The sequence below is a fragment of the Poseidonocella sp. HB161398 genome (assembly GCF_005870025.1).
GTDB lineage: Bacteria > Pseudomonadota > Alphaproteobacteria > Rhodobacterales > Rhodobacteraceae > Mangrovicoccus.
In genome coordinates, this window is the sequence record NZ_VATA01000039.1 from 1 (window position 1) to 55,519 (window position 55,519).

51 protein-coding genes (1 of these 51 cut by a window edge) are annotated in these 55,519 nt (G+C 69.9%); 26 read left to right on the forward strand and 25 right to left on the reverse strand.

Annotated features, from left to right (window positions below; genetic code table 11):
* On the forward strand, positions 1-1,189 hold a 1,189-nt coding region (locus FGX59_RS24230; RefSeq protein WP_138469712.1), incomplete at its 5' end, for a glycosyltransferase.
* Positions 1,190-1,251: 62 nt separating this feature from the next.
* The gene (locus tag FGX59_RS24235) at positions 1,252-1,827 is read left to right on the forward strand and encodes a hypothetical protein (protein WP_138469713.1); all 576 of its coding nucleotides are present in this window, start codon (positions 1,252-1,254) and stop codon (positions 1,825-1,827) included.
* A gap of 51 nt (positions 1,828-1,878) precedes the next feature.
* Here FGX59_RS24235 and speB read toward each other — a convergent pair whose 3' ends face one another.
* Together speB and FGX59_RS24245 are read right to left on the reverse strand one after the other, a co-directional pair.
* Complete coding sequence (speB, locus tag FGX59_RS24240; RefSeq protein ID WP_138469714.1) at positions 1,879-2,832, reverse strand: agmatinase; 954 nt, start codon at positions 2,830-2,832, stop codon at positions 1,879-1,881.
* Between the two features lie 97 nt (positions 2,833-2,929).
* Positions 2,930-3,706: a metallophosphoesterase gene (locus FGX59_RS24245; protein WP_171060807.1), complete on the reverse strand. Its 777-nt coding sequence runs from the start codon at positions 3,704-3,706 to the stop codon at positions 2,930-2,932.
* A gap of 202 nt (positions 3,707-3,908) precedes the next feature.
* On the opposite strand from FGX59_RS24245, the gene FGX59_RS24250 reads away from it, so the two are divergent.
* Positions 3,909-4,109, forward strand: coding sequence for a hypothetical protein (locus FGX59_RS24250; protein WP_138469716.1), 201 nt, complete (start codon positions 3,909-3,911; stop codon positions 4,107-4,109).
* 7 nt (positions 4,110-4,116) lie between these two features.
* Here the strand turns inward: FGX59_RS24250 and FGX59_RS24255 are convergent, their stop codons facing one another.
* Positions 4,117-4,569, reverse strand: coding sequence for a DUF4174 domain-containing protein (locus FGX59_RS24255; RefSeq protein ID WP_138469717.1), 453 nt, complete (start codon positions 4,567-4,569; stop codon positions 4,117-4,119).
* A 113-nt stretch (positions 4,570-4,682) separates the two neighbouring features.
* On the opposite strand from FGX59_RS24255, the gene FGX59_RS24260 reads away from it, so the two are divergent.
* Positions 4,683-5,363: a molecular chaperone DjiA gene (locus tag FGX59_RS24260; RefSeq protein ID WP_138469718.1), complete on the forward strand. Its 681-nt coding sequence runs from the start codon at positions 4,683-4,685 to the stop codon at positions 5,361-5,363.
* 8 nt (positions 5,364-5,371) lie between these two features.
* On the opposite strand, the gene FGX59_RS24265 is transcribed toward FGX59_RS24260, so the two are convergent.
* The 5 genes from FGX59_RS24265 to FGX59_RS24275 all read right to left on the reverse strand — a co-directional run bounded on the left by FGX59_RS24265 (position 5,372) and on the right by FGX59_RS24275 (position 11,526).
* Positions 5,372-6,907 (reverse strand): Ppx/GppA family phosphatase, encoded by a 1,536-nt coding sequence (locus tag FGX59_RS24265; protein ID WP_138469719.1) that lies wholly within the window; start codon positions 6,905-6,907, stop codon positions 5,372-5,374.
* Positions 6,908-6,944: 37 nt separating this feature from the next.
* Positions 6,945-7,313, reverse strand: a complete 369-nt coding sequence (locus FGX59_RS39795) for an NUDIX domain-containing protein (protein ID WP_370296250.1) — start codon at positions 7,311-7,313, stop codon at positions 6,945-6,947.
* Positions 7,314-7,443: 130 nt separating this feature from the next.
* Positions 7,444-9,666 carry an RNA degradosome polyphosphate kinase gene (locus tag FGX59_RS24270; protein ID WP_138469767.1) on the reverse strand — a complete coding sequence of 741 codons (2,223 nt, stop codon included), beginning with the start codon at positions 9,664-9,666 and terminating at the stop codon, positions 7,444-7,446.
* Complete coding sequence (locus tag FGX59_RS37755; protein ID WP_171060806.1) at positions 9,663-10,418, reverse strand: hypothetical protein; 756 nt, start codon at positions 10,416-10,418, stop codon at positions 9,663-9,665. The genes FGX59_RS24270 and FGX59_RS37755 overlap by 4 nt, the downstream gene beginning before the upstream one ends.
* 10 nt (positions 10,419-10,428) lie before the next feature.
* Complete coding sequence (locus tag FGX59_RS24275) at positions 10,429-11,526, reverse strand: AI-2E family transporter (protein WP_138469720.1); 1,098 nt, start codon at positions 11,524-11,526, stop codon at positions 10,429-10,431.
* 1,002 nt (positions 11,527-12,528) lie between these two features.
* On the opposite strand from FGX59_RS24275, the gene proS reads away from it, so the two are divergent.
* Positions 12,529-13,869 (forward strand): proline--tRNA ligase, encoded by a 1,341-nt coding sequence (proS, locus tag FGX59_RS24280; protein WP_138469721.1) that lies wholly within the window; start codon positions 12,529-12,531, stop codon positions 13,867-13,869.
* Positions 13,870-14,039: 170 nt separating this feature from the next.
* Positions 14,040-14,750 (forward strand): aquaporin Z, encoded by a 711-nt coding sequence (aqpZ, locus tag FGX59_RS24285; protein ID WP_138469722.1) that lies wholly within the window; start codon positions 14,040-14,042, stop codon positions 14,748-14,750.
* Between the two features lie 55 nt (positions 14,751-14,805).
* On the opposite strand, the gene FGX59_RS24290 is transcribed toward aqpZ, so the two are convergent.
* From FGX59_RS24290 to ade, 4 genes are all read right to left on the reverse strand, one after another.
* Positions 14,806-15,468 (reverse strand): DNA-3-methyladenine glycosylase I, encoded by a 663-nt coding sequence (locus FGX59_RS24290; protein WP_138469723.1) that lies wholly within the window; start codon positions 15,466-15,468, stop codon positions 14,806-14,808.
* A gap of 145 nt (positions 15,469-15,613) precedes the next feature.
* Positions 15,614-16,099: a DUF302 domain-containing protein gene (locus FGX59_RS24295; RefSeq protein ID WP_138469724.1), complete on the reverse strand. Its 486-nt coding sequence runs from the start codon at positions 16,097-16,099 to the stop codon at positions 15,614-15,616.
* A gap of 1,331 nt (positions 16,100-17,430) precedes the next feature.
* Positions 17,431-18,108, reverse strand: coding sequence for a hypothetical protein (locus FGX59_RS24300; RefSeq protein WP_240722680.1), 678 nt, complete (start codon positions 18,106-18,108; stop codon positions 17,431-17,433).
* The gene (gene ade / locus FGX59_RS24305) at positions 18,101-19,795 is read right to left on the reverse strand and encodes an adenine deaminase (RefSeq protein WP_138469726.1); all 1,695 of its coding nucleotides are present in this window, start codon (positions 19,793-19,795) and stop codon (positions 18,101-18,103) included. Before ade ends, FGX59_RS24300 begins: the two co-directional genes overlap by 8 nt.
* Before the next feature lie 192 nt (positions 19,796-19,987).
* On the opposite strand from ade, the gene FGX59_RS24310 reads away from it, so the two are divergent.
* Entirely contained in the window at positions 19,988-20,746 is a 759-nt protein-coding gene (locus FGX59_RS24310; protein WP_138469727.1) for an SDR family oxidoreductase, read from the forward strand.
* 37 nt (positions 20,747-20,783) lie between these two features.
* Here FGX59_RS24310 and FGX59_RS24315 read toward each other — a convergent pair whose 3' ends face one another.
* From FGX59_RS24315 to FGX59_RS24330, 4 genes are all read right to left on the reverse strand, one after another.
* Positions 20,784-21,863 (reverse strand): glycine betaine/L-proline ABC transporter ATP-binding protein, encoded by a 1,080-nt coding sequence (locus FGX59_RS24315; RefSeq protein WP_138469728.1) that lies wholly within the window; start codon positions 21,861-21,863, stop codon positions 20,784-20,786.
* Entirely contained in the window at positions 21,820-22,710 is an 891-nt protein-coding gene (locus FGX59_RS24320; RefSeq protein ID WP_138469729.1) for a proline/glycine betaine ABC transporter permease, read from the reverse strand. The genes FGX59_RS24315 and FGX59_RS24320 overlap by 44 nt, the downstream gene beginning before the upstream one ends.
* A 63-nt stretch (positions 22,711-22,773) precedes the next feature.
* Positions 22,774-23,784 (reverse strand): glycine betaine ABC transporter substrate-binding protein, encoded by a 1,011-nt coding sequence (locus FGX59_RS24325; RefSeq protein ID WP_138469730.1) that lies wholly within the window; start codon positions 23,782-23,784, stop codon positions 22,774-22,776.
* 205 nt (positions 23,785-23,989) lie between these two features.
* Positions 23,990-24,763 (reverse strand): prephenate dehydrogenase/arogenate dehydrogenase family protein, encoded by a 774-nt coding sequence (locus tag FGX59_RS24330; RefSeq protein WP_138469731.1) that lies wholly within the window; start codon positions 24,761-24,763, stop codon positions 23,990-23,992.
* Between the two features lie 1,035 nt (positions 24,764-25,798).
* Here FGX59_RS24330 and FGX59_RS24335 point away from each other — a divergent pair.
* Entirely contained in the window at positions 25,799-26,986 is a 1,188-nt protein-coding gene (locus FGX59_RS24335; RefSeq protein ID WP_138469732.1) for an amino acid aminotransferase, read from the forward strand.
* An 85-nt stretch (positions 26,987-27,071) separates the two neighbouring features.
* Entirely contained in the window at positions 27,072-27,623 is a 552-nt protein-coding gene (locus tag FGX59_RS24340) for a hemerythrin domain-containing protein (protein WP_138469733.1), read from the forward strand.
* 6 nt (positions 27,624-27,629) lie between these two features.
* On the opposite strand, the gene FGX59_RS37760 is transcribed toward FGX59_RS24340, so the two are convergent.
* Positions 27,630-27,971, reverse strand: a complete 342-nt coding sequence (locus tag FGX59_RS37760; protein ID WP_171060809.1) for a hypothetical protein — start codon at positions 27,969-27,971, stop codon at positions 27,630-27,632.
* Positions 27,972-28,184: 213 nt separating this feature from the next.
* On the opposite strand from FGX59_RS37760, the gene FGX59_RS24350 reads away from it, so the two are divergent.
* Genes FGX59_RS24350 through FGX59_RS24360 form a run of 3 tightly spaced genes read left to right on the forward strand, consistent with a single transcriptional unit; the run spans position 28,185 to position 30,790 of the window.
* Complete coding sequence (locus FGX59_RS24350) at positions 28,185-28,838, forward strand: protein-L-isoaspartate O-methyltransferase (RefSeq protein WP_138469735.1); 654 nt, start codon at positions 28,185-28,187, stop codon at positions 28,836-28,838.
* A 49-nt stretch (positions 28,839-28,887) separates the two neighbouring features.
* Positions 28,888-30,309: a TolC family outer membrane protein gene (locus FGX59_RS24355; RefSeq protein ID WP_240722684.1), complete on the forward strand. Its 1,422-nt coding sequence runs from the start codon at positions 28,888-28,890 to the stop codon at positions 30,307-30,309.
* A 34-nt stretch (positions 30,310-30,343) separates the two neighbouring features.
* A complete protein-coding gene (locus FGX59_RS24360) occupies positions 30,344-30,790 on the forward strand; it encodes a hypothetical protein (RefSeq protein ID WP_138469737.1) in 447 nt (148 codons plus the stop codon).
* A gap of 97 nt (positions 30,791-30,887) precedes the next feature.
* On the opposite strand, the gene FGX59_RS24365 is transcribed toward FGX59_RS24360, so the two are convergent.
* Positions 30,888-31,208 (reverse strand): DUF6280 family protein, encoded by a 321-nt coding sequence (locus tag FGX59_RS24365; RefSeq protein WP_138469738.1) that lies wholly within the window; start codon positions 31,206-31,208, stop codon positions 30,888-30,890.
* A gap of 210 nt (positions 31,209-31,418) precedes the next feature.
* On the opposite strand from FGX59_RS24365, the gene efp reads away from it, so the two are divergent.
* Positions 31,419-31,982: an elongation factor P gene (efp, locus tag FGX59_RS24370; protein WP_138469739.1), complete on the forward strand. Its 564-nt coding sequence runs from the start codon at positions 31,419-31,421 to the stop codon at positions 31,980-31,982.
* Positions 31,983-32,035: 53 nt separating this feature from the next.
* Here the strand turns inward: efp and FGX59_RS24375 are convergent, their stop codons facing one another.
* A complete protein-coding gene (locus FGX59_RS24375; protein WP_138469740.1) occupies positions 32,036-33,289 on the reverse strand; it encodes an FAD-dependent monooxygenase in 1,254 nt (417 codons plus the stop codon).
* A gap of 50 nt (positions 33,290-33,339) precedes the next feature.
* On the opposite strand from FGX59_RS24375, the gene FGX59_RS24380 reads away from it, so the two are divergent.
* The 4 genes from FGX59_RS24380 to FGX59_RS24395 all read left to right on the forward strand — a co-directional run bounded on the left by FGX59_RS24380 (position 33,340) and on the right by FGX59_RS24395 (position 39,883).
* The gene (locus FGX59_RS24380; protein WP_138469741.1) at positions 33,340-34,668 is read left to right on the forward strand and encodes an amidase; all 1,329 of its coding nucleotides are present in this window, start codon (positions 33,340-33,342) and stop codon (positions 34,666-34,668) included.
* A gap of 173 nt (positions 34,669-34,841) precedes the next feature.
* Positions 34,842-36,026: an aminotransferase class I/II-fold pyridoxal phosphate-dependent enzyme gene (locus FGX59_RS24385; RefSeq protein WP_138469742.1), complete on the forward strand. Its 1,185-nt coding sequence runs from the start codon at positions 34,842-34,844 to the stop codon at positions 36,024-36,026.
* 11 nt (positions 36,027-36,037) lie between these two features.
* On the forward strand, positions 36,038-39,073 hold the full coding sequence (locus FGX59_RS24390; protein ID WP_138469743.1) for a DNA translocase FtsK: 3,036 nt from the start codon (positions 36,038-36,040) through the stop codon (positions 39,071-39,073).
* A 198-nt stretch (positions 39,074-39,271) separates the two neighbouring features.
* Complete coding sequence (locus FGX59_RS24395) at positions 39,272-39,883, forward strand: outer membrane lipoprotein carrier protein LolA (protein WP_138469744.1); 612 nt, start codon at positions 39,272-39,274, stop codon at positions 39,881-39,883.
* Between the two features lie 7 nt (positions 39,884-39,890).
* Here the strand turns inward: FGX59_RS24395 and FGX59_RS24400 are convergent, their stop codons facing one another.
* The 4 genes from FGX59_RS24400 to FGX59_RS24415 form a co-directional block, all read right to left on the reverse strand.
* Complete coding sequence (locus tag FGX59_RS24400; protein WP_138469768.1) at positions 39,891-41,072, reverse strand: GNAT family N-acetyltransferase; 1,182 nt, start codon at positions 41,070-41,072, stop codon at positions 39,891-39,893.
* A gap of 36 nt (positions 41,073-41,108) precedes the next feature.
* On the reverse strand, positions 41,109-41,903 hold the full coding sequence (locus tag FGX59_RS24405; protein ID WP_138469745.1) for a glycerophosphodiester phosphodiesterase family protein: 795 nt from the start codon (positions 41,901-41,903) through the stop codon (positions 41,109-41,111).
* Positions 41,900-42,367 (reverse strand): RidA family protein, encoded by a 468-nt coding sequence (locus FGX59_RS24410; RefSeq protein ID WP_138469746.1) that lies wholly within the window; start codon positions 42,365-42,367, stop codon positions 41,900-41,902. Before FGX59_RS24410 ends, FGX59_RS24405 begins: the two co-directional genes overlap by 4 nt.
* A 94-nt stretch (positions 42,368-42,461) precedes the next feature.
* Positions 42,462-45,152 carry a PAS domain-containing sensor histidine kinase gene (locus FGX59_RS24415; protein ID WP_171060811.1) on the reverse strand — a complete coding sequence of 897 codons (2,691 nt, stop codon included), beginning with the start codon at positions 45,150-45,152 and terminating at the stop codon, positions 42,462-42,464.
* A 711-nt stretch (positions 45,153-45,863) separates the two neighbouring features.
* Here FGX59_RS24415 and FGX59_RS24420 point away from each other — a divergent pair.
* The 8 genes from FGX59_RS24420 (at position 45,864) to eutC (ending at position 54,184) form a co-directional block, all read left to right on the forward strand.
* A complete protein-coding gene (locus FGX59_RS24420; protein ID WP_138469748.1) occupies positions 45,864-46,694 on the forward strand; it encodes a DUF6502 family protein in 831 nt (276 codons plus the stop codon).
* Positions 46,691-47,935, forward strand: a complete 1,245-nt coding sequence (locus FGX59_RS24425) for a DUF5666 domain-containing protein (protein ID WP_138469749.1) — start codon at positions 46,691-46,693, stop codon at positions 47,933-47,935. The genes FGX59_RS24420 and FGX59_RS24425 overlap by 4 nt, the downstream gene beginning before the upstream one ends.
* A gap of 272 nt (positions 47,936-48,207) precedes the next feature.
* Positions 48,208-48,972 carry a DeoR/GlpR family DNA-binding transcription regulator gene (locus FGX59_RS24430; RefSeq protein ID WP_138469750.1) on the forward strand — a complete coding sequence of 255 codons (765 nt, stop codon included), beginning with the start codon at positions 48,208-48,210 and terminating at the stop codon, positions 48,970-48,972.
* A gap of 24 nt (positions 48,973-48,996) precedes the next feature.
* Positions 48,997-49,509, forward strand: coding sequence for a TRAP transporter small permease subunit (locus FGX59_RS24435; RefSeq protein ID WP_138469751.1), 513 nt, complete (start codon positions 48,997-48,999; stop codon positions 49,507-49,509).
* Positions 49,506-50,834: a TRAP transporter large permease subunit gene (locus tag FGX59_RS24440; protein ID WP_138469752.1), complete on the forward strand. Its 1,329-nt coding sequence runs from the start codon at positions 49,506-49,508 to the stop codon at positions 50,832-50,834. The genes FGX59_RS24435 and FGX59_RS24440 overlap by 4 nt, the downstream gene beginning before the upstream one ends.
* 60 nt (positions 50,835-50,894) lie before the next feature.
* Positions 50,895-51,929: a TRAP transporter substrate-binding protein DctP gene (dctP, locus tag FGX59_RS24445; protein ID WP_206078426.1), complete on the forward strand. Its 1,035-nt coding sequence runs from the start codon at positions 50,895-50,897 to the stop codon at positions 51,927-51,929.
* A 114-nt stretch (positions 51,930-52,043) separates the two neighbouring features.
* Entirely contained in the window at positions 52,044-53,426 is a 1,383-nt protein-coding gene (locus tag FGX59_RS24450) for an ethanolamine ammonia-lyase subunit EutB (RefSeq protein ID WP_138469754.1), read from the forward strand.
* Complete coding sequence (gene eutC, locus FGX59_RS24455; RefSeq protein WP_138469755.1) at positions 53,423-54,184, forward strand: ethanolamine ammonia-lyase subunit EutC; 762 nt, start codon at positions 53,423-53,425, stop codon at positions 54,182-54,184. The genes FGX59_RS24450 and eutC overlap by 4 nt, the downstream gene beginning before the upstream one ends.
* Positions 54,185-54,549: 365 nt before the next feature.
* On the opposite strand, the gene FGX59_RS24460 is transcribed toward eutC, so the two are convergent.
* Positions 54,550-54,828 (reverse strand): hypothetical protein, encoded by a 279-nt coding sequence (locus FGX59_RS24460; RefSeq protein ID WP_138469756.1) that lies wholly within the window; start codon positions 54,826-54,828, stop codon positions 54,550-54,552.
* Positions 54,829-55,013: 185 nt separating this feature from the next.
* On the opposite strand from FGX59_RS24460, the gene FGX59_RS24465 reads away from it, so the two are divergent.
* The gene (locus FGX59_RS24465; protein ID WP_138469757.1) at positions 55,014-55,196 is read left to right on the forward strand and encodes a hypothetical protein; all 183 of its coding nucleotides are present in this window, start codon (positions 55,014-55,016) and stop codon (positions 55,194-55,196) included.
* On the opposite strand, the gene FGX59_RS24470 is transcribed toward FGX59_RS24465, so the two are convergent.
* Positions 55,184-55,519: the 3' end of an alpha/beta fold hydrolase gene (locus tag FGX59_RS24470; protein ID WP_138469758.1), read on the reverse strand. The gene runs 435 nt beyond the window's last position; 336 of the gene's 771 nt are visible here — the last part of the coding sequence; its start codon lies off the right edge, out of view — the gene reads right to left on this strand; its stop codon occupies positions 55,184-55,186. The two genes, FGX59_RS24465 and FGX59_RS24470, sit on opposite strands and share 13 nt — an antisense overlap.

Sequence of the window (55,519 nt, forward strand, 5' to 3'; positions counted from 1 at the left end):
GCTGAAGGAGAAGTTCCCGCAGACGCGGTTCCACTACATGTGGCACAACTACATGCCGCTCTGCCCGCAGATCGAGCTGCTCTACCAGAACCGCTTCGACTGCACCGATTACGAGGGCGGGCGGAAATGCCAGGGTTGCATCGCGGGCTTCCACACGCGCGAGCAGCTGATCGTGCCGCAGCGCTTCGGGTCGTCGCTGGAATTCGCGCGGCTCTCGGGGCGGCCGCTGGGGAATTTCCTGTTCGGCGCGGGGATCGGCGCCTACAAGGTCGCGCAGGCCTGCGTGTTCTTCGCCAAGGACCTGCGCCGGTCCGTGCGCGGCGCCTTCTCGAAGAACGAGGGCGTGCCGGTGCGCGGCCGCGGCTTCCAGTCGGTCGATGTCGCGGCCGAGGGGCCCGGCCCCTCGGGGCGCTCGCTGGAGCTGCTGGCGCAGAAGGGCGGGGACTACCGCGCCTGGCGCGAGCTGAACACGGCGCTGCTGAACCGCTTCGACAGCCACATGTGCGTGTCGCAGCTGGTCGCGGACACGATCACCGGGCTCGGCATGCTGCCCCACAAGGTCCATGTCACGCCGCTGGGGATGGATCTGCACGCCACCCCGGCCGAGATGCGCAAGCGCGCCGCGGCGAAGCCGAAGCACGAGCGGATGCGGATTTCGTTCATCGGCTACGGCATCCCCTCGAAGGGGCTGCCCTTCGTCACCGAGGCGCTGATGAAGGCCGACCTGCCGGTGCTGAAGGAGAAGGCCGAGCTGGTGATCTACGCCCGGCTGGGCGATCACGACATGCTCAAGCTCGCGCCCCTGACCGAGCGCTTCGCCGATGTCCGCGTCGTGCAGGGCTACGAGCGCAAGGACCTGGCGAAGATCGCGTCGGATATCGACCTGAATATCGTCCCCTCGATCTGGCGCGAGACCTACAACCAGGTCGCCTACGAACTCATGTGCCTCGGCACGCCCTCGCTGCTGTCCTCGACGGTCGGACTGGGAATGTTCTATGGCAACCACCCCGATTTCGTATTCCGGTCTGGAAGTCAGGCCGATTTTGTTGCAAGGCTCGGACGGATCGTGGCGACCCCGAGCCTGCTCGAGGAGTTCTGGCATTCTCCACCGGAGCTTCCGACCATGGACCAACATATCGCTATGGCCCTTGCAGCAATGCAGGGCGGCAAGAGGAATGAAGCAGCATGAGTAGATCCTCGGCAATCATTGTCAAAGGAACCCCCCGCCTGGAGGGTCCGCGGACCTATATCGTGTTCGGGGACATGCGCGGCGGCACAACGATGATCGGCGGCGTCATGCGGGCGCTTGGCATCTTCATGGGCGAGAACATCAACGAGGACAACCAGGAGAGCTTCCAGTTCAACGGTCCCTCGGTGCAGGACATGCGCGACTCGATCGACGCGAACAACCAGAACCACCAGGTCTGGGGCTGGAAATTCCCGCATGCCGCCGACTATCTCGACCATGTCTGGGACAAGATCCGCAACCCGCATCTGGTCTGCGTCTTCCGCGATCCGGTGGCCAATGGCCGCGGCTGGAACCGCTGGCATCCGATCGGCCAGATCCAGGCCGTGCAGCAGTGCCTCCTGCGCCAGCAGAAGAACCTGAACCTGATCTCGCTCCGGAACTGCCCCTCGATCCTGATCTCCTACGAGAAGGCCGAGCGCCACAAGGCGGAGTTCCTGACCGAGCTTTCCGAGGTGATCGGCATCGAGCCCGATCACGAACGCTTCGACTACCGCGGCTTCATGGCCGCCGAGAGCTACAAGAAGCTCGCCGACTACGTGATCGACCCGGCTGCCGAGAAGGCCGTCCAGCCCGAGTGACCGGTCGCGGCGCCCGCTATCCGGGCGCCGCCTGCCGCTTCCGGCCGGGGCTCAGCCCGCGGCCATGACGCAGAGGATCTCGAAGAGCAGCGAGGCACCGAGCCAGGCGGTGGCGCTGCCCAGGTCGAAGGGCGGGGCGACCTCGACCAGATCCGCCGCGGCCAGCCGCACCCCTGCCAGTTCCCGCACCACCTGCAGCGCCTGGAAGCTCGTCGGCCCGCCGACCTCGGGCGTGCCGGTGCCCGGCGCGAAGGCGGGATCGACGAAATCGATGTCATAGCTCAGATAGGCCGGCCGCGTGCCGAGGATCTCGCGCGCCTCGGCCATCACGTCGGGAATGCCGCGGGCGAAGAGCTCTTCGACGGTGACGATCCGGATGCCGGCCGCTTTCGCGAAATCGCGGTCCTCGCTGTCGCCCACCGTGCCGCGGATGCCGATCTGGATCATCCGCGCGGGGTCGATCAGGTTCTCCTCCACTGCGCGGCGGAAGGGCGTGCCGTGGGTGAATTTCTCGCCGCCGAAATAGCTGTCGTTCAGGTCGGTATGGCTGTCGAACTGGATGAAGCCCAGCGGGCCGTCCTTGGCCACGGCGCGCAGGATCGGCAGCGAGCTGAGATGGTCGCCCCCGGCGGTCAGCGGGCGCAGCCCGGCCGACAGCGCGCGGCCGTAGAAGGCGGTGATCCGCGCCATGCTGTCTTCCAGGTTGGACGGGTTCGGCGGCACGTCGCCCAGATCGGCGCAATTCACCGCCTCGAACGGGCGCAGCCCCGACACGGGGTGCTGCGCGCGCACCATGGTCGAGGCGTCCCGCAGCGCCCGCGGCCCGTGCCGCGCGCCGGGGCGGTTGGTGGTGCCGCCGTCCCAGGGCACGCCGATCAGGCCGATATCGACTTCGGCGATCCGGGGATCGTCGAGACCGAGATGCGGCAGGCGCATGAAGCTGGGCACCCCGGCAAAGCGCGGCAGGTCGAAGGCCGAGACGGGGGTGAAATCGGAAGCGGGCATCGTGGGGACCTCGTTATCGGCGCCGGAGGGGCGCGGCCGCGGCCACCCTGCGGAATTCCGTCCGCCGCGGCAAGTGCGGGCCAGGATCGGCCCGGGATCAGGCCGGATCGGGGGCGCCGGCGGTGCGGAATTCCGGCTCGCGCCCGGGCACCAGCCGCACCGCCGTCAGCCCGCCGCCCAGATAGGCGCCGCTGTCGATGGCGATCCGCGTGCCCTCGATCCGGGCGGGGCGGGTGATGACATGGCCATGGACCACCCAGGGCGGCGCGCTGCGCCGGTGGCGGTAGAACTCGCGGCTGCCCCAGATCAGCTGTGCCGGATCCTGGCGCTCGGCGCTGCGCCGTGTCTCCCAGGCGGCATGGACCAGCACCACGTCGCCGGACAGCACGTAGAGCGGCCGCGCCCCGAGCCAGCCGGTGCGTGCGGTACCGACCGCGCGGCGGGCGGCGGTGCGGAGATCCTCCAGCGCGCCCGGGGCCAGACCCTCCGCGGGCGGAACCTCGAGCCCGAAGCTCTGCAGCGTCTGCACCCCGCCATTGGCCAGCCAGCGCCCGCCCGGGTCCTCGCCCGCGAGGAAGTCGAGCATCATCCGCTCGTGATTGCCCGTCAGCACCTCGACCCGGTCCGGCTGCGCCCCGGCCAGCGCCATCAGCCGGTCGATCACCGCGCGGCTGTCCGGCCCCCGGTCGACCACGTCGCCCAGGAAGACCAGCCGCGTCTCGGCATCGAGCCAGGCGCCGATCAGCTCCAGCAATTCGCCGAGCCGGTCATCGCAGCCATGGATGTCGCCGACGGCCACAAGCGGCGTATCGGGGCCGGGCAGGGGCGGCGCCCCGGTGCGGCGCAGCAGCCGTCCGGTGAAGCTCCGGATCATCAAGGGTCCTTTCGATCTGCCGCGACAGGCTATCGCGCGCGGCATGCAGGGGTAAAGCTAAGGGCAAATGCGCAATTTTCCATGGCAAAGGACCGCCGGAATCCGGCCGTTGCGGCGAAGCCACTTGCGCGGCCGGTCCTGGCCGGCGACAGCAGCGCTCGGCACAGACCCAATGCAACGAAGAACAACCAGAGGCAGCAGCATGAAACGAGTACTTCCCGCCGTCCTGTGCGGCGCGGCGCTTTTCCTTGGCGGATGCGCGTCGCTGAACGAGACCGAGCGCACGCTGGTCGGCGGCGGCGCCGGGCTGGTCCTGTCCGCCCCGCTGGGCATCTCGCCGCTTCTCGGCGCCACGGCCGGCGCGGCGGCAGGGCTCTTCTCGGACGATATCCTCGGCTACTGAGCCCGGCTCATCCCGCGCCGCCCCGGCGGGCGTCGCGGATTTCCTGCTGGCGCAGCGGCAGCTTGTCGATCACGCGGGTCAGCTCGCGCACGTCCCAGGGCGCGGGCTTGCGCAGCTCCACCCGCCCGTCCTTGGCCACTAGCACCACCGAGAAGCCGCGCGGGCGCAGGCTCTTGCGCAGCGGGCCGCCTGCGGCGGGATCGGTATCGGTCAGCACGACCACGTCGCGCTCGGCCAGTGCGCCGGGGCGGTCGCGCAGCATGTCCATCTGCAGCATGAAGCGCGGATCATCGGGCGTGTCGGCGAAGACCACCACCGGGCGCTTCACCCACAGGAATTCGGCAAGCTCCGCCGGTCCCTCGATGAAGATGCCGTCATCGGCGGCAGCCGTGACAGGGGCCATGGCGGGGGCGAGGGCGAGGGCGGCGGCGGCAAGCAGGGCGCGGATCTGGCAGGTCATGCCACTGATATAGGCACTCCCTGTTCTGAAACGAAAGACAAAGCCGCGTCAGGTACCGGACATTCACGCTCGGTCACATTGCATTGCAACGGTATTCCGGCATAACCGGCACCATGTCGATCTGGTCCCGCATTGCCCAAGCCCTGTCCGCCCTTGCTTCCGGCGAACCGCTCGCGCGGCTGTTCGAGCGGCTGCGCACGCCGCCCGAGCGCTCGGTCGCCTTCACCATCGCGGTGATTGCGCTGGGGGCGAAGATGGCCAAGGCCGACGGGCACGTCACCCGCGACGAGGTCCGCGCCTTCCGCCGGGTCTTCCTCATCCCGCCGGGGGAGGAGGAGAATGCCGCGCGGGTCTTCAACCTGGCCCGCCAGGACGTGGCCGGCTTTGCCGACTACGCCCGCCGCGTGCGCGCGATGTTCGGCGCGGGCGACCCGGTGCTCTTCGACCTGATGGAGGGGCTCTTCTACATCGCCGTGGCCGATGGCAGCTACCATCCCGAGGAAGAGGACTTCCTCGCCCGGGTGGCGGAGATCTTCGAGATCGGCCAGCGCGAGTTCCGCGCCATGCGGGCGCGCTTCGTCGAAGGGGCGGAGCCCGATCCCTATGACGTGCTGGGCGTCGATCCCGGCGCGCCCATGCCCGAGATCCGCTCGGCCTGGCACCGTCTGGTGCGCGAGAACCACCCCGACCGGATGATCGCCCGCGGCGTCCCCGAGGAGGCGGTGAAGCTGGCCGAGAGCCGCCTGATCGCGATCAACCGCGCCTGGGAGGAGATCTCGGACCGCGCCGCCTGACGCGACCGTCAGCCGGTCGCGATCGATTCGGGCGAGAGCACCGTCACCTCGGCCTCGAGCGCCTTCGCCAGCGAGTTGAACCGCGCCTCGGCCACCTCGCCGAAAAGCGGCAGCGTATGGCTGGAAAGGTGCAGCACCAGCCGTTTCGCCGCCGGATCCCAGTCGAGCCGCCCCATGTCCTGGCCGCCGCCCAGCGTCAGCATCGCCCCGAAGCGCAGCGCGCGGCCGAGGATCTCCGCCTCACGCACCTCCTCGTCGGAGATCAGCGGGCGCAGCGCGTCGAAGCGGCTGCCCGCGCGGCTGTTCTTGTAGCGGTGCAGCAGCGCCAGCCCGAGGAACACCCGCTCGCCATGGCTCAGCCCGCCCATATTGGCCCGCGCGGCATAGTCGAAGCAGACCTCGGCGCGGTAGTCGGGATGGCTGCGCCAGCTGACGTCATGCAGCAGCGCCGCCGCCTTGATGATCCGCAGCCGCGCGCGGGTGGCGCCGGGGAAGAGCTCGCGCACATAGCGGTAGAGGCTGGTGCCGAAGCCGGGCACGCGGGCCGAGCTCATCTCGGCATGGCGGCAGGATTCGATCAGCGGATCGGCGCTGCGCAGCGCCTCGGGCATCTCCTCGTAGAGCAGCCCCTCGCGCAGCCCGTAGGCCGAGACGAAGAGCTCGTCGGGCTCCATCACCTTCAGCAGGCCGCGCAATACTTGGCCCGCCATCGGCAGGAGCGCCATCCGGTCGCCCGAGATCCCGGCCTTCTTGCGCAGCGCATAGGGGTCGGCACTGTCGATCAGGTCGAGCGTCTCGGTGAGCCCCTCGCGCTCCAGCCGGTATTCGTGCAGCACCTGCAGCGGGTAGTCGCGGCGGATCATGTCGATCTTGGCGATGGCGCGCCAGGAGCCGCCGACCAGGTAGAGCCGTCCGGGATCGCCCGGCATCGCCTTGCGCAGCCGCCCGAGCTGCTCTTCGACCCGCGCGCGCACCGCCTTCTCGGAGCCGAGCCGCGCCAGCGCCAGCGGCCCGAGCGGAGAGGTGTCGCGCCAGCCGATCTTGCCGGCGGAGACCTCGGCCAGCTCCATCGAGGAGCCGCCGATGTCGCAGACATGGCCCGAGGCCTCGGGCCAGCCCAGCAGCACGCCCTGCGCGGCCAGCCGCGCCTCGTCGGCGCCGTCGATGACCTTCAGGTCGAGCCCGGTCTTCGCCAGGATCTCGTCGCGGAACGCCGGTCCGTCCTCGGCCACCCGCATCGCGGCGGTGGCGACGGCAAGCATCGGCGTGATGCCGAGGCTCTCGCCGATATGCTGGAAGCGGCGCAGCGCCTCGAGGGCGCGCCGCTTGCCCTCGGGGTTCAGCCGGCCGGTCTCGCCGAGATCGCGGCCGAGGCCGCAGAGCACCTTTTCATTGAAGAAATAGGCCGGAGAGCGGGCGACCCCGTCGAAGATGACGAGCCGCACGGAGTTCGAGCCGACATCGACGACGCCGACGCGGGACAGGCGCTGCACATCGGCGGGATCGACCGGCGGCGGCCCGAAGAAGCCTGGATCAGATGACAAGTGCTTGCATTTCCGTTTGTGCCAATCCGCTGACTACCTAGGGCCATTCGCCGGTCCGACGCAACCTCGCCGTCCGTCCTGCGACGCAGGGGCATGGCACAGGGCGCCTCGAACATCCGCCGCAGCGTCTCGCAGCGGTTGGCGGGCTGGCGCCGTCGAGCGGGGCGCGCGCGGCCGGGACGGCGGCGGCGCCGCGAACCTCGCCGCCATCGCGATAGCGGAGACGGGCGCCGGGCCGAGACCACGGTGACGGGTCGCTGCGCCGGCCGGTTTCCTCGACACTCTCCCGCGCCGCCGCGCCTTCGGCGGAACCGCCCGGCTCGATCCTGCTGCCGGGCAGGGCGGGCCGCCTGGCCTTCTGCCGCATCCGGACGAGAAACGCCGTCTCTCTCCGGGGGCGGGCAATGCGCCGGTCCCGGCAAGCCCCGGCGGAGGGCGGGCCGCAGAACCCGGTTGCAGGCCGTCGCGTTCTCCTGCCGCAGCGAGACCGCGGGACCTGCCGCCGGAGGCCCCCGCCGACGCGGGGGCGGGCCGGGTCAGTCGCGGGCCAGCGGCGCGCGGTCGGGGTCGTTGCCGGGGCGGATCTCCTGCGGCAGGGTCAGCTGCGGCACGTCGCCGATCCCCGCGGAGCCGCGGCCCGAAAGCGAGGGCGTCTTCATGAAGAAGTCGTGGCAGCTGAAGGCCGAGGGCTGCTGCGCCGCCTCGGGGCGGACATAGCGCCCTTCGGGGGTCAGCACCCAGCTATGCGCCTCGTCGCGCAGGTTGGCCGCCATGATCTGCTGCACGATCTGGTCGCGCACCGTGTCATTGTGGATCTCGACCAGCGTCTCGACCCGGCGGTTGAGGTTGCGGCCCATCCAGTCGGCCGAGGAGATGAAGACCCGCGCCGCGTCCGAGGGCAGCCCGCCGCCATTGCCGAAGCAGACGATGCGGCTGTGCTCGAGGAAGCGGCCGACGATGGATTTCACCCGGATGTTCTCGGAGAGGCCCTTGATCCCCGGCCGCACGCCGCAGATGCCGCGCACGACGAGGCTGACCTTCACCCCTGCCTGGCTGGCGCGGTAGAGCGCGTCGACGACCTCGGGGTCGATCACCGCGTTCAACTTCGCCCAGACCTCGGCGGGCCGGCCCTGGGCGGCATGCAGCGCCTCGCGCTCCAGCGCCTCGAGGAGGAAGGGCTTCATCGTGTGGGGGCTGATCTTCAGGTTCTCCAGCGTGTCGGGCTTGGCGTAGCCCGAGAGGTAGTTGAAGACCCGCGTCGCGTCCCGCCCCAGCGCCTCGTCGCAGGTCAGGAGGCTGACATCGGTGTAGATGCGCGCGGTGATCGGGTGGTAGTTGCCGGTGCCGTAATGCGAATAGGTCACCAGCCGGCCGTTCTCGCGGCGCACCACCGAGCTGATCTTGGCATGGGTCTTGTAGTTGGTGAAGCCGTAGACGACATGCACGCCCGCGCGTTCCAGCATCCGGCTCTGGCGGATATTCGCGGCCTCGTCGAAGCGCGCCTTCAGCTCGACGAGCGCGGTGACCGACTTGCCGTCCTCGGCCGCCTCGCAGAGCGCGGCGACGATCGGGCTGTCCTTCGAGGTGCGGTAGAGCGTCTGCTTGATCGCCAGCACGTCCGGATCGCGCGCCGCCTGCTGCAGGAAGCGCACCACCATGTCGAAGCTTTCATAGGGATGGTGCAGCAGCATGTCCTTCTGGCGCACCGCGCCGAAGATGTCGCCGTCGAAATCCTGCACCCGCTCGGGCACGCGCGGCGTGTAGGAGGGCCACATCAGGTCGGGCCGGTTGTCAAGCACCAGCTCCTTGAGGTCGACCACGCCGATCATCCCCTTGATGTCGACCACCTCGTCATTGCGCAGCCCCAGCTCGCCCAGGATCATCCGGCGCAGCTCTTCGGGCGCGCCGCCCGAGATCTTCATCCGGATCACCTCGCCGCGGCGGCGGCGCTTCAGCGCGACTTCGAATTCGCGCACCAGATCCTCGGCCTCTTCCTCCACTTCGAGGTCGGAATTCCGCAGGATCCGGAAGGCGCAGTCGCCGATCAGGTCGTAGCCGGGGAAGAGATGCTCGACATGCATCAAGAGGAGCTCTTCGAGCGGCAGGAAGCGCTGGCGGCGGGTGCGGTCGGGCGGCAGCGGCAGGAAGCGCGGCACCTGGCCCGGCACCGGCAGCAGCGCGCGCAGATGGCGCCGGTCGCCGCGCCGCTCCAGCATCAGCGCCAGCGCGAAGCCCGCGGATGGGATGAAGGGGAAGGGATGCGCCGGATCGACGGCCAGCGGCGTCAGCACCGGGAAGACCTGGGAGAGGAAATGCTGCTCCATCATGGTCCGGTCGGCGGCGTTGAGCCCCTTGCGGCCGACGACGACGATGCCCTCGGCCTCCATCTCCTGGCGCAGCTTGTTCCAGCAGCGCTGCTGCTCCTGCATCAGCGCGCGGGCATCGGCATCGATCAGCGCCAGCTGCTCGGCCGGGGTGCGTCCGTCGGCGGCGGGGGTCGTGATGCCGGAATTGGCCAGCTCCCGCAGGCCCGCGACGCGCACCGTGTAGAATTCGTCGAGATTGTTCGCGGAGATCGAGACAAAGCGCAGCCGCTCCAGCAGCGGCACGGTCGGATTGTCGGCCTCTTCGAGCACGCGCCAGTTGAAGGCCAGCCAGCTGAGTTCGCGGTTGGAAAAGCGCTGCGGAAGCTCGGGGTCGAATCCGGCAAGCTCCGCCGGTTCGGGGAAATCGGCGTTCAGGAAATCTGCTGTATTCAGGGCGGCGGGGGCCGCCGGTGGAAACGCGATAGTAATTCTGGGCCTCCTTGGGGGTCTGGCCCCTCTTGTTCTTGAGTCAGGAATTCGCGGATCATCGTGCGGTCGATCCGCTTGTGCCGAAGGAGGCTGGCCTGGTCGAGCGACGCCACGAGGGCGGAGGCTGCGGCAAAGGACCGTTCCATTCGGTGAAGCGCATATTCCACCGTCTCCGGCGGAACTGCAAGCTGGCGGTCGGAAAAAAGCTTGACCAGGACCATCCTTAGCGTGGCGGTATCGGGATTCGTGACGCGGATCTGTGCAGCCGCGGTCAGGCGGCTGGCGAGATCGGGAAGCCGCAGCCCCCAGTCCCGCACCGCGCCGCGCCCGGTGACCAGCAGCTTCTGGCGCAGGTCCCGCGCCTGGTTGAAGAGATGGAAGCCGATCTGCTCGCGGATCGGCGCGCCGGACAGAAGATGGGCGTCCTCGAGCACCACCGCCGCGCGCTCTGCCGCCCGGGGGACGCTGTCGGCGGCCAGCCGGTCGGCGCGCAGCGCCAGCGCGCCGGTCTGCTGGGCGAAGATCTCGGCCAGGTGGGTCTTGCCGACATTGGCGGTGCCGCTGAGCACCCGCGGCTCGCCGTCCCAGAAATCCGAGGTCAGGATCTCGGACAGCGCGTCGGTGTTGCACGGGCCCTCGAAGAAGCTGCCGCGCGTCATGCACACCGTGCCGGCATGGACGTCGAGGACAAGCTGGGCGTCTTGGGCGTCGGTCATGGGGCTCCGGTCAGTTGCGGGTCTCGTCAGGGGGCGTGCCGGGTCGCCGGGACAGCGCCTCGTAGCCCAGGTAGAGTCGTCCCGACTTGTACTGCTCGACGAAGAACCGAACAAGAACGCCGATCATCGCGGCCAGCGGCACGGCGACCAGCAGCCCGACGAAGCCGAAGATCGCGCCGAAGACCGACAGCGCCAGCAGCAGCCAGACCGGATGCAGCCCGACGGATTCGCCCACGAGCTTGGGCGTGATCAGGTTGCCCTCCAGGAACTGGCCTAGGAAGAACACCCCTGCGACCACCGCGATCATCAGGGGCGTGTCCCAGAACTGCACGATCGCCACCCCGAGCGCCAGCACGCCGCCGAGGATCGCGCCGACGAAGGGGATGAAGGTCACGATCCCCGCCAGCGTGCCGATCAGCATGCCGAAATTCAGCCCCGTCAGCATCAGCCCGATCGCGTAGTAGACGCCCATCACGATGCAGACCGTGCCCTGGCCGCGGATGAAGCCCGACAGGGTCTCGTCGATCTCCCCGGCCAGGCGGCGCACGACCGGCGCGTGGTCGCGCGGCAGGAGCTCGTCGATCCGGGCGATCATCCGGTCCCAGTCGACCAGCAGGTAGACCGAGACGACCGGCACGATGACGATCAGCGTCAGCACGTTGACCAGGCTCAGCGCCGAGCTGAGCGCCGTGTTCAAGAGGTCGCCGCCGCGCGATTTCAGCGTCTCGATCACCGAGGACAGGCTCTGCTGCAGGGTCGAGCCCTCCTTCAGCTGCTCGGGGAAGCGCGTCGCCAGGAAGTCGCGGAAGGCCTGGACATAGCCGGGCAGCGCCTCGACGAAGGAGACCGACTGGTTGACCAGCGCCGGCACGATCAGCAAGAGGCAGATCGCGAAGACCAGCACGGCGGCGAAGGAGATCACCGTGACCGCCAGCGCCCGGCTCAGCCCCCATAGCTCCAGCCGGTCGGCCACCGGGTCGAGGAAATAGGCGACGGCCGCGCCGATCACGAAAGGCAGGAGCTGCGGGCCGAGGAACCACAGCACGGCCAGGGTCAGGATGGCGGCGACGCTCCAGATCTTCGCCTGGGTCTTGGTGGGCAGGGCCATGAAACCTCTCGCTGGTTACCTTGCACGCGGGGCGCGCGGCGGCTGCCGCGCCCTTTGCGGGACTATAGCGGGAACTTCCCTGGCAGGGAGGTCCGTTTTCGCCTGCGGCCGCGGCATGGCAGCCGGAAAGGCAGGGTCATCCCGGCCGCGGGCCTTCCGGCAGGTGGCGGGACGCGCCGCAGCGGGCGGGCCGCGGGCATTGCCGCAAGTGCAGGCGGCCCGGTGAGGCCCGGTTTCGCCATCCTGCTTGTCGCCCTCGCGGCCGCCTCCGCCGGGGCCGGGGTCTTCGGCGCCATGGACAAGTCAGGGACAAGGCGGTGGCGGCATTTCCCGGGACCGGCGGCTGGCGGAGGTCCGCCGCGATCTGGGCAGGCGGCGCCGGAGAGGGGGCGGATCTGCCCGGCGCCGCTGCAGTTCCGCGATCCGACACGGCGTTGGCGTCCCGGACTCCGGCTCCGGACCAGTCCGCCGCCGCCTGGAGCATCAGCCAGGGCAGGGGGGGCGATCCCCGCGGCGCGATCGCCGGTCCGGCGCGGGGGGGCAACTTGCCGGTCAGCGCCGTCCGCCGAGGCGGTCACGTCACCGGCGGATGGCGCTTCGCCTATCACTCTCCCCGTATAGAGCTTCCCGCCAAGTTGGCTGTCGTGGCGCCGACCGCGGGTGCCCAGCCTAATTCGCGGCCTGTCCCGTGCGCTGGGTCCTGGCCTTCGACACGCGGTCCGCCGACGCCGGGCCGCCCGAACGCGCCCCGGCACCCGGCACTGGCGATGCAGGTGCCGCGGCGACCGGCGGCGGTGCCAGTCGCCGGAGGGACGGCGCGCTGTTCCGCCAGCCTGCCTCCGTCCGGGCATTGGCGGCGCAACCGGGGACGTGCCGCTGGCCCCCGTGCCGGGGCGCGCGCCCGGCGAACGGGCCCTGCCGGGCCCGAAACCGCCGCCCTCCCTTGCCAAGCGCCGCGCAATCGCCGAAAACCCGCGCGACCGTTTTCCAAGGGGACCCCATATGCGCCTGAGCCGCTACTTCCTGCCCGTCCTGAAGGAGACGCCCGCCGAGGCGCAGATCGTCAGCCACCGCCTGATGCTGCGCGCGGGCATGATCAAGCAGGCCTCGGCAGGCATCTATTCCTGGCTGCCGCTGGGCTTCCGCGTGCTGGAGCGCATCCAGCAGATCGTCCACGAGGAGCAGGAGCGCGCGGGCCATATCCCGCTCTTGATGCCGACGCTGCAATCGGCGGATCTGTGGCGCGAGTCGGGCCGCTACGACGCCTATGGCGAGGAAATGCTGCGCATCAAGGACCGCGGCGGCCGCGACCTGCTGTTCAGCCCGACCGCCGAGGAGCTGATCACCGACATCTTCCGCAGCTACGTGAAGTCCTACAAGGACCTGCCGCTGACGCTCTACCAGATCCAGTGGAAGTTCCGCGACGAGATCCGCCCGCGCTTCGGCGTGATGCGCGGCCGCGAATTCCTGATGAAGGACGGCTACAACTTCGACCTCACGAAAGAGGCTGCGCTGCACGCCTATAACCGCCATCTGGTCAGCTACCTGCGCACCTACGAGCGGATGGGGCTGAAGGCGATCCCGATGCGCGCCGACTCGGGCCCGATCGGCGGCGAGGACACGCATGAATTCCTGGTCCTGGCCGAGACCGGCGAATCCGAGGTGTTCTACGACAGCGAAGTCACCGATCTGACCTTCGGCGACCGCGCGATCAACTACGACAGCGTCGAGGAATGCGCGGGCGTGCTGGAGGAGTTCACCTCGCGCTATGCCCGCACCGACGAGACCCATGACGAGGCGGTCTTCAGCCAGATCCCCGAAGAGCGCCGCCGCGTGGCGCGCGGCATCGAGGTCGGCCAGATCTTCTATTTCGGCACCAAGTATTCCGAGCCGCTCGGCGCCACCGTGCAGGACGGCGACGGCAACAAGGTGCCGGTCCACATGGGCAGCCACGGCATCGGCGTCTCCCGCCTGCTCGGCGCGCTGATCGAGGCGAACCACGACGACAAGGGCATCATCTGGCCCGAGGGGGTTACCCCGTTCCATTGCGGCATCGTCAATCTCAAGCAGGGCGACGCGGCGGCGGATGCGGCCTGCGAGAACCTCTACGACCAGCTGAAGACGGCCGGGCTGGAGCCGCTCTATGACGACCGCGACGAGCGGGCCGGGGCCAAGTTCGCCACCATGGACCTGATCGGCCTGCCCTGGCGGATCACCGTCGGCCCGCGCGGGCTGAAGAACGGCGTGGTGGAGCTGACCTCGCGGCGGACCGGCGAAAGCGTGGAGCTCGCCCCCGAGGCGGCGGTGCACCAGGTCGTCGAGATCTACCGCAAGCATCCCTGACCGGCCGGACCGGGCGGCCCCTGCCGTCCCGGTCCCGCCCCTGCGGAACCGGTTTCCGGCGTCCGGCGGGAATTGTTGACGCATGGCGAATTAGCGCTATGTCCCGCTTCCGGTATTCCGCTACTCTTCTGGCACGCAGCGTCGGGTCTGCGGTCGGGGGAGTGTTAGCAATGTTCAATCGAGCTTTCGCGGAATTCGTGGGAACCTTCTGGCTGGTCTTCGCAGGCTGCGGCAGCGCCATCCTGGCGGCCGGCGTTGCCGATGTCGGGATCGGCTGGCTGGGCGTCAGCCTGGCCTTCGGCCTCTCGGTGACAACCATGGCCTATGCCGTGGGCCATATCTCGGGCGGCCATTTCAATCCGGCGGTGACGCTCGGCCTGGCGGTGGCCGGGCGGTTCGACCCCAAGGACGTGGCGCCCTACTGGATCGCGCAGGTGGCCGGGGCCATCGCGGCGGCGGCGCTTCTCTATTTCATCGTCTCGGGCCAGGCGGATTTCGCCGGGGCTGGCGGCTTTGCCACCAACGGCTTCGCCGAGGCCTCGCCGCAGCAATTCGGCATGACCGCGGCGATCGTCACCGAGGTGGTGCTGACGGCGGTCTTCGTGGTGGTGATCCTCGGCTCGACCTCGCCGCGGGCGCCCGCGGGCTTCGCGCCGCTGGCGATCGGCCTGACGCTGACGCTGATCCACATGATCTCGATCCCGATCGACAACACCTCGGTCAATCCGGCGCGCTCAACCGGCGTGGCGCTCTTCGCCGAAGGGCCGGCGCTTCTGCAGCTCTGGGTCTTCTGGGTGGCGCCGCTGGCGGGCGGGGTGCTCGGGGCGCTGGTCTGGCAGGGGCTCGAGGACGGCTACAGCGCGGCACACCCGGCCGAGTGAGGCCCGTCGCTGCGGGCGGGGGCCCTGTCCCCCGCCGGACTTGATCCGGCGGCGCCTAGATGCTGGCCGCCAGCACCCGGCTGATCTGGCTCAGCCCGCGGCCTGACTGCTCCGCCCAGGTGTTGAAGGCCGCCTGCACCGCCGCCATCGCGGCTTTCGAGCCGGGCGCCTTCTCCACCACGCCTTCCGCGACCAGCCGCGCGGTGACATCCTTCGACAGGATGTAGCCGTCGCGGCCCATGGCGCGCAGCGCATAGGGGCCAGTGCTGCCGCCGAGCCGCGCGCCGCGGGTCTTCAGGAGCGCGATCAGCTCGTGATAGCGCGTGCCCGGCCAGTCGGCGACCACCCGGCCGATCCCGCCCTCGGCGCGGAGTTCCTGCAGGAAGACGGCATTTTCCTGCACCGCGCGGATCTTGGCGCCATGGCGGACGATGCGGGCATCGGCAAGGAGCGCGTCGAAGCGGTCATCGGCGATCATCGCGCAGGCATCCGGGTCGAAACCGCCGAAAGCCTCCTCGAAGCCCGGCCATTTCGCCTCGATCACCGACCAGCTCAGCCCCGGCGCGAAGAGATGCCGGGCGAAACTCGCCAGCCAGCGGTGCTCGGGGATCGCGGCCAGCTCTTCGGGCGGGCGGGGCACGGGCAGCAGCGCCTCCAGCCTCTCCGTGCCGCCCTTGCGTTCGGCGGCGATGGCGAAGATCTCGTCGAAATGTCTCATCTGGCAGCCTCCGGGCGGGTCCTGGGCCGAAGCCTAGCGGATCGGCAGGGCAGCGCGTAGCGGAAACGGCCGCGCAGGCGGGATGCCGGGGAGGCGCCCGCGCGGGGGCGGGCGCGGGACGGGGCCCCTTGGCAGGCGGGCGGCGTCAGGGCGCTGCCGCCTCGCGTCCGATCGCCTCGAAGATCGCGTCGAGCTCCTCGGCGGCGGCGGCCAGTGGCGCGCCGCCCTCGTCCTCGTAGGGGGCGAAGACCGTGCTCGGCAGCTTCCAGGAAAGCGTCGCGGTGCCGTCGGGATTGGCGGTGACATACATCCTCAGCGGCGCCTCGATCATCGCCGCGGTCGAGAGCCGCAGGATCCGCACGGCGTAGTCGTTGCTGAAGATGCCGATGACCCGGTTGCCGGGAATCTCGATGCCGCGGGCCTTTGCTGCCTCGGTCGGCCCGGCTTCGGTGACCACGCTCATCCCCTCGGCGGTGGCCGCTTTCTTCACGGCGGCGACGAGCTCGGGATAGGATTTCGAGGTGTCGAGGCTGGCCCAGCCGGGCCGGTCGATCGCGGCCGTGGCGGGCAGCGCCGCGGCGAGGGCGAGGCAGAGGGCAAGCGGGGCGATGAGCAGGCGGGCAGGGCGCATTCCGGGGGTCTCCTTCCTGGCGCCGATCCTGCCATGGCGGCCCGCTCCGGAACAGTCACGCTCCGGCGAGCGGAATGTAACGGGACGCGCGGCAGTTCAGGGCCGTCTGGAGGAGGTCGTTTTCCCGGTGCGGGAGCCGGTTGGCCGGGCCGCGCGCCGGGCCCGGGGTCGGCTGCACAGCCCGGGAAAGCGATCGCAGCGATGGTCGCCCCCGGCCTGCTGGCCGTGGCCGGGGGGCTGGTTCCGCCGCCTCCTGCCGCAGACGCGGGGCATCGGAGCCGAATGCAAACCGCGCCGGTCCTTCACGCAAGGCAGGGGGCGCCGTGCCGGTCCAGTCGGCAGTTCGGGCGCCGACGGGAAGGGCCGTGGCCGGGACCGGACCTTGCCTGGCCGCCGCGGCCCGCCCGTTGGGGCTGCCCGGCTGAAGTCCCGGGAGGTCGCGCGCGGAGCGGGCCGGCCCTGTGCCCCCGGTTGGACCCGCTGTCTCCCGATGCAGACGCGAGACGCGGTCACCGCTGCACCGCGCTGGAGGCAGACATGTGGCACCGGCAGAGCCCGCTGCTCTGACATTGGCGGAAATGGCCATGCCGGGCCAGGATTGTGCCGCGCGAGCGCGCGCCTGCCCGCCGGGGCGATGTAGCTGGCGCATCAGCCTGGGACTGCTGACAGGGTTGGCGCTGAGCAGACGCGGCCGGGATGCCGGAACGCGCGGTGGCGCCGCTGTTTCCTGCCGCGGACGCGCGATGTCGGCGGCTTGCGGCGCGCCGGGATGCCGATCCGGGGGCCCGGCGCGCGGTGCCGGTGCGGCCTTGGCTGTCCCGCGGCCGCAAGGACGGGACCGGCCCTAGGATGGCAGACCCGCGCCGCATTGCCGGGGCTGCCCGTGAGGCATCGGACGGGGAACGGGATTCCAGACTCGGCCCTGTGGCGCGGACCGGGGCGCGGGGGGCTTGGGTTGCGTTGCCGTCTCCTGCCGGGGACGCGCGATGTCGGCGGCTTGCGGCGCGCGGGGATGCCGATCCGGGGGCCCGGCGCGCGGTGCCGGTGCGGCCTTGGCTGTCCCGCGGCCGGAGAGACGGGACCGGCCCTTGGATGAAAGACCCGTGCCGCTTCGCCGGGGCCGCCTGGCGAGGCATCGGACGGGGAACGGGATTGCGGACTCGGCCCTGTGGCGCGGACCGGGGCGCGGGGGCTTGCGGTTGCGTTGCCGTCTCCTGCCGCGGACGCGCGACGTTGGCGGGGGATCGGAGCAGAGCCCGTGCCGACGGCAAGGCGCCGCCGCAACACGGGCGGCGGGAAGGCGGAGGGGCATGCGCGCGGCGCGGACCGGGCTAGCTGCAGATGCCCTTGATCTCGGCCTTCTTCCAGGGGATCAGCACGGACTGCGCCGCCTCGTCGCCGGCGAGGCCGGGCAGGTGCGGCGCCAGCAGCTCGTGCAGCCGGCCGGTGCGCGCCCCTTCGGGGTCGAGCGCGCGGCAGCAGACATATTCCTCGACCAGGCTCGCCTGCTGCTCGTAGCCGTAATCGAGGAGGTCGCGGTCCTCGGCGATCTCGAAGAGATAGGGATCCTCGCTGACGCCATGCTCGGCCGCGGCCTTCAGCGGGGCGTAGCCCGTCTTGGCGCGCTGCTGCCACTGCCAGACATGGGTCGCCTCATGCGCCAGGAACATCGCCTTCGGCAGCGGCAGCTCGCTGGGGTAATCGGCGAGGAAATCCTCGTCATAGAGCCGCCGCGCCACCATCACCCGGTCGAAGAGCGCCACGCCGGCGACATAGCCGGTGACCGTGCCCTTCTCGGGCGGCCAGATCTTCTCGCGGCAGGTCACCGAGGGCCGCGCGGGCCGGGTCATCGGATAGGTGCCGATCAGCGCGCCCTTGGTCAGCACCATCTTCGAGGTGTCGAGCCCCGCGCCATGGGTGGTCTCGAGGAAGGCGGCCTCGGTCCCGGTCAGGTGCCGCGTCGCGCAGGCCGAGAGCAGGAGAAGGGCGGGGAGCAGCAGCTTACGCAATGATCTCGAACTTCGTGACATCGACCATGCCGCGGTCGGTGATCTTCAGCGCCGGGATCACCGGCAGGGCGAGGAAGGCGAGCTGCAGGAAGGGCTCCTCCAGCACGACGCCGAGGCTCCTGGCGGCGGCGCGCAGATCGACCAGCCGGTCCTTGACCTCCTCGAAGGGGGCGAGGCTCATCAGCCCGGCGACCGGCAGGGCCAGCTCGGCGAGGATCTCGCCGCCCTGGGCGACGACGAAGCCGCCCTCGATCTCGCTCAGCCGGTTCGCCGCCAGCGCCATGTCGGCATAGTCGGCGCCGACCACGGCAATATTGTGGTGGTCATGGCAGACGGTCGAGGCGATCGCCCCGGACTGCATGCCGAAGCCCCGGACGAAGCCGTTGGCGATATTGCCGTTCTTGCCGTGGCGCTCGATCACGGTGATGCGCATCAGGTCGCGCTTGGCGTCCGGCCGCTTGTCGCCATTCGCGATGGCGACGGTCTCGTGCAGGTGGTCGGTCAGGATCTGCCCCTCGCGGATGCCGATCACGTCGGTCGCCTCGGCATTTCCGGCCAGGCGGAAGCTCTCGGCCTCGACCTCGGGGGCGCGGACCGAGGCACGGCCGATCGGCTGCACCGGCGGGCGGGCGGCGAAGGCGGCATCGGTGATCTCCACCCCTGCGGCGAGGACCAGCTGCGCGTTGCAGCCCTCCAGGCTGTCGATGGCGACGATGTCGGCGCGCTTGCCCGGCGCGATCATGCCGCGGTCCTTCAGCCCGAAGGCCTCCGCCGCCGAGAGCGTCGCCGCGCGGTAGGCGGCAAGCGGCGGCGTGCCGAGCGCGATCAGGGTGCGGATCATGTAGTCGAGATGGCCGTGCTCGGCGATGTCCAGAGGGTTCCGGTCGTCGGTGCACAGGCACATGTAGGGCGAAGTCCGCTCGGTCAGCAGCGGCTGCAGCGCGTGCATGTCCTTCGACACCGAGCCCTCGCGGATCAGGATGCGCATGCCCTTGCGCAGCTTCTCCAGCGCTTCCTCGGGGTTGGTCGCCTCGTGCTCGGTGCGGATGCCCGCGGCGACATAGGCGTTGAGGTCCTTGCCGGACAGCAGCGGCGCATGTCCGTCGATATGGCCGCGCTGGTAGAGGCGCAGCTTCGCCAGCGCCGCCGGGTCGCGGTGGATCACGCCGGGATAGTTCATGAACTCCGCCAGGCCGATCCCCGAAGGGTGCCCCATCAGCGGCCGCAGATCCGAGGCCTCGAGCTTGGCGCCTGCCGTCTCCATATGGGTCGAGGGCACGCAGGAGCTGATCTGCACGCGCAGATCCATCAGCGTGTGGCGCGAGCAGTCCTGGAACCAGCGGATCCCCTTGGCGCCCAGCACATTGGCGATCTCGTGCGGGTCGCAGATCGCGGTGGTGACGCCGCGCGGGGTGACGCAGCGGTCGAATTCCATCGGCGTGACCAGCGAGCTTTCCACATGCAGATGCGTGTCGATGAAGCCCGGCACCAGGATCAGCCCGGTGACGTCGATCACCCGCTCGGCCTCGTAGCTGTCGCAGATGCCGACGATCGTGTCGCCGCAGACCGCCACGTCGCCCTCGAGCAGCGCGCCGGTGACGAGGTCGAGCAGCTGCCCGCCGCGGAGCACCAGATCGGCGGGCTGGTCGCCCCTGCCTTGCGCAATTCGGTTTTCGAGATCCGACATGGATGCGTCTCCGCCAGAGGATGTGTCCCGCGGAGTATGGAGGAAAGCCAGGGGGGTTGGAAGGCGGCGGCGCGGTTTCGGCGGGGGATGCGGCAGCGCGGCGCGCCGGGGCGGGCAATGCGCATCCTCCGGGTCGCCCGCGGCATGGGGCGCGGGCAGGCTGGCGCCGGGACTGAATGAAAGGGACAGGACATGCAGCTCGAGGGAAAGACAGTGATCGTCACCGGCGCCAGCAGCGGGATCGGCGCGGCGGCGGCGCGGCTCTTCGCGACCGAGGGCGCGGCGGTGGTGCTCTGCGCGCGCCGCGGCGCCCTGCTGGAGGCGCTGGTGGCCGAGATCGTGGAGGCGGGCGGTCGCGCGGCGGCGCTGGCCGGGGATGTGCGCGACCCGGCCCATGCGGCGGCGGCGGTCGCGCTCGCCTCTGACCGCTTCGGCGGGCTCGACGGGGCGTTCAACAATGCCGGGATCACCGGGCCTGCCGGGCCGGTGGAGGCGATGGCGGCATCCGACTGGGACGAGGTGCTGGCGGTGAACCTGACATCCGCCTTCCTGGCGGCAAGGCAGCAGATCCCGGCACTGCGGGCGCGCGGCGGTGGCGCGCTGGTCTTCACCTCCTCCTTCGTCGGCCAGGGGATCGGCCTGCCGGGAATGGGCGCCTATGCGGCGGCCAAGGCGGGGCTGACCGGGCTCGTGCAGGTGCTGGCGGCGGAGCTCGGCAGCGCGGGCATCCGCGCCAATGCGCTCCTGCCGGGCGGGACGATGACGCCGATGGCGGGCACCGATTCGGGGGTCCATGCGGCGGTGCGGGCGATGCATGCGCTCGGGCGCATGGCCGAACCGGAGGAGATCGCCCGCGCGGCGCTCTTCCTCCTCTCCGCCCAGTCCTCCTTCGTCACCGGCACGGCGCTCTATGCCGATGGCGGCAACGCTGTCACGAAGATGGCCGGGTGAGGGGTGGGGGGAGAGGGCCCGCCCTCTCCCCGCGCGCTCAGCTGTAATGCGCGCTGGCGGTTCCGGGCGCCTTCAGCGCCCGGATCGCCGCGTCGATGCCGACCGTGCCGCGGATCTCGCCGTCGACCGTGACCGGGCAGCAGCCGTCCGGCGCGGAATGCAGCTTCTGCAGCGCCTCCTCGATCGTCTCTCCGGGGGCGACCGGCGCGCCCTGGGCGGGACCGGCAGGGCCCATGATCGAGCGCATCCGCACCACTTTCGCCCGGTTCACGTCCTGGATGAAATCGGTGATGTACGCGTCGGCCGGGTTCATCAGGATGTCCTGCGGATCCGAGGCCTGGATGATCTCGCCGTCGCGCAGGATGGCGATGCGGTCGCCGATCCGCAGCGCCTCGTCCAGATCGTGGGTGATGAAGATGATCGTCTTGTGCAGCTCTTCCTGCAGCTCCAGCAGGATCGTCTGCATGTCGGTGCGGATCAGCGGATCGAGCGCCGAGAACGCCTCGTCCATCAACAGGATCTCGGCATCGGTCGCCAGCGCGCGCGCCAGGCCGACGCGCTGCTGCATCCCGCCCGAGAGCTGGCCGGGATAGTGCCCCTCGAACCCCGCGAGCCCGACCCGGACGATCCATTTCGCCGCCCGCTCCGCGGCCTCGGCGGCATCGACGCCCTGGATGCCGAGCCCGTATTCGACATTCTCCTGCACCGTGCGGTGCGGCAGCAGGCCGAATTTCTGGAAGACCATCGACATCTTGAAGCGCCGCAGGTCGCGCAGCGCCTTCTCGTTCATCGCCAGCACGTCCTCGCCATCGACCCAGATCTCGCCCGAGGTGGGCTCGATCAGCCGGTTCAGGTGGCGGATCAGCGTCGACTTGCCCGAGCCCGACAGCCCCATGATCACCTGGATCTTGCGTCCGGGGATGTCGAGATTGATGTCGCGCAGCCCCAGCACGTGGCTCTTCTGCTCCAGCAGCTCCGACTTCGTCATGCCGCCCCGGACATCGCCGAGCGCCGCCTTCGGGTTGTCGCCGAAGATCTTGTAGAGCTCCTTGATGCGGACTTTGGGTTCCTCGTCACTCACGGCCGGTCTCCCGATAGGCTTGCAGGCGCTTGCCATAGGTCTGGCTGACGCGGTCGAAGATGATGGCCAGCGCCACGATGGCGAGCCCGTTCATCAGCCCCAGCGCCAGGTACTGGTTGGAGATCGCGCGCAGCACCGGCACGCCGAGCCCCTGCACCCCGATCATCGAGGCGATGACGACCATCGACAACGCCATCATGATGGTCTGGTTGACGCCGGCGAAGATATTCGGCAGCGCCAGCGGGATCTGCACCCCGAAGAGCTTCTGCCGGTAGGAGGCGCCGAAGGCCTCGGCCGCCTCCATCACCTCGCGGTCGACCAGGCGGATGCCGAGATTGGTCAGCCGCACGATCGGCGGCAGCGCGTAGATGCAGACCGCCAGCAGCCCCGGCACCTTGCCGATGCCCAGGAGCATGACGACCGGGATCAGGTAGACGAAGCTGGGGATCGTCTGCATCACGTCGAGGACCGGCGTGATCAGCGCCTGCGCCCGGTCCCAGCGCGCCATCAGGATGCCGAGCGGAATGCCGATCGCGATGCACAGGAAGGTCGCCACCGAGATCATGGCGAGGGTCGCCATCGTGTCTTCCCACATGTCGAAGATGCCGATCAGCAGGAAGGCGATGATGGTGCCGCCGGTGATCTTCCAGCTGCGCGCGCCGAACCAGGTCAGCGCGGCGATCACCAGGATCACCAGCGGCCAGGGCGCGTCGGTCAGCAGATCCTGGAACCAGACCAGGAATTTCAGCAGGGGGTTGAAGAAGGCTTCGAGCTGTTCGCCATAGGCGCGCGAGAAGGTCCGGAAGCTTTCGTCGATCCCCTGGCGGAGCGCCGAGAGGTCGCGGCGGCCGAGCGAGGGGAATTCTGTCAGGAAGTCCAGCATGGGTCTCCTTTCATAGCAAAGCCCGCGGCCGGAGCCGCGGGCGGGCAGGGGCCTGGGCCGCGCTCAGAGCGCGTCCTTGACCTTCTCGGCGACATCCTCGGGCACCCACTGGGTCCAGACGTCTTCATGCTCGATCAGGAACTCGTAGGCGGCATCCTCGCCATTGGCCTGGTTCTCGGTCATGTAGACGAGCATCGCGTTCATCACCTCGCCGGGGAAGACCCGCGCCTTGAAATAGTCCTGGGCGATGCCGCCCTCGTCGAGGAAGCCCTTGGTCACCACGGTCTCGACCTCGGACTTGGTCCAGCTCGTCGGCTTGGGATCAAGGCAGTCCTGCTCGGACATCGCGATGCAGCCGTCCCAGTTCTCCCGGCCGGCCCATTCGGTTTCGAAGGGCAGCATGACCAGGCCGTACTTGCCGATCACCGCGGTCGGCGACCAGTAGTAGCCGAACCAGGGCTCGGAGCGGTTCACCGCCTTGGCGATCGAGCCGTCGAGACCCGCCGCGGAGCCCGGATCGACCAGCTTCCAGCCCTTCTCCTCCATGTCGAAGGCGCGGAACAGGTTGGCGTTGACCAGCTGGCAGCCCCAGCCGGCCGGGCAGCCCATGAAGGCGCCCAGATCGGGATCCTCGACATCGGGCACCAGCTCGGGGTGCGCCAGCATCTTCTCGACGGTGTCGATCTCGGGATGGGCCTCGTGGAATTCGCTGGTGACCCACCAGCCTTCGCCCAGCCCGGTGATCGGGCCGTCGTTCAGCGCCTGCAGGCGGCCCTCTTCCTTGGCGGCCGACAGCGGATCGCGCACCGCGTTGATCCACAGTTCCGGCGCGACATCCGGCTGGGCCTTCTCGTTCATCGAGGCGAAGGTGGTGTTGGTGGCGCCGGGGATCAGCTCCACGTCGCAGTCATAGCCTTCTTCCAGGATGATGGCGTCGACATTGGCCATCAGCTCGGCCGAGGCCCAGTTCATCTCGGCAATCGAGACGTCGCCGCAATCTGTCTGCGCCATCGCGGCGCCGGCGGAGGCGGCAAGGCCGAAAATGGCGGCCGCGCTCAGTCTGGAAAATGTCATGGGAATCTCCCGCTCTCTCTTCGTGTGTCTGCCGCGGCGGCCTTCCGGACCGGGCCGCGGTCACCACCCCGAATGGGCGATTTCTCCGCGCGGGCGGGCCTGGCGGCGGGGCGCGACGGGCGGAGCGTGGAAGAAAGAGACCATAATCAACCCCTAGGCGCAACCGGACAGACTGTCCGGCGGAAATCCGCGCGGGGCGCCGGGTTCAGGCCTCCCGCCGGATCCCGGCCGCCGCGCTGCCGTCCTCGCCCGCCTGCGCCGCCGCCGAGAGGGCCAGAAGCAGGCTCTCGCGCAGCGGCGCGACATGGCGGTTGCTGCGGGTGACGGCCTCGAAGATCTCGGGCGCGTCGTCGGTGACCATCGCCAGCGCCTCGGAGATCAGGTCGAAGCTGCGGGTGCGGATCCGTGGCCGCTCGCCGAGCGCGGAGAAGGCCCGTGCCAGCAGATGGGTCAGCCCCTGGCTCATGGCCGCCTGGCGGTCATGGTCCTCTGGCGTGGTGACGACGATGTCGAGGGCTAGCCGGCTGCGCAGGAAGGCCGCCAGCCGCCGCCAGCGCGTGCCGCGCACCGGGCAGAGCACGATCTGGCAGCCCGCGATCCCGCCTGCCGCGCTGCCGGGACCGAACATCGGGTGGCTGGCGAGGATCTCGACATGGGCGGGCAGCAGCTGGCGCATCAGCCGCGCGGGCTCCTCCTTGATCGAGCAGACATCCATGACGAGCTGCCCGGGCCGCAGATGCGGGGCGAGCGCGCCGAGGCAGCCCGGCAGGGCCCGGACCGGGACGGCCAGGATGACGAGCTCTGCGCCGATGTCGCGCGGATCGGCGATCGTCGCGAAGCCACGTTCCGCCGCTTCGGCAAGTGCGGCGGGAGAGCGGTCATGCACCGAGACGGCGGCATGCGGGGCGAGAAGGCTGGCGGCGAGCTGCCCGAAGGCGCCGAAGCCGATGATGGTGACAGAGGGAAAGCCGGTGAACATGATCCTGATCCTGAGAGAGGGAGCCAGGGGTCATGGGGGCGAGGCGCTCAACCGCTGGCACGAGGCAGCGGTGAACATGACGAATGCTCCGCTGCTAGGGCAGCGGGTAATAGGACATTGCAGAGAGGGTCGCGATATTCGTCATGCCGCTGCCATAGCGCGGATCGGGGGGCTCCGTCAATCTGGCACCGGCCGTCCCGCTGCGGAGGGGCGGTGCCGCGGCAGGAGATCATGGCCCCGGACCGGTTCTCCGCCGCGCTGCCGCCCGCACTGTCCCGTCCGGCGCGCCCGGCGCCCTGTCCGGGAGCTGGAACTGCAGCATCCCGGAGGCAGGGGCGGGTGTCACGGCCGCCGGCCCCCGCTTCGTCCGAGTCCGGCAGAGCGGTCCGTTCGCGCTCCGGCCGGGCCGCCTCCTGTCGCCGCAGAACTGCGCCGCCGACCGGGCTGCCGCGCAGGCCTGCGGCGGTGCGGCGCGCCCTTTCCCTGCAGGCGGCAGGTTCGCCGGGCGGGAGGCGGGGGCCGCTCTGGATCCGGGATCCGCCGCCGTCCTGTCCCGGCCGGCTGGGCGGCGCACTTCTCCGGAGCGGCTGCCTGTCCGGGGCGGGCGCCATCGCGCGGGGGCGTCGCCGACGGCGACCGCGAAGACCCGGTCCGCATGGCCGGATGCCGCGGGAAGGGGGCCGGCCATGGCGCGCAGGGGAGGGGCGAAAGCGGCGCCGCCGGGGTCCGTCCATCGCAGGACCGGGGCCGTGTCCGGCCCGCTGCGGCAGGCGCAATGCCGGATGGTGCCCCCGGCCTCGCTGGCGGTGGAAGCCGCCTGCTCCCCGAAGCTGTGCCCGGCGCGGGCAGCCGCGGCGGCGGGGCCCCCTGGCCCGCAGGGCCGCCGGGGCATGGCGCGCAGGGGGGCTGCCGCCGGGCGGGCCGTTGCGGGCGAAGCGCAGCCGCGCGCGGCGTCCGGTTCCGCCGGAGCCGGTCATTGCCCTTTGCGCGTGTTTCCCCTAAGCCCCCGGCATCACTCCTGACAGCGAGGTTCCGATGTTCAGCGCCCTGCCTGACCAGCCCGAAGACAAGATCCTGAAGCTCATGGCCATGTACCGCGACGATGCGCGGGAGCAGAAGATCGATCTGGGCGTCGGCGTCTACAAGGACGCCAGCGGCCACACGCCCATCATGCGTGCCGTGAAGGCCGCGGAGAAGACGCTGTGGGAGACCGAGACCACCAAGACCTACGTCGCGCTGGCCGGCGCGCCCGACTTCAATGACGCCATGGTCGCGATGGTCCTCGGCGGCGCGGTCCCGCGCGGCGACGTGGCCAGCGTGGGGACCCCGGGCGGCACCGGCGCGGTGCGCCAGGGCTTCGACCTGGTGAAGCTCGGCAATGCCTCGGCGACGGTCTGGTACTCGACCCCGACCTGGGGCAACCACATCTCGATCCTCAAGCACATGGGCGTCGCCCACAAGCCCTACCGCTATTTCGACGCCGAGTCGGGCGAAGTCGATTTCGCCGGCATGATCGCCGATCTCGACACCGCGCTGCCGGGCGACGTGATCCTGCTGCATGGCTGCTGCCACAACCCCACCGGCGCGAACCTGACCCAGGCGCAGTGGCGCCAGGTGGTCGACATCCTCAACGAGCGCGCGCTGATCCCGATGATCGACATCGCCTACCAGGGCTTCGGCGACGGGCTGGAAGAGGATGCCTATGGCGTGCGCCTGGTGGCCGAGAACTGCCCCGAGACGATCATCGCCGCGAGCTGCTCGAAGAATTTCGGCGTCTACCGCGAGCGCACCGGCGCGCTGATGGCGGTGTCCCGCGGCGGCGCCGAGACGGCCCGCGCGCAGAAGACGCTGGCCTATCTCAACCGCCAGAACTACTCCTTCCCGCCGGATCACGGCGCGCGGCTGGTCACGATGATCCTGACCGACGAGGCGCTGAAGGCCGAATGGATGGCCGAGCTGGAAGAGGTCCGCACCGGCATGCTGGCGCTGCGCGAGCAGCTGGCGGGCGAGCTGAAGCGGCTGACCAATTCCGACCGGTTCGATTTCATCGCGCGCCATCGCGGCATGTTCTCGATGCTGGGCCTGACCGCCGCGCAGATGGACGAGCTGCGCGAGACCCACGGCATCTACGGCGTCTCCGACAGCCGCATCAACATCGCCGGGCTGAACAGCGAGACCGTGCCGCTGCTGGCGAAGGCCGTGGCCGAGGTGGTCGGCGGCTGAACCGGCCCCGGACCCGGTGACGATCAAGGCGCGGGTAGACAGCCCGCGCCTTTTGCGTCTCATATTCCGCGCAGGAGGTGCCGCCATGGCCGATGACGACTCCCTCTCTGCCCGCCCCGGTCTGCCCGACGCCCTGCGCGCGCTGGTGGAGGACCTGCCGCGCTCGGCCTGGAGCGCGCATCCCCGCTTTCACGGGCTCGCCGAATTCTGGATCGAGAAGCATCTGGGCTTCCGCCGCCTCTCCGGGCTGCTGCGCACGGATCTGCAGGGCTTTCTCGACGGCAATTCCGCGCCCGAGGTGATGGCCAACCGGGTCTGGCACCATGGCGGCATGCTGATCGGCGGGCTGCATGACCATCACCGGGTCGAGGACCACCACTACTTCCCCGAGATGCTGCGGCTGGAACCGCGGCTGGAGCGCGGCTTCGGGCTGCTCGACGGCGACCACCATGCGCTCGATCCCTGGCTGGAGCAGCTCTCGGCCGAAGCGAATGCGGTAATCGGCGCCTCTTCGGACCGCGACGAGGCGGCGCGGCTGCTGGCCTCGCTGGAGGCGTTCGAGCCCTTCCTGCTGCGGCATCTCGAGGACGAGGAGGACCTGATCGTCCCGGTCATCCTGCGCCACGGGATGGGCTAGCGCGGATCACTCCGAGGGCAGCATCAAGAGGACCGAGGCCAGCGCGCAGGCGATGCCCAGGGCCTCGCGCAGGCGGAAGGGCTCGCCGAAGACCAGCACGCCGAGGGCACAGGCGCCCAGCAGGGTGAAGCCGGAATAGGCGACCGCGGCGGCGCCGAGCGGGATGTGCCGCATCGCCAGGAACCACATCAGCGCGGAGACGAGATAGAGCAGGCAGCCCCCGGTCAGGAAATGCGCCCCCTCGGAGATCGCGCCGCGATCGGCGGCCAGCTTGATGACCAGATCGCCCAGGATGACGACCAGCGCCGTCACCAGCGAGAAGCCCAGTCCGGTGAGAATGCCCTGCATTCCGGTCCCCTGCCTGCCGAAAATCCGTTGGCGCCCAGAATGCGCCGGGCGCGCGGCGCGCACGAGGCAGGAGAACCTGACCCAGCGGAAAACCCTGCCTCCGCGCCGGAGTTCATGCGTCCTTATTGCTTGCCGGTCCACATTGCCCCCTGCGGGGGACTGTGCCATGTGTTCTCCCGTGTCCGCCATGCAGCCCGGGGAGTGCTCTCGCAGATGACCGATTTTGCCCATCGCCGCACCATCATGGTCGATACGCAAGTCAGGCCCGCGGATGTGACGAGGTTCCCGATCATCGAGGCGCTCTTGCGTGTCCCGCGCGAAATCTACGTGCCGGAGGAGCTGAAGGATGCCGCCTATGTCGGCGAGAACCTGCCGCTCGCGCCCGGCCGGGTCATCCTGGAGCCGCGCACCTTCGCCAAGATGCTGGAAGCCGCCGACATCCATCCCGGCGACCTGGTGCTCGATGTCGGGCCGGGGCTGGGCTATTCGGCCTGCGTGATCGCGCATCTGGCCGAGGCGGTGGTCGCGCTCGAGGAGGACGAGGACATGGCCCGCGAGGCGGCGGCGAATCTCTCCGAGCATGGCGCGGACAATGTCGCGGTGATCGAAGGGCCGCTTTCGGAGGGGCTGGCGCAGCACGGGCCCTATGACGTTATCGTGATCGAGGGCGCGGTAGAGGCAATCGGTGATGCCCTATTGGCACAGCTCAAGGATGGCGGTCGCATCGTCGCGCCCTTTGTGGATGGCGCGCTCGGGGCCGTGCGGGTAGGGTACAAGGTGAACGGAACGGTTTCGTGGCGGTTTGCCTTCAATGCGGGGGCGCCCGTCCTTCCGGGATTCGAGCAGAAGAAAGACTTCGCGCTCTGAGGATCCGCCCTGTCCGGCGGCGGAGCGCTGCAGGAAAAGAGGACCCAAGGTGCGCAAGATCAAGACAACCCTGCTGGCCTGTGCGGCCGCGATTGCCGCGTCCGCGGCTTCGGCAGAGACCCTGACGGACACGCTGGTCTCCGCCTACAACAATTCGAACCTGCTGGAGCAGAGCCGCGCCGTGCTGCGCGCCTCCGACGAGGATGTCGCCATCGCGGTCTCGGCGCTCAGGCCGATCCTCGCCTATTCCGCCTCGCGCAGCTATTTCTGGGACCTCGACACCGATGTGCTGACCACCAGCAGCGGGGCCCGGGTGCGCGAGAACAGCCAGTCGATCACCAACACGCTCGAGCTGACTGCGCAGATGAGCCTCTTCGAGTTCGGCCGCAACCGGCTGTCGGTCGAGGCGGCGAAAGAGGCGGTGCTGGCCGCGCGCCAGGCACTGGTCGCGCAGGAGCAGGACGTGCTGTTCTCGGCAGTGCAGGCCTATACCCAGGTGCGCCAGGCCGCGGCCTTCGTCGACCTGCGCCGCAACAACGTCCGCGTGCTCGAGGAAGAGCTGCGCGCCGCCAATGACCGGTTCGACGTGGGCGAGGTGACCCGCACCGACGTCGCGCAGGCCGAGGCCTTCCTGGCCGCCGCCCAGGCCAGCCTGGTTGCCGCAAACGGCGATCTGGAGACCGCGCGCGAGGCCTTCAACCTGGCCGTCGGCCGCTATCCGGGCGACCTGTCGCCGCCGCCGTCCTTCTCGGGCATGCCCGCGAGCCTCGACACCGCGCGCGACACCGCCGTGCGCGGCCATCCGGCCATCCGCCAGCAGCAGTTCCTGGTCTCCGCCCAGGAGATCAATGTCGACATCGCCCAGCGGAACGTGATGCCCTCGCTCAGCGCGACCGGTTCGGTCGGCTATTCGGACAGCTCCACCAGCTCGAACACCAACGACATGGAGCCGATCGCGACGCTCGGCCTCGAATTCGGCGGCCCGATCTACCAGGGCGGCCAGATCAACGCGCTCTACCGCCGCGCGGTGGCCACGCTCGAGCAGAACCGCTCGGCGCTGCTGCAGACGACGCTGAACGTGAAGGAGCGGGTCGGCTTCGCCTGGGCGAATTTCCAGGTCGCCGTCGCCAGCCTCGAGGCAACCGAGCGCCAGATCGAGGCCTCGCAGGTCGCCTTCGACGGCACGCGCGAGGAAGCGACGCTGGGCGCACGCACCACGCTCGACGTGCTGAACGCCGAGCAGGACCTGCTCGACGCCCGCGGCAGCCGCATCGAGGCGCTGACCGTGGAACAGGACGCCTACTACTTCCTGCTCTCGACCATGGGGCAGCTCACCGCCGACAATCTGGGTCTCGACGTCGTGGCCTATGACGAGAACGCCTATTTCGATAAAGTGCGGACAGCCCCGACCGTCTTCACCTCGGAACAGGGGATCAAGCTCGACAAAGTGCTGAAAGCGCTGGGGAAGTGACAGAATGGCAGATGACTCAAGCGGAGGTGCTCGGATGAGCGCCGCCCGCGATCCCGAGGAGGTCCTGGCCTCCATCCGGCGCCTGGTCGCCAAGGAAGTGAAGAATCAGCAGGACCGCGAGGCCGCCGAGCGGCCGGACCGCGACATGCCGGTGGTCAGCGAGAAGGCCAGCGCCGCGGCGCGGCGGCTGGTGCTGGGCGCCGATGCGCGGATCGCGGCGAATGGCACGGAGGTTCCCGCCGCCGAAGCGGCCGCGTCCGAGCCGAGCTGGGATCTGCCGCTCGAGCCGGTATCCGCGGCGGAGGCGGCAGAGGCGGAGCCGGTGGCCGATCTTCCCGGGATCGACGAAGCCAAGCTGCGCAACCTGGTCCGCGAGATCCTGCGGGAGGAAATCCGCAACCGCATGGGGCCGCGGATCAACGAGAATATCCGCCGCATCCTGCGCGAGGAACTGCGGGCGCTGGCGGCGGGGCAGGACTGACAGCCCCGTACCGTACTGTTCCAGCAGATAAAAAACAGAAGCGCTTCCTTTCGGGGAAGCGCTTCTGTTTAAGGGGGGCCGGCGAACCGGGTCAGGCTCAGGCGGCCTCTGCGGCCTCTGCGGCATGGCGGCGCTCAGACTCTTCGCGGGACAGTGCCACCGAGGTGCGCACGCCCTTGGAGACGAACTCCATGAGACCTCCGACGACGCGCTCGTTCGGGTCGATCCCGGCGCAGCTCAGCACTTCGCGGCCATCGCGCGAGCGGGCCCACCGGGCGATCTGCTCGGGGCCATTGCCGTATTTCTTGTCATCCGCAATCGCGTCATCCAGTGCGGCAAGCACAACAGCCGCGAACAGTTTGCGGGCACGGTTGCCCTGCTCGTGATTAAAAGCAGTGCTATCGACGAATTCGCCCATTTCGTTTCCTTATTCTTGCTCTTGCATCTTTCCGGGTGCAGGGCAATATGCATTTCCCGCACCGATTCGATATTGCGTTTCTGTCATGACCGCTATGCGTCTAACGCAAGCTTAACACATGTCGTCCCTCTGGCGGCGAGTGTTGCCAGATCGCTACCCGGGCGATATAGGGGCCTCCACACCCCGTTCAACCACTTCGCGAGCCGCGTCATGCCTAAAATCAATGGGAACGAAATCCGTCCCGGGAATATCCTGGAACACAATGGCGGCCTCTGGACCGCCGTGAAAGTGGACCATGTGAAGCCCGGCAAGGGCGGCGCCTTCGCCCAGGTCGAGATGCGCAACCTGCGCAACGGGTCCAAGCTGAACGAGCGCTTCCGCTCGGCAGACAAGGTCGAGCGCGTCCGTCTGGAGCAGAAGGACCAGCAGTTCCTCTACGAATCCGACGGCATGCTGGTCTTCATGGACAGCGAGACCTTCGAGCAGATCGAGATCCCGGCCGAGATCCTCGGCGAGCGGCGCCCCTTCCTGCAGGACGGCATGACCGCGGTGATCGAGTACTACGATTCCGAGGCGCTCTCGGCGCAGCTGCCGCAGAAGGTCATCTGCAAGATCGTCGAGACCGAGCCGGTCGTGAAGGGCCAGACCGCGGCGAACAGCTTCAAGCCGGCGCTGCTCGACAACGGCATCCGCGTGATGGTGCCGCCCTTCGTCGGCACCGACGAGGACATCGTCGTCAATACCGAGACCATGGAATACGCCGAACGCGCCTGATCCGCGCGCTCACGGCAAGGGACGGGCAGGGGGCGACCCCTGCCTTTTTCGTTTCAGAGCGGCTGCCCGCGCAGGAGTCGCGGCACGTCCCCGCTGAGCCCGGCCGCCTCGCGCATCAGTCCGCGGCGCAGCGGCGGCAGCGCATTCGCCAGGCCCAGCCCGATGTCCCGGCCAAGCCGCAGGAACGGATTGTCATTGGAGAACAGCCGGTTGAACCCGTCCGTGGCGATCGCCAGCGTCGCCGTGTCGAAGCGCCGCCAGCCGGCATAGCGGTCGAGCACCAGCGGCCAGCCCAGATCCTCGCCGCGCCGCGCGGCATCGACCAGCACTTCGGCCAGCGCTGCGACATCGCGCAGCCCGGCATTCAGCCCCTGGCCCGCAATCGGATGCAGGCCCCGCGCGGCATCGCCGACCAGCGCCAGCCGCTCGGCGGTGAAGCGCTCCGCCAGGGTCATGTTCAGCGGATAGGTATAGCGCGCCCCGGCAATGTGGATCGGGCCGAGGAAATCGCCGAAGCGCGGCCGCAGCACCTGCAGGTACTCCTCGTCGCTCAGCGCCTGGATTGCCTCGGCCTGGGCGGTGGTCTCGCTCCAGACGATGGAAGAGCGGTTGCCGGTCAGCGGCAGAATCGCCAGCGGGCCGGGCGGCAGGAAGATCTGGTAGGCGCAGCCGTGATGCGGCAGTTCGTGGCCGATGGCGCAGACCAGCGCGGTCTGGCCGTAATCGGTGACCTTGCGGGCGATGCCGGCGCGCTCCGCCGTGCCGCTGCGGCGTCCGTCCGCGCCGACGAGAAGCGGTGCCGAGAATTGCCGCCCGTCCGCCAGCGTGACCGTGGCGCGGCCCGGCGCGGTCTCCTGCGCTGCCACGGCGCCCTCGATCCGGGTGATGCCCGGCGTCTCGCGAAGCGCCGAAAGCAGCGCGGCGCGCAGGTGGCGGTCCTCGACCATCTGCCCGAGCGGGCCCTCGCCGAGCTCGCGGCTGTCGAAATGCAGTGTCGCGGGGCCCGCGCCTTCGCCCGCGCGGCCGTCGCCGATGCGGATGTCGAGCATCGGCTGCGCGTCGGGGGCCAGCCGATCCCAGAGCCCCAGGACCTCGAGCATGCGCACGCTGGCCAGCGCCAGCGCATAGCTGCGCCCGTCGAAATCCGGCGCGGTCTGGGCCGCATCCGGCAGCGGGTCGATCACCGCCACGCGCAGGCCGGCGCGGGCGAGGGCGAGAGCGAGGCTGGCGCCGTTGAGGCTGCCGCCCGCGATGAGGACGTCCTGTTCCATGCCGCATAGATGAAAGCCCCGGACGGGATTGTCCATCCGGATCGCGCCCTCTAGCTTGGCTGCGACACCATTGACGAGGACGTGACATGGACGAGTGGCGGGCGCAGAGCGCGGCGGAACTGGGGCGCGGGATCGCGGCAGGGCGGATCGACCCGGTGGAGCTGGCGGCAGCCTTTCTCGACGCCGCAGAGGCGCATCCCGAGGGCGGGCGCATCTATGCGCGGCTGACCCGCGAGCGCGCGCTGGCCGAGGCGGAGGCCGCCCGCGGCCGGGCGAAGACCGGGCTGCGGCGCGGCGCGCTCGACGGGGTGCCGATCTCCTGGAAGGACCTGTTCGACACGGCGGGCGTGGCCACCGAGGCGGGCTCGCGCCTGCTGGAGGGCCGTGTGCCCGCGCGCGATGCCGAGGTGCTGGAGACGGCGACGCTGGGCGGCTCGGTCTGCCTCGGCAAGACCCACATGACGGAGCTGGCCTTTTCCGGGCTGGGGCTGAACCCAATGACGGCGACGCCGCCGAACGCGACCGATCCGGCGCTGGCGCCCGGGGGCTCTTCTTCCGGCGCGGCGGTCTCGGTGGCGCTTGGCCTGGCGGCGGCGGGGATCGGCTCGGATACCGGCGGCTCGGTGCGCACCCCCTCGGCCTGGAACAACCTGGTAGGGCTGAAGACCACCGCGGGGCGGCTGCCGCTGACCGGGGTGGTGCCGCTGGCGGCGCGGTTCGACACGGTCGGCCCGCTCTGCCGCAGCGTCGAGGATGCCGCGGAGCTGCTGGCGCTGCTCGAAGGCGGCAAGGCGGCCGATCTGCGCGGCGCTTCGCTCTCGGGGCTGCGGCTTGCGGTGCTCGAGACCATCGCGCTCGACGATGTGCGCGACGCGCCGGGCAGCGCCTTCGAGCAGGCCCTGGCCAGGCTCTCGGCGGCGGGCGCCAAGGTCAGCCGGGTGCAGGTCCCGGCCGTGGCCGAGGCCTTTGCCTCTGCCGCGATGCTCTTCCCCGGCGAGGCCTATGGCACCTGGGGCAAGCTGATCGAGGCGGCGCCCGGCAAGATGCACCCGCCGATCCGCGACCGCTTCCGCCAGGGGGCGGGCATCTCGGCCGAGGATTTCGTCGCCGGCTGGCAGGCGCTCGACCGGCTGCGCGGCGTCTATGGCGAAGAGACCGCGGGCTATGACGCGGTGCTGCTGCCGACCACGCCGATCCTGCCGCCCGACGCGGCGCGGCTGGAGAGCGATCCGGAGTATTTCCGCACCGAGAACCTGCTGGCGCTGCGCAACACCCGGATCGGCAACCTGATGGGGCTCTGCGCGCTGACCCTGCCGACCGGCACCGATTGCTGCGGGCTGATGGTGATGGCGGCACCCGGCCAGGAAGAGCGGCTGCTGCGGATCGGCCAGGCGGCGGAAACGGCGATCGGCTGACGCCTGCGATGCTGCCCGCAAGGGCAGCATCCCTGGATTAACTATTCGCATTCAGGTCACAATATTCGGCACAGACCAGCCAGGGGCCGGTCCCGGGCTGGACGCAAGGGGGGGCTTCCGGTATCGTCCTGGACAGATACCGGGACGGCAGATCCCGGAAAGCTGAGGCACAGATGCAGTATCCAGACCGGTTTTCCGATCTGCCCGCTTACGCGTTTCCGCGTCTGCGGGCTCTTCTCGACCATCACGAGCCCGGCGGGGCGCCCTTGTCGATGTCGATCGGCGAGCCGAAGCATGCGTTCCCGGAGTGGGTGACGGAGATCATCGCCGCGAATGCCGCCGGATTCGGCAGCTACCCGGCCAATGACGGTTCGCCCGAGCTCCTGGGCGCGATCGCGGACTGGGCGGGGCGCCGCTACGGCGTGGCGGTCGATGCGGCAAGCCAGGTGATGGCGCTGAACGGCAGCCGCGAAGGGCTCTACAACATCGCCATGGCGATCGCGCCCGAGACCAAGAACGGCAAGCCGCCGGTCTTCCTGCTGCCGAACCCGTTCTACCAGGTCTATGCCATCGCGGCGATCTCGGTCGGGGCGGAGCCGGTGCTGGTGCCCGCGACGCGCGAGACCGGCCATCTGCCCGACTATGCCGCGCTGCCCGCCGAGATCCTCGACCGGGTGACGCTGTGCTATATCTGCTCGCCGTCGAATCCGCAGGGCGCGGTGGCGGACGGGGCCTACTGGGCCGCGCTGCTCGACCTGGCGGAGAAGCACGATTTCAAGATCGTCGCCGATGAATGCTATTCCGAGGTCTATCGCGGCACGCCGCCGCCGGGGATCCTCGCTGCCGCCGCCGCGAAGGGGACCGATCCCGAACGCGTGCTGGCGATCCATTCGCTGTCCAAGCGCTCCAACCTGCCGGGGCTGCGCTCGGGCTCGGTGATCTCGGGGCCGGAGAACATCCGCCGCATCCGCCAGCTCCGGGCCTATTCCGGCGCGCCGCTGCCGATGCCGATCCAGGCCGCCTCGGCGCGGGTCTGGGCGGACGAGGCGCATGTGGTCGAGAACCGCCGCCTCTACGGCATCAAGTTCGACCTGGCCGACCGCATCTTCTCGGGCGTGCCGGGCTACGAGCCGCCGCAGGCCGGGTTCTTCCTCTGGCTGCCGGTCGAGGACAGCGAGGCGGCCTGCCTGAAGCTCTGGCAGCAGACCGGCGTGCGCTGCCTGCCCGGCGCCTATCTCGGCCGCGACAGCGGCAGCGGCAATCCCGGGGCGGGCTATCTGCGCGTCGCGCTGGTTGCGCCGATGGAGCAGACTGAAACCGGACTGACCCTGATCCGCCATTGCCTGTATGACAGTTGAGGACCTGAGCCATGGCCTATTCGACCCGCGGACGTGATCCCCTTCTGGATGCCGAGACCCAGGCGGCGCTGGAGAGGCGCTCGAGCGAGCTGATCGGCCTGGCGCTGATTGCCGGCGCTGTCGGGCTGGGGCTGATGCTGGCGAGCTATTCGCCCTACGACCCGTCCTTCCTGGGCAGCACGGCGGGCGATCCGCAGAACATCCTTGGCTATCCCGGCGCCTATGTCGCCTCGGCGCTGAGCTTCATCTTCGGCCGCGGCGCTTGGGCGCTGGTGGCGGCGCTCGGCATCTGGGGCGTGCGGTTCCTGTTCCACAAGGGCGGCGAGCGGCTGCTGGCGCGGGCGGTCTTCCTGCCGATCTGGGTGGCGCTGGCGGCGGTCTATGCCTCGACCCATGTGCCGGGGCCGAACTGGACGCACCATTTCGGCCTGGGCGGCATGCTGGGCGATGCCGCGCTGGGGATCGTGATCGGCATCCTGCCGGTCGGCCTGGCGCTGGCGCTGAAGCTCTCCGCCGTGATCCTCGGCCTCGGGCTGCTGGCCTTCGGCCTCTTCTGCACCGGCTTCACCCGGGCGGAGCTCTCGGGGCTCGGCCGCTTCCTCGGCATCGGCATGCTGCTGGCCTATGACAAGATGCTGCGCCGCGCGGGCGAGGCGGGGCAGGGGGCGGCCGCGGGCCTCTCCGAGCGCCGCGCCCGCCGTGCCGAGACCCGCGAGGAGCGCCGCGCCGAAAAGGCCGAGCGCCGGGCCGCCGCGCGCGCCGAGCCGCGCAGTTCGCGCCGCGCCGTCGCCGCCCAGGACGACGATGCGGTGCTCGACGACGAAGATGGCGACTGGACCCGCGATCCGCTGTTCCAGACCGCCCTGGAGCGCGCCAGCTATTCCGGCGAGGCCTACGAGGCCGCCGAGGAGGCCTATCGCCGCGAGGTCTTCGACGAGACCGCCGAGGACGGCTACGACGCCGAGGACGGCTATGACGAGTACGAGGATGACGAGGCCTACGAGGAGCCGCGCCCGGCGCGCGCGAGCTTCCTCAGCCGCATTCCGGTGATCGGGCCGCGGATCGCGCCCGAGCCAGCGCCTGTGCCCGAAGACATGTATGATGACGAGGACGAGGAATTGAGCGACGAGGCCGACGACCGCCTGCAGGCCCGCATCACCGGCGCGATCCGCCGCCGCCAGCGCCAGGACCGGGCCCAGCTCGCGGCCAAGCGCCGGCGCGGCAAGGCGCCGGCCGCGGCCGCCGGGCAGGGCGAGGAGGGAGAGCCGGACAGCCCGGCCATGTTCATCCGTCCGCGCCGGGCCGAGCCGCCCGTCGCCGGCCGTCCGGCCCAGCACTACGAGGACCTCCCCGAGGACGGCGACGACTACGAGGATGACGACGATTACGGCACGGTCCCCGTCGCGGCGCCGGCCACCGAGATCCCGCGCTTCCTGGCGCAGAAGGCCGTGGTGCGCCAGCCGGTCCAGCCGACGGTCAAGCCCTCGGCCCGCGCCCGCGCCGAGGCCCAGCCCGACTTCCTCGGCGACCCCGAGGAGGGCTACGCCCCGCCGCCGCTGGCGCTGCTGACCGATCCGGCCACGGTGGAAAAGCACTATCTCTCCGACGAGGCGCTGCAGGAAAACGCCCGCATGCTGGAGACCGTGCTCGACGATTACGGCGTGAAGGGCGACATCGTCTCGGTCCGCCCGGGCCCCGTCGTCACCATGTACGAGCTGGAGCCCGCCCCGGGCCTCAAGGCCAGCCGCGTGATCGGCCTGGCCGACGATATCGCGCGGTCGATGTCGGCGCTCTCGGCGCGGGTCTCCACCGTGCCGGGCCGCACCGTGATCGGCATCGAGCTGCCCAACGAGCACCGCGAGATGGTGCTCCTGCGCGAGATCCTCGCCTCCACCGATTTCGACGACGGCAAGGCGCGGCTCCCGCTGGCGCTCGGCAAGGATATCGGCGGCCGCCCGATCGTGGCGAACCTCGCCAAGATGCCCCACCTGCTGATCGCGGGCACCACCGGCTCGGGGAAATCCGTCGCCATCAACACCATGATCCTGTCGCTCCTCTACAAGCTCTCGCCCGAGGAATGCCGGCTGATCATGATCGACCCGAAGATGCTGGAGCTCTCCGTCTATGACGGCATCCCGCATCTGCTGTCCCCGGTCGTCACCGATCCCAAGAAGGCCGTCGTCGCGCTGAAATGGGTCGTCGGCGAGATGGAGGACCGCTACCGCAAGATGTCCAAGATGGGCGTGCGCAACATCGAGGGCTACAATGGCCGCGTCGCCGATGCGCTGGCCAAGGGCGAGCTCTTCAGCCGCACCGTCCAGACCGGCTTCGACGACGAGACCGGCGATCCGGTCTTCGAGACCGAGGAGATCCAGCCGGTCAAGCTGCCCTTCATCGTGGTGATCGTCGACGAGATGGCCGACCTGATGATGGTCGCGGGCAAGGAGATCGAGGCCTGCATCCAGCGCCTGGCGCAGATGGCCCGCGCCTCGGGCATCCATATCATCATGGCGACGCAGCGTCCCTCGGTCGACGTGATCACCGGCACGATCAAGGCGAACTTCCCGACCCGGATCTCCTTCCAGGTGACCTCCAAGGTCGACAGCCGCACGATCCTGGGCGAAATGGGCGCCGAGCAGCTCCTCGGCATGGGCGACATGCTCTACATGGCGGGCGGGGCGAAGATCACCCGCGTCCACGGCCCCTTCGCCTCCGACGAGGAGGTCGAGGAAGTCGTCACCTACCTCAAGGCCTACGGCCCGCCGGAATATGTCAACACCGTGCTCGAGGGGCCCGATGACGAGGCGGCGCCCGATATCGACGCGGTGCTCGGGCTCGGCGGCAACACCACGGGCGAGGATGCGCTCTACGACAAGGCGGTGCAGATCGTCATCAAGGACCGCAAGTGCTCGACCTCCTACATCCAGCGCAAGCTCGGCATCGGCTACAACAAGGCCGCGCGGCTCGTCGAGCAGATGGAGGAGGAGGGCCTCGTCTCCCAGGCCAACCACGTGGGCAAGCGCGAGATCCTCGTGCCCGAACAGTGACACCGGCGCGCAGCGTCCCCCGGGGCGCTGCCGCCATGCCCGGCCCCGGGCCGTCCGAAGGGCGGCGCGGGGCCGGGCTGCCCCCTCAGGCGGAAGGCCGGGCATCCCGTCCGGCGGCGGACCGCCGATGACGCGCTTGTCACCCCGTCCTGTCGCCGCGGTGCTGTTCTTTTCCGCCGCGATGCCTATCTAGGGGGCATGAAACGCAGACAGCTCCTTTCCGCCACGGCCGCGCTTGCCGCGCTGCCCATCCTGGCCGCCGCGCCGGCCCTGGCCGCGCCGCTGGCGCTTTCCGAGATCTCGGCCTATCTCAACAGCCTGCAATCGGTCCAGGCGCGCTTCGTCCAGGTCAATCCCGACGGCAGCCAGGACCGCGGCACGCTCTCGCTCAAGCGTCCCGGCCGCGCCCGGTTCGACTATGACAAGCCGAACGAGACCCTGGTGATGGTCGGCGGCGGCCAGGTCGCGATCTTCGACAAGTATTCCGGCGCCCAGCCCGACGAGTACCCGCTGGCGAAGACCCCGCTGAACCTCATCCTCGGCGCCAATGTCCAGCTCGACGGCGCCCGGATGGTGGTCGACCACCGCGTCTCGGGCGAGCGCACGCTGGTCGTCGCCCAGGATCCGGCCCATCCCGAATACGGCCAGATCGGCCTCTATTTCGAGCCCTCGCCGGTGCGGCTGGCGGAATGGATCATCACCAACGAGGCGGGAGAGCAGACCCGCACCGTGCTCGGCGCCTTCTCCGACCGCTCGCTCGGCTCCTCGCTCTTCAACGTGGCCGGCGAGAAGATGAAGCGCGCCCGCTGAGCCCGTCCTAGTCCTGCGGGTCGGCCTCTTCGCCCGTGCGGCGGAAGGGGCCGTAGCCCGTGAGGATCTCGATCTCCTCGTCCACCGCCGCCCGCTCGGCCTCCAGGTACTCCGCGATTGCGTTCGAGAAGCTCTCGTTGGCGACCCAGTGCAGCGAATGGGTGGCGGTCGGCAGGTAGCCGCGCGCCAGCTTGTGCTCGCCCTGGGCGCCGGCCTCGACGCGCGCCATCCCGGCCCCGATCGCATGCTCGATCGCCTGGTAGTAGCAGGCCTCGAAATGCAGGCAGGGATGGTGCTCGAGCGCGCCCCAGTAGCGCCCGAAAAGCGTCTCGCGGCCGAGGAAGTTCAGCGCCCCGGCCACCGGCCGCCCGTTCCGCAGCGCCAGCACCAGCAGCGTGTCGCCGCGCAGATGGGCATGGGCCTGGGCGAAGAAGTCCCGCGTCAGGTAGGGCGTGCCCCATTTGCGGCTGCCGGTATCCTGGTAGAAGGCCCAGACCGCGTCCCAGTGCCGGGGCTCGATCTGGTCGCCGGTCAGCCTCAGGATCTCGCCGCCGAAGGCCTGGGCCGTGGCGCGCTCCTTGCGGATGTTCTTGCGCTTGCGCGAGCTCAGCGAGGCGAGGAAGCCGTCGAAATCGGCATAGCCGCCGTTTTCCCAGTGAAATTGCTGGCTGACCCGGTGCATCATGCCGAACCGCCCGGCGCGTTCGGCCTCCTCGGCGGTGCAGAAGGTGGCATGGACCGAGGACAGCCCGTGATTGGCCGCGACCTGCCGCGCCCCCTGGATCAGCGCCTCGGTGCCCGCCTCCTCCCAGCCCGGCCGGGTCAGGAACCGGCGGCCGGTCGCCGGGGTGAAGGGCACCGCGATCTGCAGCTTGGGATAGTAGTCGCCGCCCGCGCGCTCGTAGGCATGGGCCCAGTTGTGGTCGAAGATGTACTCGCCCTGGCTGTGGCTCTTGGCATAGAGCGGCGCGCAGGCGACGGTCCGGCCGCCATGGCGCACCAGCATGTAGCGCGGCTGCCAGCCCGAGCGGCCGCCGACCGAGCCGCTATCCTCCAGCGCCTTGAGGAAGCGGTGGGTGGTGAAGGGATCGAAGGGCGGGCCGCCGTCTTCTGTCTCGGGGCAGGCGCAGGCGTCCCACTCCGCTGCCGGAATCGCCTCGAGGCTCCCGATCAGGGAGACCTCAATCATGTCGTCGTCACTCGTCACGGGATGGGTCATGTCCCATCACTTGGGCGTCTCGGCCGGGCGGTCAAGTCCTGCGGCGGGCAGGGCGGGGCGGTATCCCTCGAAGGTGATATTTGCGGCGAAGCGCCGGGCGAGGACCTCGTCTTCCGGGCTGCGGACGGTCCAGGCCAGGACCGGCAGCCCGGCGGCGCGCAGCGGCCCGATCCAAGTCGCCTCCGCCGCGTGCAGCCCGTGCGAGATGAAACAGCCGCCATAGTCGCGCGGATCGAGCGGCCCGCCGGTGATCTGCGCGTCGAGCGCCGGGTCCTGCGGGAAGAGCCCCGGCCCGTGGCCGGTGGTCACCCCCCAGGCCAGATCCGGGCGCAGCATCGCGCCATGGGCCACCGCATAGGGGTTGAAGGACATCACCGCGACCTCGCCGCGATAGCCGTCGAGCGCGGCCAGCGCCAGCTCGGCGAGCTTCGCGGTCGCCGTGACCGGGCTGCCCGGCTGGCTCTTCAGCTCGACCAGCAGCGGCACCCTCCCGGCGACGAGATCGAGGAAAGCGGCGAAGCGCGGCACGCGCTCGGCGGTGCCGAGGATCGGCATCGCCTCCAGATCGGCCGCCAGGGTCTCCGCGGCCAGCCCCGGCCGTCCGGCCAGCCGGTCCAGCCGGTCGTCATGGAAGACCATCGCCACGCCGTCGAGGCTGGGCTGCAGGTCGAGCTCGATCGCGTAGCCCGCGCGGCAGGCGGCCTCGGCCGCCGCCAGGCTGTTCTCGGGGATGCCCCGGGCCAGCTCGTGCAGGCCGCGATGGGCAATGGGCCGTGACAGCAGCCCGGCGGGCAGGCTCATCGGATCTGGAAGATGCCGTCGATCTCGACCGCGACGCCGAGCGGCAGCGAGGGCGAGGAGACGGCCGAGCGGGCATGGCGCCCGGCATCGCCCAGCACTTCGACCAGGAAGTCCGAGGCGCCGTTCACGACCTGCGGCTGCTGGGTGAAATCGGGGGTGGAGTTGACGAAGGCGCCGAGCTTGACCACCCGCACCAGCCGGTCGAGATCGCCGCCGCAGGCCGCCTTGACCTGGGCCAGCAGCTGGATCGCGCAGAGCTTCGCGGCCGCGGCGCCCTCGGCGGTGTCGAGCCCGTCGCCGAGCTTTCCGGTGGCCAGCGAGCCGTCCTCGGCCTTGGGCAGCTGCCCCGAGACATGCAGCAGGTCGCCCACCTGGACGAAGGGCACGTAGTTGGCGGCAGGCGCGGCGGCGTCGGGCAGGGTGATGCCGAGCGCGGCGAGGCGGGACTCGAATTGACCGGACATGTCTGGTCTCCTTGGTGGTTACGCGCGGCACCCTAGCGGCGATGCTTCCCCGCCGGAAGCGGAAATGCCCGGCCCCTCGCGCCCCCCGGGCGGGTCAGTCCGCCGCAGCCGCCGCGCCGAGCGCGCGGCTCAGCGCCTTGGTCAGGTCGCCGCGGCTGATCGGCTTCATCAGGCGGATATCCTGGGCGCTTTCGCTGCCGCCGGGGACGGGCGTCTCCTTGGGATAGCCCGACATGAAGATCACCCGCAGCCCCGGCGCCAGCCGCCGCAGCCGTTCCGCCAGTGCCGGGCCCTGCAGCGCCCCGGGCATGACGATGTCGGTCAGGAGCACGTCGACCGGCCCGGAGGTCGGGAAGAGATCCAGCGCCTCGTCGCCGGAGGTGGCGGCAATGACGGTCAGCCCCATCCGCTCCAGCCGCAGCGTCAGCACGCGGCTGACGCCGGGATCGTCCTCGACCAGCAGGATGCGCCCCTCCAGCCGGACATCGCGATGGGCGGCCTCCGCCGCCTGCCGTGCAGCCGCGCCCTGGGCGTCGGAGGCCGGCAGGAAGAGCTTGACCGTGGTGCCGAGCCCTGGCTCGGAATAGACCCGCACGCCGCCGCCCGACTGCTTGGCGAAGCCCTGCACCATTGGCAGGCCGAGCCCCGAGCCCTTCGAGGGGGGCTTGGTCGAGTAGAACGGCGTGAAGACCTTGGCGAGCTGCGCCTTGCTCATGCCGATGCCGTTGTCGGAGACCGCGACCACGGTGTAGTGGCCGGGCGCCAGATCCTCCTGCCCCTCCTCGAGGAAGGGCGCCTCCAGCGCGACATTCTGGGTCTCGATCGTCAGCCGCCCCGAGCCGTCCATCGCGTCGCGGGCATTGATCGCGAGGTTCAGCAGCGCGTTCTCGAAGGAGTTGCGGTCGGCATGGACCGGCCAGAGCCCGGCGGCAAAGCGCGTCTCCAGCTCGATCGTGCGCGGCAGCACGCGCTTGAGCATCTTGTCGAGCTCGGTGACCATCTCGTTGAGGTCGATGCGCATCGGCTCCAGCGTCGCCTTGCGCGCGAAGCTCAGCAGGTTGCGGGTCAGCCCGGCGCCCTTCTTGGCCGCCTCGATCGCCGAGCGGATCAGGTCGGCTCCGCCGGGATGCTGGCTGGTCTCCTCCAGCAGCTCCAGGTTGCCGACGATCACCGCCAGCAGGTTGTTGAAGTCATGCGCGACGCCCCCGGCCATCTGGCCGACGACCTCCATCTTCTGCGCCTGGACCAGCCGCTTTTCCGTCTCGACCGTGTCGGTGATGTCCTGGATGGTGCCGACCAGACCGCTGGGCGCGCCGCCCTTGTCGCGCTCGATGATGGCGGTCCATTCGCAATGGCGGATCTCGCCGTCGCCGCGGATGATGCGGGCGCGGAAGCGGTCGTGGTCGCCGCAATTCGGGGCGCCGTCGCGCAGCGTGCGCTTGAACGCGTCCTGCAGGAGCATCTTGTCCTCGGGATGCATCAGGTAGGTCATCTGCGTCGCCGAGGGCTTGAACCGCGCCGGGTCCATGCCGTGGATGCGGTAGCATTCGGGCGACCAGTACATGCCGGGCGGGCTGGCATTCATCGACCAGTTGCCGATCTTGGCGATCCGCTCGGCGCGCAGCAGCCGCTCGCGCAGCAGCGTCTCCTCGGTGACATCGGCCTCGGTGCCGAAGAGGCGCATCGGCGTGCCGTCGCTGTCGAGGATCACCTGTCCCTGCACCGCGATCCAGTGATAGCGCCCGGCGGTGTCGACCAGCCGGACGACATGGCTGAACTGGCCGCTGCCGGCGATCGCCTCGTCGACCGAGCGGCGCAGCTTCGGCAGGTCCTCGGGATGGTAGAGGCTGGCCAGGAACTCCTCGCCCTCGCCGATCGCGGCCTGGTCGTAGCCGAGCTGGGCCAGCAGCCGCGGCGAATAGGTGATGTTGCCCGAGCGCAGATCCCAGTGCCAGAGCCCGACATCGGTGGCGCGCAGCGCATCGGCAGCCAGCTGCAGCCAGCGGACATCGCTGTTGAGCTGTCCCGGCGCGCCGCTGGTCAGGCGGCGGCGGTCCATCCAGTGGGTCACGCGGCCGTTCTGGCGGTTCACCGGCCAGAAGTCCCATTGCATCAGCGCGAAGCCCGTGGCGGAGGCCGCGGCGGTGTACATCGTGGTATAGGCGCGGCCGGTGGCGAAGGCGGTCTCGGCCTCCCGCCAGAGCCGCGGCGGCAGGTCGATGCCCGCGAGCGCGCCGAGCGGCTGCCCGGCGAGCGGCGCGCCGTCGCCGAGCCGGTCGCAGGCCTCGCGGTTGGCGCCGAGGATGCGGCACTGGCCAAGGGCGGGGGCGGCGGCGAGCACCATCAGGGCCTCGGATTCGCGCGACAGGCCGAAGCCGTTGACGCTGGCGGCGTCGAGCGCGGCAAGCAGGCGCCAGGGCTCGCAGCACAGCAGCAGGTAGCCGCGCCCCGCACCGTCCCGGACCAGCCGCCCGGACGCTTTCAGCGTCGCGCCTGCATCGGCCTGCGGCGTCAGGATCACGCCCTGCGTCCCGCCGCCGCCGCTGCCGTCCCGGCCCTGCCAGGCATCGTCTGCATAGGCGCGGAAATCCTCCCTGCCGGGGGCCTGCCAGAGCTGCGCGGCATTCTCGCCCGCGGCCGGCGCCGGGCCGCCGGGGCGCACCATCCGCGCGAAGGCCGCATTGTGCCAGCAGAGGGCATTGCCGGCGTCGAGCAGCGCAAAGCCGAATGGCGTGCCCTCGAGCGCGGTTTCGGAAAAGGCAGGATGGTCCCCGCATGCGCCCAAGTCAGCATCCCCACAAAGCTTGGCCGGCTGCGGAGGCGGACCCCCCTGGCCGGCAGATCCAGAGCGGGCCGACCCTAAGGGCATGAGGTAAAGGAGCTGTTTCCCGTGCCCGGAGATGGGCGGCAGGGTTAACGGCAGGTTGATGAGGGGGGAGTGGGGAGTGTGCAAGGGCGGGCGATTTGGGGGGACCCGCCCTTGCTATCTTTCGTCCGCACCTGCGGGACCGAATTGCGTACCGTCATGGACATCCAACGGTTGGGGGGGGGTGGATGCCCTTCCGGCGTCGCGCGGCCCGGAGGTGCAGGCACGGACGAAACCGTCGAATTCCTGTTGCGGCGCCCGGCCGGAGCCGGAGACCGCCTGCATGGCGCAGCGGTGGCCCTGCCGGACGGCCGCAAGCGGACGCGCCCGGCAGGCTGGCGCACCGCCCGGAGGCGGCCCTGATGCCGGCCTGCTCCTCCCAGCGGACCGCCACCCGGCCTTCAGCCCCGGCCCGCAGGCGCGCTTCCGTCCCGAAGCTGCCTGCGTTTCACATCCGCGCGGATCCCGCCGTGTCGGGCGCCGCTGCCCTGGATGTGGCTGCCTGTCCGGCTGACTGCCGTCTCGCCATTCCAAAATGGGCACATTGCCCATATTCCTCATGACTCACTTGCCTGTTCCCTGTCAACCGAAAATGGGCTAAATGCACATTTGAAGGAGAAAGGCCGCCATTTGACGGAGCAGAGCTTCAGGGCCGCGATCGAGCGCATCCTCCGCCCGCTGGTCCGGGCGATGATCGGCCGCGGCATGTCCTATCCGCAGCTGGCCGACCTCCTGAAACCGATCTTCATCGAGCAGGCGCTGCGCCATTTCGGCCTCGAGGGGCGGCGCATGACCGACAGCCGGGTCAGCGTTCTGACCGGGCTGCAGCGGCGCGACATCCGCAATCTGCGCGAGCAGAGCGAGGCGCCGGCCGGGTCGGAGCGCGGCCATGGCCCGATCCCGCGCCTGGTGGCGCTCTGGCAGGGCGATGCCCGCTTCCGCGACCCGCATGGGGCGCCGCGGGCGCTGCCGCGCGCCTCTGCCGAGGGCGCGAGCTTCGAGAGCCTGGTGGCCGAGATCGGCCGCGACGTGCATGCCCGCACGCTCCTTGACGAGATGGTCCGGCTGGGCCTCGCCGTGCTCGAGGGCGACAGCATCCGCCTGGTCGAGGACAGCCTGGTGCCGAGCCGGGACGAGGCGATGCTGCTGGGCTACTATGCGGCCAATCTCGGCGACCATGCAGAGGCCTCCGCGGCGAATCTGCTGGCCGCGCCGGGACCGGGGCCGTTCTTCGAGCGGGCGGTCCACTACAACAAGCTGTCCCAGGCGTCTCTCGACGCGCTGGAGGCGATGGCACGGGAGCGGCAGCTCGAGCTGCTGAAGGAGCTCAATGCCGAGGCGCTGCGGCTGCAGCGCAGCGATATCGAGGCGGGCCGCGCGGCGGGGCGGATCCGGATCGGCGCCTTCGTCTACCGCGACGGGGTGCGGGACAAGGGCGCGCAAGAGGAGAGCGGGACATGACGGCCAGGGGCTGGCTGCCATCACTGCGGGCCGGGCTGGCCGCGCTGCTCGGCCTCGCCGCGGCGCTGGCGGGGTGCAGCCCGGCCGGGCTGTCCGAAGGGCCGGCCTTCCTCGAGGAGCGGGTCAGCGCCGATTACTGCCGCCGCAGCCTCTCCGATCCCGGCGATCCGGAGGAGGAGACCGATGGCGGGCTCGGCGGTACCGGCATCCTGGGCGTGATCTCGGTCGCGGGGCAGGTGCGGCTCGGACGGCAGGACTTCCTGTACCACCCGGGCACGCAGGTCGACTCGGCGCTCGGCGATTTCCCGGTGGCGGAGCTGCGCCGCGGCGACACGGTGGTGGTGACGGCGATGAAGACCGCCTCGGCCTCCTGCGCCACGGGGCTCGCGCATTACCTGCCGGTGATCGGCGAGGTGGCGGAGGCCGGAAGCGGCGATGGCGGCTTCCGCGTGCTGGGCGCGCAGGTGGAGCTGGCCCCGGGCAGCGAGGTGGAGGATGCCTCCGGACGCCCGGCAGAGGCCGCGGATCTGGCCGACGGAACCAAGGTCGCGGTCTCGGGCCTCTGGCGCGACGGCCATGTCCGCGCCACCCATGTGCGCATCATCGGCCCCGGCAGCCGCGTCCGCGACGCGATCACCGGGCCGCTGCGCTTCGACGAGAACGGCGACTCCTTCATCGGCGACGTCAAGGTGACGGTGCCCGGCCGGCGCGGCGCCGCGGGCAGCCATGTGACGCTCGACGGATCGCGGGTCGCGCGGACGGGCATCGAGGCGGCGCTGGGGATCTACAAGCCGCCGGCGCCGGGCGATCCCGGCCCGGCCGGGCCGGCGGGCGCGCTGGCGGACGGCGGGCTCGACGCCGCCGCGCTGCCGCCGGGGCTTGCCGATGCGCTGCCGCCGGATGCGGCGGATCGCTGGGCGGACCGGGCGGGACGGCGCCCGGGCGGCCTGCCGCCGGGGCTGCCGCCCTCTGGGGGCCGGGGCCGGGACGGGCGCGATCGGGATGTCGCCCGGGACGGGCGCGATCGGGATGCCGCCCGGGACGGGCGCGATCGGGATGCCGCCCGGGACGGGCGCGACCGGGATGTCGCCAGGGACGGGCGCGACAGGGACCTCGCCCGGGACGGGCGCGACAGGGACCTCGACCGGGACCGCGGCCGCGGCGAGCGCAGCCGGCCGTCCCGCGCGGGCAATGCATCGGGCAATTCCGAGAGAAGCGTGTCGGGGCTGGCGCGCGACTGACGGCTCGCCGGAAGGCGGCAAGCTCCCGCAGATGCTAGATTTTTCCCCTAGGGAAGGCGGGCGGTCCTGTCCGCCCGGCCACACGTTCCGTGACCAATTTGCAGGCAAACAATGCCCATATGGTCAAAATTACCGGGCAGAGCGGGAAGCTGCGGTCATAAACCGGTCAAAACCGTTGACCCCTCCGGTGCAAATGCCCGAAGCGTGGGCATGACCGGCGCATGACGCTCCTGCGGGAGCGCGGCCGGAGCTGTTTCGGGACGGAGACCGGCATGAAGCCAAGGGATCGCAGGAGCGAGATCGCGAAGCTCGTGGAGCAGAGCGGAGAAGTCGGCGTCGACGATCTCGTGCGGCTCTTCGACGTCTCCGCCGAGACGATCCGGCGCGATCTCAGCCAGATGGCCGAAGAAGGCGCGATCCAGAAGATCCATGGCGGCGCGCGGGCGCTGGGGCGGATCTTCGTCGAGGGCAGCTTCCAGGCGCGGATGCAGGAAGAGCCGCTGGCCAAATCGGTGATCGCCGAGAAGCTCTGCGAGGTGATCCGCGAAGGCGACACGGTGATGATCGACACCGGATCGACCACCGTGGTGGCGGCGGCGCAGCTGGCGCGGCTGCGCGGGCTGAAGGTCATCACCAATTCGCTTTCGGTGGCCGAGACCTTCGGCCGCCAGGGGGCGCAGTCGGGGACGGAGGTCTTCCTGCTCGGCGGCAGCTACGCGCCGGGCAACAACGAGACGATCGGCCCGGATGCCATCGCCCAGCTCGACCTCTACCGTGCGGATCACGCGATCCTGACGGTCACGGCGATCTCGGCGGAGGAGGGGGCGACAGATTCGAATGTCCATGAAGCGCAGCTGGCCCGCGCGATGATCGCCCGGGCGCAGAATGTCATCGTGCTGGCGAATGCCGCCAAATGCGGCCGCCGCGCGGCCTTCCGCGTCTGCGGCTTCGACCGGATGGGCATGCTGATCAGCGACCGGCGCCCGGAAGGCGCGCTTTCCCAGGCGCTGGAGCGCGCCGGGGTGACGGTCCGGTGAAACCAAGGGGTAGCAAGTAGAGCGATGCCGAACGCCGTGAAAACCTATGTGCGGGTCGTGGACCGCCTGTCCGACTGGGTCGGGATAGTGGCCATGTACCTGATCTTCCTGATGATCGCCGTCCTGCTGCTGGACGCGATCACCCGCAATGTCATCGACATCCCGCTGCACTGGTGCATCGAGTTCACCCAGTTCACGCTGGCTGCCTACTATTTCATGGGCGGGGCGATGACGCTGAAGAACGAGTCCCATGTGCGCATGGACCTGTTCTACGAACGGCTCAGCCCGCGCGGCAAGGCCTGGCTCGACGCGGTGACGATCCTCTGCCTGCTGTTCTATCTCTGCGTGCTGCTCTGGGGCTCGGTCTCCTCGCTGGAATACGCGATTGAGACCAATGAGCGGCGCTTCTCGATGTGGAACCCCTCGATGATCCCGATCAAGGCGCTGATGACCGCCTGCATCGTGCTGATGATCCTGCAGACCCTGTCGATCCTCGCCAAGACCGTCGGCTTCCTCAAAGGGGAGGAACTGGCATGAGCTACGAGATGATCGCGCTTCTGATGTTCGCCTCGATGATGGTGCTGCTCCTGACCGGGCAGCGGGTCTTCGCGGCCATCGGCTTCGTCGCCTCGGGCATGGTGCTGATGCTCTACGGCACGGGCGGCGTGGAGATCCCGTTCTCGGCGGCGTTCAAGCTGTTCAACTGGTTCCCGATGCTGACGCTGCCCTTGTTCATCTACATGGGCTACATCCTCAGCGAGGCCGGGATCGCCGAGGATCTGTACCGGATGCTGCATGTCTGGTTCGGACGGGTCCGCGGCGGGCTGGCCATCGGCACGATCTTCCTGATGGTGATCATCTCGGCGATGAACGGCCTGTCGGTCGCGGGCATGGCGATCGGCGCGACCATCGCGCTGCCCGAGATGCTGCGGCGGGGCTATGACAAGGCGCTGATCACCGGGGTGGTGCAGGGCGGCTCGTCCCTCGGCATCCTCGTGCCGCCCTCGGTCGTGATGGTGCTCTACGGCATGATCGCGCGCCAGCCGGTCAGCCAGCTCTGGCTCGCGGGCGTGGTGCCGGGGCTTCTCATGGCCGTGATGTTCGTCATCTACGTCGTGATCCGCGCCAAGCTGAACCCGGCGCTGGCCCCGACCGTGCCCGAAGAGGACCTGAACATGCCGCGCAGCGAGAAGCTGAAGCTGCTGCGCGCGGGCATCATCCCCTTCCTGATCTTCTTCCTGATGACCGGGCTCTTCGTGATGGGGATCACCTCGCTGGTGGAAAGCTCTGCCGTCGGCGCGACCTCCGCCACGGTGGCGGCCGCGGTGAAGGGGCGGCTGAGCTTCCGCCTGATCCACGAGACGGCGAGGAAGACGCTGGGCGTGTCCTGCATGTTCCTGTGGCTGATCCTCGCGGCGCTGGCCTTCGGCTCGGTCTTCGACGGGCTCGGCGCGGTGCGGGCGCTGGAGAACCTCTTCATCAACAACTGGGATCTCAGCCCCTGGCAGGTCATCATCATGATGCAGGTCAGCTTCATCGTCATGGGGATGTTCCTCGACGACACGGCGATGCTGGTGATCGTGGCGCCCTTGTACGTGCCGCTGGTGAAGATGCTGGATCTGGGCTTCGACAACCAGCTGATCTGGTTCGGGGTGCTCTACACGATGACCTGCCAGATCGCCTATATCACGCCGCCCTTCGGCTATAACCTGTTCCTGATGCGCGCCATGGCGCCCAAGGAGATTACCCTGACGGATATCTACCGCTCGATCTGGCCCTTCGTGATCATGATGGCCGCGACGATCGCGCTGGTGATGTTCTTCCCGCAGATTGCGCTGTGGCTGCCCGCGGCCGTGCGCTGACCTTGTCCAACTGGGAGACTTGCAATGACCGAAAAGAAATTGACCCCCTCCGAGAAGATCCTGGCCTCGCGCCGGAAATTCCTGAAGACCGGCGCCTTCGGCGCGGCCGGCGCGCTGGCGGCCCCGGCGGTGGTGGCGCAGACCGGCCCGATCAAGTGGCGGCTGCAGACCTATTCCGGCGCGCCGCTCGGCGCCCATGTGATCAAGCCGCAGATCGAGGCCTTCAACGCCGCGGCCAATGGCGAGATGGAGATCGAGCTCTACTACGCCGACCAGCTGGTGCCGACCGGCGAGCTCTTCCGCGCGATGCAGTCGGGCGTGATCGACGCGGTGCAGTCGGACGAGGCCTCGATGGCCTCGCCGGTCGATATCGGCGTCTTCGGCGGCTACTTCCCCTTCGCCACGCGCTACTCGCTCGATGTGCCGGCGATGTTCATGTATTACGGGCTCGACGAGATCTGGAAGTCGGCCTATGACGAGGTCGACAACGTCACCTGGCTGTCGACCGGCGCCTGGGACCCGCTGCACATCTTCACCAAGGAGCCGATCCGCTCGCTCGCCGACATGAAGGGCAAGCGCGTCTTCGGCGTGCCGACCGCGGGCAAGTTCCTGTCGCAATACGGGCTGATCCCGGTCACCGTGCCATGGGACGACGTGGAGGTCGCGCTGCAGACCGGCGAGCTTGACGGCGTGGCCTGGTGCGGCTTCACCGAGGCCTACGAGGTCGGCTGGGCGGATATCTGCAACTACGCGCTGACGAATTCCGTCACCGGCGCCTGGTTCGGCAGCTATTTCGCCAATACCGCCAGCTGGGAGAAGGTGCCGCCGCATCTGCAGCAGCTTTTCAGGTCCACCATCGACCAGAGCCACTACTACCGCGATGTCTGGTACTGGGGCGGCGAGGCCAAGCTGCGCGTCGAGGGCGAGAAGATGGAACTGACCTCGATCCCGCCGGAGGAATGGGCGCAGGTGACCAAGGATGCCGAGGGCTTCTGGGACGACGTGGCCAGCTCGTCCGAGCGCGCGGGCAAGGTCGTGGAGATCTTCAAGACCTATGCGGCGAACATGGAGAAGGCGGGCTACCCCTACCGGTAAGTCCATCGCGCGCGGCAAGGGGGAGGCGCCGGGTCGAGCCCGGCGCGGCCCTCCGCCAGGCACGGGCGGCAGGCGGTTCCTCCGGCTGCCGCGGCAACGGGGAAAGGCCTGCAGATGACCCTCTACCGCACCACGATCGGCGGCGAGCGCTATTCATTCGGCGACCTGCGCGCCACCATGGCCGCCGCGACGCCGCTGCGCTCGGGCGACGAGCTGGCCGGGATCGCCGCCGCCTCCGAAGCGGAGCGGGTCGCGGCCCAGGCGGTCCTGGCCGACCTGCCGCTGGCGACTTTCCTCAGCGAGCAGGTGGTGCCCTACGAGACCGACGAGGTCACGCGGCTGATCGTCGACGGCCATGACCCGGCCGCCTTCGCGCCGGTCGCCCATATGACCGTGGGCCAGTTCCGCGACTGGCTGCTGTCGGATGCGGCCAGCTCCGCGGTGCTGGCGCGGCTCTCGCCGGGGCTGACGCCCGAGATGGTCGCCGCCGCCTCGAAGCTGATGCGCAACCGCGACCTGATCTCGGTGGCCCGCAAGATCCGCGTCGAGGTGGGCTTCCGCAACTCGCTGGGCCTGCCGGGGCGGATCGGCTCGCGGCTGCAGCCGAACCATCCCTCCGACGACCTCAAGGGCATCGCGGCCTCGGTGCTCGACGGGCTGACCTTCGGCATCGGCGACGCGGTGATCGGCATCAACCCGGCGACCGACAACATCCCGAACGCGATCGCGCTGATGGAGATGCTGGAAGAGCTGCGGCTGCGCTACGGCATTCCCACCCAGAGCTGCGTGCTGACCCATGTGACGAACTCGATCGAGATCATCAACCGCGGCGCGCCGATCGACCTGATCTTCCAGTCGGTCGCGGGCACCGAAGCCGCGAACGAGGGGTTCGGCGTGTCGCTCGGCGTGCTCGACGAGGCCTATGACGGCGGGCTCGGCCTGGCGCGCGGCACGGTGGGCGACAATGTCATGTATTTCGAGACCGGCCAGGGCTCGGCGCTGTCGGCGGATGCGCATCACGGTGTGGACCAGCAGACGCTGGAGGCGCGGGCCTATGCGGTCTGCCGCCGCTACAAGCCGCTGCTGGTCAATACCGTGGTCGGCTTCATCGGGCCGGAATACCTCTATGACGGCAAGCAGATCATCCGTGCCGGGCTGGAGGACCATTTCTGCGGCAAGATGCTGGGCCTGCCGATGGGGGTGGATGTCTGCTACACCAACCATGCCGAGGCCGACCAGAACGACATGGACGTGCTGATGACGCTGCTGGCCGATGCCGGGGCGACCTTCCTGATCGCGGTGCCGGGGGCGGATGACATCATGCTGAACTACCAGTCGCTGAGCTTCCACGACATCGCCTATCTGCGGAATTCCTTCGGGCTCAGGGCGGCGCCGGAATTCGAGGCCTGGCTGGAGGGGATCGGCCTGGTCGATCCGCAGGGCCAGCTGGTCGACAGCCTGGCGGGCCAGCAGCGGCTGATCGGAGCGGAGGCATGAGCGGGGTTGCCAAGGACCCCTGGGCAAGGCTGCGCGCGGCGACGCCGGCGCGGATCGGGCTGGGGCGCAGCGGCGCCGGGCTGCCGGTCAAGGCCAATCTGGAATTCCAGTACGCCCATGCCCGCGCCCGCGACGCGGTGCATCGCGCCGTCGACTGGGAGGCGCTGACGGCACAGCTGGCGCCGCGCGAGGTGATCGAGGTGGCCAGCCAGGCGCCCGACCGCGCGACCTATCTGCGGCGTCCCGATCTGGGGCGGCGGCTGGGCGAGGGGGCGGAGCGGCTTGCCCCGTCCGGCTGCGACCTGGCCTTCGTGGTGGCGGACGGGCTGTCGGCGGATGCGGTGCAGGCGCATGCGGCCGAGGTGATCCGCGCCTGCGACGCCACGCTCGAGGGGCTCGAGCTCGGGCCGGTGGTGCTGGCCCGGCAGGGCCGCGTCGCGATCGGCGACGAGATCGGCGACCGGCTGAAGGCGAAGCTGGTGGTGGTGCTGGTCGGCGAGCGTCCGGGGCTGACTGTGGCGGATTCGCTCGGGGCCTATCTGACCTGGGGACCGCGGCAGGGGCGGCGCGACAGCGAGCGCAACTGCATCTCCAACATCCACCTCAAGGGCGGGCAGAGCTATGCGCAGGCGGCGGCGAAGATCGGATGGCTGGCGCGCGAGGCGCTGAAGCGCGGGCTGACCGGGATCGGCCTCAAGGACGAGGCGCCGGCGCTGGCCGCGGCGATGGAAGAGACCGGCAGGCTGCCGGAAGGCTGACCGCCGACGGTATTGAGGCCCCGGAGCTCCGCATGTTGTGGGGGCAATGAACGCTCGGCTCCGGGGTCTGTCCGCCGTCTGGCGATGACACCGGTCTAGACCCCGCGCGTGGCGGCATGAGGGTCGGCCCGGGGCGGGGGCGGGGTGATTTCAGGGCAGGATCGGGGCAGGTGGCCAGGCGGCCGCCTCGCGGCAGCCGGGCGAACCGGCAGGCGGTGTCCCGCAGGGACGGCCGCCGCGCTCCGGGACCATGCGCCGGAAGCATTCAATGCAGACGGAGGCTTGCGCCGCCGCGGCCGCCCGGGCCGGGCCGCGGAGCGCGGGGGCGCCGTGTTCCGCAGCAGCGCCCGTCTCTCGGCGCTCTCTCAGGAGCGGATTCCGTGCGCCGCCTCGGGATGTTCGGTCATGAAATGCCGCAATGTGGCGAAGAGCTCGCGGGCATGGGCGAGATCGCCCTTGTGCAGCGCGGCGCGGATATCGTCGCAGATCATGTCCTGCACCCGCGCTGCGCCATGGTGATGCTCCAGCAGGTACTGCGCCAGAACGGCGGCATTGACCTCGCTGGAATGCTCGTGCTCGGCGATGGCGGCGATCTCCTCGGCCGTCAGGTCCGTCATGTCGAGGATGTCTTCAACGGCGATCATCTGTCTCTCCTCCCGGATGCCCGTTTTCATGACCTAGGGTAAGCTGGGCGGCGCCCCGCGGCCATGATCCAGATCAGCGGCCGCGGGGCGCCGGGCGTGCTGATCCAGGTCAATGCGATATCCGGAATATATCATCAGACCGGCCGCAGCCCTAGCAGAAGGGCGGCCCAGATGAAGGACAGGCCATGCTCCGCCTTGCCGCGCTACTCTACAGCCTGATCGGCCCGACCCTGGCCGGAACCGGCACCGTGATCGCATTGGTTGCGGGCATTTCCAGCCTGGCCGGGCTGCTGCTTGCGGCCGGGGCGGGGGCGCTTCTGGCGCTGCCGGTCTCCTGGGGCGTGGCGAAGCGGCTCTACGCCGCCTGACCGGCATCGAGGAAGACCCGGGCCGCCGCCTCGAACTCGCGGGGCTTCTCGGCATGGAGCCAGTGGCCCGCGCCGGGGATCTTCACGAATCGCGCCTTGGGAAACAGCGCCTTGATCGCCGGACGGTACTCGGGCCGGACATAGTCCGAATTGCCGCCCGACAGGAAGAGCGCCGGGCCCGCAAAGCTGCCCTCGAGCGCGGGGAAGCCGATGACCTTGTCCATCTCGGCCGCGAGCACGTCGAGATTGAGCTTCCAGCGCTTCTCCTTCACCTCGAGGCTCTGCAGCAGGAAGGCGCGGATCTGCAGCTCGGGCACGGTGGC

What these genes read in the sequence shown, in the direction of transcription:
- FGX59_RS24425 (WP_138469749.1), top strand. Translation starts at nt 46,691, where the DNA reads ATGACGGCCAGGGGCTGGCTGCCATCACTGCGGGCCGGGCTGGCCGCG.
- FGX59_RS24435 (WP_138469751.1), top strand. Translation starts at nt 48,997, where the DNA reads ATGCCGAACGCCGTGAAAACCTATGTGCGGGTCGTGGACCGCCTGTCC.
- ade (WP_138469726.1), bottom strand. Translation starts at nt 19,795, where the DNA reads ATGTCGGATCTCGAAAACCGAATTGCGCAAGGCAGGGGCGACCAGCCC.
- FGX59_RS24400 (WP_138469768.1), bottom strand. Translation starts at nt 41,072, where the DNA reads ATGATTGAGGTCTCCCTGATCGGGAGCCTCGAGGCGATTCCGGCAGCG.
- proS (WP_138469721.1), top strand. Translation starts at nt 12,529, where the DNA reads ATGCGCCTGAGCCGCTACTTCCTGCCCGTCCTGAAGGAGACGCCCGCC.
- FGX59_RS24250 (WP_138469716.1), top strand. Translation starts at nt 3,909, where the DNA reads ATGAAACGAGTACTTCCCGCCGTCCTGTGCGGCGCGGCGCTTTTCCTT.
- FGX59_RS24380 (WP_138469741.1), top strand. Translation starts at nt 33,340, where the DNA reads ATGGACGAGTGGCGGGCGCAGAGCGCGGCGGAACTGGGGCGCGGGATC.
- aqpZ (WP_138469722.1), top strand. Translation starts at nt 14,040, where the DNA reads ATGTTCAATCGAGCTTTCGCGGAATTCGTGGGAACCTTCTGGCTGGTC.
- FGX59_RS24255 (WP_138469717.1), bottom strand. Translation starts at nt 4,569, where the DNA reads ATGACCTGCCAGATCCGCGCCCTGCTTGCCGCCGCCGCCCTCGCCCTC.
- FGX59_RS24315 (WP_138469728.1), bottom strand. Translation starts at nt 21,863, where the DNA reads ATGGCAAGCGCCTGCAAGCCTATCGGGAGACCGGCCGTGAGTGACGAG.
- FGX59_RS24440 (WP_138469752.1), top strand. Translation starts at nt 49,506, where the DNA reads ATGAGCTACGAGATGATCGCGCTTCTGATGTTCGCCTCGATGATGGTG.
- FGX59_RS24325 (WP_138469730.1), bottom strand. Translation starts at nt 23,784, where the DNA reads ATGACATTTTCCAGACTGAGCGCGGCCGCCATTTTCGGCCTTGCCGCC.
- FGX59_RS24340 (WP_138469733.1), top strand. Translation starts at nt 27,072, where the DNA reads ATGGCCGATGACGACTCCCTCTCTGCCCGCCCCGGTCTGCCCGACGCC.
- FGX59_RS24460 (WP_138469756.1), bottom strand. Translation starts at nt 54,828, where the DNA reads ATGATCGCCGTTGAAGACATCCTCGACATGACGGACCTGACGGCCGAG.
- FGX59_RS24375 (WP_138469740.1), bottom strand. Translation starts at nt 33,289, where the DNA reads ATGGACAATCCCGTCCGGGGCTTTCATCTATGCGGCATGGAACAGGAC.
- FGX59_RS24395 (WP_138469744.1), top strand. Translation starts at nt 39,272, where the DNA reads ATGAAACGCAGACAGCTCCTTTCCGCCACGGCCGCGCTTGCCGCGCTG.
- FGX59_RS24335 (WP_138469732.1), top strand. Translation starts at nt 25,799, where the DNA reads ATGTTCAGCGCCCTGCCTGACCAGCCCGAAGACAAGATCCTGAAGCTC.
- eutC (WP_138469755.1), top strand. Translation starts at nt 53,423, where the DNA reads ATGAGCGGGGTTGCCAAGGACCCCTGGGCAAGGCTGCGCGCGGCGACG.
- FGX59_RS24450 (WP_138469754.1), top strand. Translation starts at nt 52,044, where the DNA reads ATGACCCTCTACCGCACCACGATCGGCGGCGAGCGCTATTCATTCGGC.
- FGX59_RS24410 (WP_138469746.1), bottom strand. Translation starts at nt 42,367, where the DNA reads ATGTCCGGTCAATTCGAGTCCCGCCTCGCCGCGCTCGGCATCACCCTG.
- efp (WP_138469739.1), top strand. Translation starts at nt 31,419, where the DNA reads ATGCCTAAAATCAATGGGAACGAAATCCGTCCCGGGAATATCCTGGAA.
- FGX59_RS37755 (WP_171060806.1), bottom strand. Translation starts at nt 10,418, where the DNA reads ATGACCGACGCCCAAGACGCCCAGCTTGTCCTCGACGTCCATGCCGGC.
- FGX59_RS24330 (WP_138469731.1), bottom strand. Translation starts at nt 24,763, where the DNA reads ATGTTCACCGGCTTTCCCTCTGTCACCATCATCGGCTTCGGCGCCTTC.
- FGX59_RS24290 (WP_138469723.1), bottom strand. Translation starts at nt 15,468, where the DNA reads ATGAGACATTTCGACGAGATCTTCGCCATCGCCGCCGAACGCAAGGGC.
- FGX59_RS24260 (WP_138469718.1), top strand. Translation starts at nt 4,683, where the DNA reads ATGTCGATCTGGTCCCGCATTGCCCAAGCCCTGTCCGCCCTTGCTTCC.
- speB (WP_138469714.1), bottom strand. Translation starts at nt 2,832, where the DNA reads ATGCCCGCTTCCGATTTCACCCCCGTCTCGGCCTTCGACCTGCCGCGC.
- FGX59_RS24245 (WP_171060807.1), bottom strand. Translation starts at nt 3,706, where the DNA reads ATGATCCGGAGCTTCACCGGACGGCTGCTGCGCCGCACCGGGGCGCCG.
- FGX59_RS24430 (WP_138469750.1), top strand. Translation starts at nt 48,208, where the DNA reads ATGAAGCCAAGGGATCGCAGGAGCGAGATCGCGAAGCTCGTGGAGCAG.
- FGX59_RS37760 (WP_171060809.1), bottom strand. Translation starts at nt 27,971, where the DNA reads ATGCAGGGCATTCTCACCGGACTGGGCTTCTCGCTGGTGACGGCGCTG.
- FGX59_RS24360 (WP_138469737.1), top strand. Translation starts at nt 30,344, where the DNA reads ATGAGCGCCGCCCGCGATCCCGAGGAGGTCCTGGCCTCCATCCGGCGC.
- FGX59_RS24390 (WP_138469743.1), top strand. Translation starts at nt 36,038, where the DNA reads ATGGCCTATTCGACCCGCGGACGTGATCCCCTTCTGGATGCCGAGACC.
- FGX59_RS24350 (WP_138469735.1), top strand. Translation starts at nt 28,185, where the DNA reads ATGACCGATTTTGCCCATCGCCGCACCATCATGGTCGATACGCAAGTC.
- FGX59_RS24295 (WP_138469724.1), bottom strand. Translation starts at nt 16,099, where the DNA reads ATGCGCCCTGCCCGCCTGCTCATCGCCCCGCTTGCCCTCTGCCTCGCC.
- FGX59_RS24310 (WP_138469727.1), top strand. Translation starts at nt 19,988, where the DNA reads ATGCAGCTCGAGGGAAAGACAGTGATCGTCACCGGCGCCAGCAGCGGG.
- FGX59_RS24405 (WP_138469745.1), bottom strand. Translation starts at nt 41,903, where the DNA reads ATGAGCCTGCCCGCCGGGCTGCTGTCACGGCCCATTGCCCATCGCGGC.
- FGX59_RS24385 (WP_138469742.1), top strand. Translation starts at nt 34,842, where the DNA reads ATGCAGTATCCAGACCGGTTTTCCGATCTGCCCGCTTACGCGTTTCCG.
- FGX59_RS24320 (WP_138469729.1), bottom strand. Translation starts at nt 22,710, where the DNA reads ATGCTGGACTTCCTGACAGAATTCCCCTCGCTCGGCCGCCGCGACCTC.
- FGX59_RS24465 (WP_138469757.1), top strand. Translation starts at nt 55,014, where the DNA reads ATGCTCCGCCTTGCCGCGCTACTCTACAGCCTGATCGGCCCGACCCTG.
- FGX59_RS24275 (WP_138469720.1), bottom strand. Translation starts at nt 11,526, where the DNA reads ATGGCCCTGCCCACCAAGACCCAGGCGAAGATCTGGAGCGTCGCCGCC.
- FGX59_RS24365 (WP_138469738.1), bottom strand. Translation starts at nt 31,208, where the DNA reads ATGGGCGAATTCGTCGATAGCACTGCTTTTAATCACGAGCAGGGCAAC.